Origin of the sequence: Paenibacillus sp. PDC88 (assembly GCF_900106725.1) — a bacterium.
GTDB lineage: Bacteria > Bacillota > Bacilli > Paenibacillales > Paenibacillaceae > Paenibacillus > Paenibacillus shunpengii.
The window spans coordinates 1-50,082 of sequence record NZ_FNNT01000018.1 but is presented as its reverse complement, the minus strand read 5'-3'; the positions used below and the strand labels follow the sequence as shown (position 1 = coordinate 50,082).

Below are 50,082 nucleotides of genomic sequence, written 5' to 3'. Positions count from 1 at the left end.
TCTCTTTGGGTGATGTTGTATTGGACAAACACCATTCTACCAAAGATTTGGAGCCCTTTTCACGTTTTCAAAGAGTCGTACTTTCGAAATTCAGGTTTTTATATCATAACGGACGAAAGGGTGAAGCAGCATGTACTACGACCCGGAGAAAAACGACCATGGATTAAAATGGACCCCGTTCAAATCGTGCGTCGTCCCCCGGCCGATCGGGTGGATCTCGACGCTCGGCAAAGACGGAACTCCGAATTTGGCGCCATACAGCCAGTTTCAAAATCTCGGTTTTGACCCTCCATACGTCATGATTTCGGCGAATCAGGGTTTGGACGGCGTACCCAAAAACACGATCGTCAACATCGAAGAAACGCGGGAGTTTGTTTACAATATGGCCACGTACGACTTGCGCGAAGCGGTGAATATTACCTCGGCTCCCTATCCGCCGGAAGTGGACGAATTCGAGGTCGCCGGCCTGGAGAAAGCGCCTTCGGTTCGCGTAAAGCCGTATCGTGTCGCTCAATCCCCCGTACAATTGGAATGCGAATACACCCAGACGATTAAAATTCCGGGGAACGGCAAAGACGCCATTAACCTGATCATCGGCAAGGTCTTGTTAATCCATATCAAGGATGAATTCATCACGCCGGAAGGAAAAATTGACATTTTAAAGATTCGTCCTTTGGCGCGCATGGGATATTATGACTATACGAGTGTCGAATCCATTTTTGAAATGAAAGTGCCCAATCCGATTCTGGCCGGGGGCTTGGAAGGAAAAAGGTGGACCGTATAGGCATAAACGCGGAATGCCGGGTTCCCTGCAAGCACCCGGCTTGTTTGTTTTCGGTTTTGTGAACTCGGGTCTGACGGAAGGTGACGCGAACCGTGAGAAAGTCGCTGGAGGAAGCACAAGGCATCCAATCGGTCGAGATCGGATACCGCATTCTGAAGGAAATCGCATCGTCGGAGGAAGCGCCTTCGATTTCAGAGCTCGCTTTGCGGTGTGAAATGTCTCCGAGCAAGCTGCACTACTACTTGGTGAGCTTCTGCAAAATCGGTTTTTTAAACAAGTCGGACGACGGCAAATATTCCCTCGGCCTCAATCTCGCCATTCTCGGTTTGCAGGCGTCCGGCAAGCTGGATATGAATAAAATCATCGAACCCCGCTTGACCGAATTAAGTTCAAGTGTGGGGGAATTGACGGCTTTTGCCGTTTGGGCCGACGATTACGGACCCTATTGGACGATGCAAAAAAATACGGAGAAACCGATCCAGATTGTGGTCAGCGGGGCTCCTTTGAAAATGATCACGAGCTCCACCGGCAGGCTTTTTGCGGCTTTTTATGATCCCGTGAGAACGCGTCCGTTCATCGAAAAGGGACTGGCGGAAAGCGGACTCGACGAAAGCGAGTTTGCGAAACAATTGGATGAGATTCGCGAACGCGGGTATTCCGTTGCGAGTTACATCCCCGGCTACACCGGCATTTCCGTACCGGTTTTTCACCGAAACCACGCCATGGCCGGCGCGATTACGGTGATCGGGATAACAGGTCTTCTCGATGTCTCGCCGAATTCTCCGGTGATCCGGGAAGTGCTGCGAAAAGCAAAGCAAGTTTCCTATGAACTGCGTGCGCTGCTCCCGGAGCGGTAAGCAGCAGGGAAAATCGATTTTGAGGAATTAAGCGATGGATAACGCTTTTTTTACGGCTCCGCTCACACGTTCCTTTTGAAAAGGCTTCACGATAAAGTCAATGGCGCCTGCCCGAATGGCCTGAATGACCATTTGCTTTTGCCCCATTGCAGAGCACATGATGATTTTTGCATGCGGATCCATCGATTTGATGGCTTGAACAGCCTCGATGCCGTTCATTTCGGGCATCGTAATATCCATAAGAACCAGATCCGGCGAAAAAATTTCATACGCACGGACGGCTTCTTGTCCATTTTGCGCCTCAGCGACAACTTCATGCCCGTCTTCGACAAGCATTTGTTTGATGATCAGGCGCATAAACGCGGCATCATCGACTATCAGAACGCGCGCCATGTTCATTCCCCCTTTGTTTTCAGCAGCCGGTTTATACCCGCTCCCCAATTCATCATCCGTTTACAGTATTTTTTTAATCAGTAACGAACCATCCTTGCTCCGATCGATAAAACGGTTGCCGACCTGAATCAGAGGATGCGCAGGATCATGCGGCTTTACCATCAGAATCGTTCCTTCGTTCCCATCGGTAAGCAAAACGGAATGTCCAATTAAACTGTTCATGATTTTTTCAATAAATAATCGGGTAATTGCAGGATCCAGTGCCCCGAATGTATCCTTTTCCATTTGAAAAAGCACCTCGTAAAAGGGGGAAGGCGTTCGATACGCTCTCGTTGATGTCATGGCATGGAATACGTCCGCAACCGATACCACACGGCTGAAACTTGCGATCTCTTCCTGCTTCAAACCGTACGGATAACCGCTGCCATCCATCCTTTCATGATGCTGAAGCGCGGCCAGCGCCTGCCGGTGATGGATACCGGCGGTCTTTTTCAGAAGTTCATAGCCGAAAACAGTATGATTTTTCATCAGGGCATATTCTTCATCCGTTAATTTGCCCGGCTTGTTCAAGATGTGCTGCGGTATGAATATTTTCCCGACGTCATGCAGCATTGCCGCAGCCGCCAGCTGTGTCAATTCTTGGCGGTCCAGTCCCTGCCATTTCCCGATGAGGCTGGAGATGGCCCCTACGGCAATATTGTGACGGTATGTATAATCATCCTTACTCTGAAGAGCAGCAAACAAACCCAATAAATTCGTAACATCGGATACCTCATGAATGATCGGAACGATGTTGGTGCATAAATCCGCAAGCGGAATTTTTCCCGGTTTCACGGATTTCTTCAAAGATTCCCCTGACCTGGAAAACCGCCTCATCGATCATTTTGTCATGATGAAAAGACTTCGTTCCGGAATATGAACCCATCGGGGATATATCGTTACGGGTCAAAAGAATGTTTCGCCAAAATCTGCATATGATCATGCGTAATTCGGGTGAATCTGGGTATCAGCAAAGCCCCGCTGCCGCTGAAAACATCCCGGTTGATCCTTTTTCCAACGACATTTTTCAAGATCGGATCCGTATTGTCCAAAAAACCGTATACCTCCCCCCACTGGTTGTCCCACAAGACCACAGCTTGGTTTTTGCACGCAATTATAAACGCCGAAGCTCTACAGTTTCTCAAAAAAACGGTCTGTGTTTTCAAACGATTTAGGTATAAAGGGCTAGATGTTTAGAAATTGTAGAGTTTGTCGTGTTGTACTTAATTGCAGACCGTTAGTGCGGCGATATTGGTTAGCAGCCTATAGAGAAATAGCAGAGAGGGGTTTCTCATCATGGAATTTCCGGATGGGGTCGAGTTATGGGAGGGCCAACTGCTGGAGCTTCACACGTTGGAGAGAGAAATATTTCAAACGCTGATTCTCAAGATAGACAATCAGTTTCTTTACATTCAAAGACCGATCAATCAGCAGAAAATGTACATGCAGGTAACGAACGGCATGCCGGTAACGGTCTTTTTTCATAATAATAGTCTGGGATTATTCACTTTCGATGCAACGATCCGTCTGTATCAAAATCAAGTGGCCATCAGGATCCCTCCGGCAGGTTCCATTCAAAAAGCGCAGAGACGACGCTTTTTCCGTGTACCCGTTGAAACTGAATTGGAATTGGTTTTGGACCCGGCCGAAAAAGCGAATCAGCACGAAACTATCAAATTGACGACCCGAGACATTAGCGGAGGAGGCGTTTCCTTTCATTTTCCAAATCCGATGGAAAATGGAATTTTGGTTCGCGGAACACTCCACTTGAAAACGAACAACTTCGAGAAAGCCGTTTCTTTTCACGGAAAAATCGTGAATTGCATGAAACAAAGCGACCATCTCTACAGAATTTCTCTGGAATTTTTGAATATGAATGAATCGGTGCGTTCCGACATTATCAGATATTGCATGCTTAAACAAATTGAAATACGCAATAAGCTGAAAGACTATCCGGTCTAGAAAGCCCCGATTCGGATTAACTCTTCATTTCAAATTTATTTGTCCGGCACCAATTTTGATACCATTCGGTAATGTGCCGGCTCGGCTGCTCATTTAATTCCTCCCGCAACACGGCGGTAAGCAATCGATATTGCCGATGCACCAATAAATGAATTTCCATCGAGGCATATATGGCCATCAAAGCAAAATGGGCCTCCTCCGCTTGAGGATACCGCTCGCATATTTCAAGATATTTCTCGATGGCCTTTTCCGTACGATGGCACGACATATACCATTCAGCCATGCGAAACGATGTTCGAAGCCACAGCAGCATGAGCCGGTGACGTTCACTTTCGGCCCACCAATAATCGTATCCCTGCAAATAATCCCCCGTATACAAATCCATCGTTTTTTCGTAGTCATCGATCGTATCGGCCGATAACGGCAATTCGGCGCTGATAAAGTTTTCCCATTCCTCTACATCGATCAACACATTCTGGCTTTTCAAAATATACCCGTCCATAATATTGGATATTTGAAAATGCGAGCCGAAAGACTCCAAAGTTTTTCGAATGTGATAAACGGCCGTGTACAATTGCGGATAGGCCCTGTCCTGTTCCAATTCGGGCCAAAGCAAATCGAGCAGAACCGATTTGCGAATGAGCTGTCCCCGATGTTGCAGCAGATACAGGAACAATTCCTCGGCCCGTGTCGTACGCCAACGCATAACGGTTAGATGCTGCCCCTTGAATCCGATCGCCACTTGACGAAATAACTGAATATGCAGCATCTGTTGATCGGCCTGGAAATTGCTGCTTTCGGTTTCTTTTTTTCGTTTTTTTATTCTCTCGACGGTTTTCAATAAACGTTCTTTGCTGACCGGCTTCAAGATGTAATCCAGCGCGTGAAGTTCGAACGCTTCCACGGCATAGTTGTCGTAGGCTGTTACAAAGACAATATTTACTCCGGGTTTTTGCGCCAGTATCTTCTCGGCTAATTCGATCCCGTTGATTTCCGGCATATGAATATCCAAAAACACCACATCGACATCTTCAAGAAGTATTTTTTCCATAGCCTTTTTCGGGGCAGTGAACTTCCCTATAACATGAACACCCGCAAATTTAACCAACTGATTTTCCAGTAAAGTCAATGCCTGCCTTTCATCATCCACAAGAATCGCTTTCATCCGCTTACCCCTTAACCTAACGAGATGCATCCGCCTAGTATTAATCATCCAGTATAACCGGTCCGTCTATACAATTTCTAAACAAAAGAATGATTGAGATGACAATTCATACACGGTTTTTGATTTTTTCCACGAAAAAACCCCTCCTGCGTCTACAGTAAGGGGCTTCATTCTCACTGTCTGCACAAGAGGGATCATATCAAGAATTCGGCAAAATACCCAGGGGGGTTTTCGATGTCTACTATAAGGGGCTCATTCCAATTGATCTCGGGCCTTTCTGCATTTCCGACTCGTTACCGCAAACCCGCACAAGGGTTCACGGCAAGATAGACGCCGTCGTTTCTTGATCGAAAAAATGCGCTTTATTCATATCGAGCGAGAGTTTCACGTTGTTTCCTTCCTGAAATCCGGCATGATTGCCGATCCGCGCGGTCACATTTTGCTGGCCGATTCCCTTCAGATAGAGAGTCATTTCGTTGCCCAGATTCTCCGCAACTTCGATCAGCGCGTCCGCCGCCGCCCGCGCCGAGCCGACAGGCTCCAATCCCGACGGATGTATATGCTCCGGACGGATGCCAAGGATCGCTTCTTTGCCGGCATACCCTTTCCGGCGCAGCGTTTCGGCGCGGTCTTGCGGAATTTCCGCGTTCAATCCGGGTGCGCGAAAGGTCAAGCGGCCCTCCGATTCCTCAAGCCCGCCCCGGATAAAGTTCATTGCCGGCGAGCCGATAAACCCGGCGACGAACATATTGACCGGCCGGTTATAAATTTCTTCCGGCGTCGCCGCTTGCTGAATCATGCCCTGATCCATCACCACGATCCGGTCGCCCATCGTCATCGCCTCCGTCTGATCGTGGGTCACATAAATCACGGTGACCCCCAGATTCCGGGCCAGTTTGCCGATCTCCGCGCGCATCTGCACCCGGAGCTTGGCGTCCAGATTGGACAGCGGCTCGTCCATCAAGAACACCTGCGGCTCGCGGACCATCGCCCGGCCCAAAGCGACGCGCTGGCGCTGGCCGCCGGAGAGAGCCTTCGGCTTGCGGTCCAGGACATGCCCGATATCCAGAATATTGGCCGCTGCGCGCACGCGGGCGTCGATCTCGGCTTTTTTGAATTTGCGCATTTTTAATCCGAAGGCCATATTGTCATAAACATTCATATGCGGGTACAGGGCATAGGACTGAAACACCATCGCGATATCCCGGTCCTTCGGGGCGACATCGTTCATCAAACGGCCGCCGATATACAATTCGCCTGCCGTGATGCTTTCCAGCCCAGCAACCATGCGAAGCGTCGTCGATTTGCCGCAGCCAGAAGCGCCGACCAGTACGAGAAACTCTCGGTCACGGATCTCCAAATGAAAGTCTTTCACGGTCGCTTCCGCATTTCCCGGATATTTTTTGACAATATGGTTGAATACGACCTCCGCCATGAATCGATTCCTCCTAACTCAAGCGCAGTTTGGCCAAGCGTTCGATGAAGGGTGATGTTGTCTAGTTGATAAATTCGGCTTTGCTCAAGAATCGCTTGATCATAACTGCGGATTGGGCCCGGGTGGCATGGCTGTCCGGATCCAGCCGATCTTGCGACATCCCGTTCATCAGACCGGCATGTACGGCGGCGGCGATATCCGCTCCGGCCCAACCGATTTTGTCCGCGTCCGCAAAGCGCCCAAGGATATCGTCCTGCATCGAAGCCGAAACCGCCGCATCGATCCCTGCATAGGCCAACGCCCTGACCGTCATGACCGCCTGCTCCGCGCGCCGGATCTCCTGATTCGGACGGAACGAGCCGTCCTCGTAGCCGCTGATCAGGCCGGCGGCCGCCGCAGCAGCCACATCATGCGCGTACCAGGCTGCAGGGTCAACATCGCTGAAGGGGTTCCTGTCAGCCACAGGGCTTAATCCCAATGCGCGGACAAGCATCGACGCGAATTCAGCGCGCGTTACATTGCGCTCGCCGTCGAACCGGCTTTCATCGACTCCGTTCAGCACAAGCTTGTTGGCCAGAAGCTCGACATCTTCCCGGGCCCAATGACCGGCCAAATCGGCAAAGCTTTTGTTATTCTCAACGACCGTATAGATGCTGTTGCCGTTGCGTTTCAATACGGCTGTGGTCTTGCCGCCCTTCGTTTCAAAGACCGTCGGAACGAACCTGACCTCGTTTGTTTCCGGGACATACAGCACTCCGGTTGCCTTCTTCACATCCACCTCTTTGTCTAGCGTCAATTCGCGCGCAACATAGGTGGCGCCGAATGAGACGGGAACCGACCGGCCCTCCCGACCAACCGCCTCGATTTCGAAATGAACCGGTTCGGCAATTTGCCTTCCGCCTGCCGCATTCACCGCATGCTCGATTGCGGAAGCAGTGCCGGCACTTACTTTTTGCATCGTCACTCTCAAGGACAAGCCGCTTACGCTCGTATTCAGCTCCCGCGCCAAAGCGTCAAGCCTCAAGGCCGACAACGGTAATATATACCCGGCATCGTCGTTTTGGATGATCAACATATGTCCATTGTCGGCGTCTGCGCCGGAAAGACCCTCCGCCGGCAGCTCCAGCTGTTGGCCGGTCCATTTCACAACGACTCTGGAATCGGATGCGAATACCTCCTTCAGCGTGTCGGCGGCCAATTTGCCGTCGATCGCTTCAATCTGCCGTTCAGGGCGATCGGAACTCTCTTCCCCGTCTTCACCCGTGCCCGGATGGCCGCCGTTTTCACCCGAGTTGCCGCTGTTTCCGCCTGGATTGCCGCTATTTCCGCCTGAATTGCCGCTGTTTCCGCCTTTATTTCCCCCGGAATTGTCATCTCTAACCGTAATGGTCACCGGCTGGGTGTAGATGTCGTATTGATGGCTTTCATCGATAGCGGCCGTATATCGCAGCAACACATGCGCCGTGCCCTTTTTCTTGGCGGTCACTTTGTTTCCGCTCACGACAAGCGCATCCTGCCCGTCGATGACCACAATTTCGGGAACTACGACCGTTTCCTCGCCCTTGTAGCTTTCAACAATGGCCGATATGGACATACTGGAATTTTGCTTCATGGCATACTGGTCTTTTTCCGGCTGAATGGACGCCGCCCAGTCCGAAGCGTAGTCGGCATAGTCGGTGGTGATTCCCCAAGGGCCCATCAGGAAAAATGAAATGAAGTCGTTTTTGTTGTTGATCGTCCATGGGGAGACCAGAAGTCCCCGATGGTGCGCCGCCTCCAGGAAATTTCTGCCGAGTCCGTAATAACCGACATTAAAGGTGGCATTGATCCCCTGGACCTGCTTGAGGGCATCCCGCAACGATTTGTTGGGATTCGTTTCATCGGAACTGACGCGGCTGACCAACAGGCCCGTCGGCATTTCCGGCATCCGTTGCCGCATCCGCACGAGTTGTTCGGTATTGAAGGACATGATATTGATTATATCTTCCGCGTCGTTTTCCCGGATGACCCGGACTACAGCTTCGACCGCCTCGGGCTTCGCGGATTTGATTTCCGACTCGATCATTTTGCCTCTCGATTTGGCCAACTCGATCTGCTCGATCCATGTCGGAATTTTCACATCCGGAAAACCTGTCGGGTAAGGTTTATTGGCGTTGAGAGCCTTTAATTGCTCAAGCGTGTAATCCTCGACCTGTCCGGTGCCGTTCGTCGTGCGGTCCAACGTATTGTCATGCACGATGACCAAATGCCCGTCTTTACTGAGCAACATATCGTTTTCAATAAAATCGGCGCCGGCATCCAGGCCCAGGATGTTGCTCTCGATCGTATTTTCGGGGGCCTTCGTAGGAAGACCTCTGTGCGCAATCATGTACGGCTTTCGGATCAGGGTTATTTGGTTCGAATACACCTTGAAGGCATCGAACGCCGCACTCGGCGCATCGGTCACAATCCCGTTCACCCCGGCTGTAATCAGCCTGTGCATGGCGATGTTCTGCTCCGCCGGACCGGCCGTTTCCCGCGCCCACACCATAATGGAACGCTGCTGCAAATAATCGACCGTTTCTTTGGAGGAGGCGGCCTTCTGCGGCAGGATGGCGATGCGAGCCTGGCTGGCGGACGTATTTCTCCGTATATCAAGCAGATCTTCTCCGGCAATGGCCCCCACCGCGCTATAATCCACAATACCGCGGATGATCGGATACGCGGCATGGGCCCGCTTCACCAGCTCGCCGTTGTCGGAAACGAGGAACGCATCTTCAAGTGCCTGCAATTTCAGATATTGGATCAGCCGGTCCACCGTTTGCTCGTCCTTGACATAGAAGGCCGGAATCATCCGGGTTCCAAGCTCGCCCAACACGGACTCCAGGCTGCCGATCTTTGCCGTGCCGGATGGATCGGTCACCTGCAAATCGGCGGTTACGTACAGCATCACCGTCGCCGGCAATGTGGCTTCGTTCATCGCCGCCAGATCGTCGGGCGATTTGATTTCGGATACGACGGAAGGCGCAAGCGCGATTTTCGTTTCCGGCGCGGCCACGCGGACATATCGTTCCGCCGACATCGGCGGCAGCGGGCTTTCCTGCAGGGTAACTTTCATGTTGTCCACCTTCATTTTGCTGCCGTTCGCCTGCAGCCCGATTCGGCCTTTTTGATAAGCCGTGGCCGCATCCGTATCGATGATCAACTGCTCGCCGATCCATTCCTGAACCCGGTTGCCCTTGGTTTTGATCGTATAGTGATACATGCGATCCGGTTGAATATTTTCAGTATACGACGCTTTCTCCATGACGTTCCACGCATTGCCGGGGGTCATCTCCGCAAACTCGACTCCGTTGGAGGATGCGCTTTGCCTTACAGCCATTTGATAATAAGGATAATTGCCGTTTTGTACGCGATACATGATGGAGTGCCACCGGCTTGATTCGTTCACGGCCAGGTGAGTGACGTCCGCTTCAATTTTATAATCGCCGAAGGCTCCCAAATAATCGGGGAGCAAGATGCGCGACGGATTGTCGGGGCTCTTGGTCGCATCCAGTTCAAAAGCTCCCGATTTCACGGCGGCGGCGCTTGGCGTCGAGCCTTGGATTCTTTCCCAACCCGGAGGCAAAGCGCCGTCTGCAAGCTGGTCAAAGTTTTCTTCATAAAGAACATATTCCGCATCTTCGGGATTCTTGACGGCGACCGTCAAATGGAAGATGCCGGCGTCCTTTTGCGCAGTAACGGTAAAGATGCCTTTTTTCGTTGCTTTTTTCAACTTTCCGCCTTCAATGACCACATCGCTTGCGGTCGACGACCAGGTTAATTCGTCTCCCGGAATCGTGCCCGTCGAGAAGTCATTATATTTGCCTGTAAACATCAGGTCGTTCAGGTTAATCTCCTGACCCGCAACCGCCAGGATGTACCCGTCGTCATGCTCTAATGAAACGACTTGGGAGCCCGTTGTCGACGGCGTTACCGTAACGGTCTGTTCCGTCTCCGCATTATCGAATACGGCCTTGATCTTGGCTGTGCCCGGCTTGACCGGATAAATCTGATTGTCGACGATTCGAATAATGCTTTCATCGGATGAATAGTATTTGAAGCGGCTGCTCGGAACCGATTCCGTGATGCCGTCCGAGAAATAAACGCTGTGCGTCACACTGACCGGCCCGGTCAAAGCTTCCACCGTCGCCGGCATCGTCGTATCGATGCGGTCGACCGTGATTCGCGTCACTTTCAAATTGTCGAAGGAAATCTTGCTTTGATCGGCCTGCAAGCCGACTTTGCCTCTCTCCAGCAGCACGTTGGAAGTCATCCATTTGTCCGTCACAAGGGTAAAGTCGGGATCGCTTGCCTCCTTCATATATTCCTTGACATTGTTGTCGAATACCCTGACCTTCATCGTGTAGTCGCGGTTCAGCGCCAGCGGCTTCCAGGTTCCGCTGATCGGTGTGGGCGAGTACCAGCCGTTATCCAGTTTTCGGTAGGCCAGCTCATAGGTGCCGTTGAGCCGGATCGCCATTTGGTTATAGGGACTTTTCCCATTGGAAGCGCCCCGGAACATGAGAGCGGCCCATCGTGAGGGGTCGAGCACGGATTCGAACCGGACATCCGCCTCAATCACATAGTTGTCCCACTGAACGGGTGCTGTAATTCTGCCCTGTTTGCCGGCGCCCTTCCCATCAAACACCATTCGTCCGTTGCCGTATGTATCCTGCACCACGGAAAACGGGGGGCTGCCCGCACTCCCATCGGTAATCCAGCCGAAAGGAATCGTGCCCGACGGATAGCTGTCGAAGTCTTCATCCAATAACACGGGATTTACGCTGCCCGACACCGGATCGCGGTCGACAAGGGAAATCACCCCATAGCCGGTCGTATCATTCCAAAATGAACTTGAGTTGTATGCGCTCCAATAACGCGTTCGCTGCTGGGCGGTATCGGGACCATACCGGTCGGTAACCCCGACTTCCAGTCCAAGCTCTTTGGTCGTCACCGGATCGAAATGGAGCATATCCCATGGAATCGCCACCTCCAGCGACCAGCCGCTGCCGGTCGTTTGGATGGCTCGCAAAATCTTTTTCTCGTCTTTGCCGCTGTGACCGTTCAGCGCGGCGCCAAAGTGAAATTCAGGCGTCGTCGTTCCGGGCTGATACACGAAGCCGATCTGCATATCGTCGCTGGCGAACGGAGCCGACTGGTGTTTCGTCGGATCAAGGAAAAAGTTGATGTTATCCTGTTCAAACCAGTATCCGGAAGCGCCGGAGATCAGATTGTCATCATCCGCTCTCACGCCGATATACAAATACCGGTTGTCCCACAATAATCCGAATTTCGCATCCTTAAAGGTCCCCTCGCCTACCCGGACGTCCAAAGTCTGTTCGATTTTCCAGAAAGACTCATGCACATTGCCGTCAATCACAGGAGGCGTCAACGTTTTGCTTACAGCCAGCGATTTTCTGCCGGCCTCCTCGGCATGAGCCTGCGGTTGAAATAAATGGAACGGGAGCAATCCGCACAGCAGAGTAACAATCAAAAAGCCGTATACATATTTGGCCAATCGTTTCATCTGTTTTTACACCTCTCGTTTCGCATGAATCTTATTTAATGCCGGATTGAATAAAGCTGTTGATAAATTGCCGCTGGAACAATAAAAACAACACAATCAGCGGTGCAATCACCAGCAAGGTGGCCGCGCTGACCTCCGTCCATTGCGCGCCCGTATCGGAGGCTTGGGCGAAAATCGACAAGCCCACGGTAAGCGGCCGGTTTTCCACGGAATCCGTAACGATCAGCGGCCACAGGAAATTGTTCCAATGGTAGCTGACCGACACGAGCCCGAAGGCAATGTATGCCGGACGCGCCAGCGGAACATAGATGCGCCACAAAATTTGCCACTTCGAGCAGCCTTCCATGATCGCCGCCTCTTCCAGCTCTTTCGGAATGGTCATGAACGTCTGGCGAAGCAGGAAAATTCCGAAAGCAGAGGCAAAATATGGAATCATGATGCCGAGCTTTGTATCGAGCAGAGACATTTCCGTAAGCACTTGGTAATTCGGAAAAATAAGCACGTCGGCGGGTATCATAATTTGCACGAGAAACAGCATGAACAGCACGTTGCTGCCTTTGAATTTCAAACGGGCAAAAGCATAAGCCGCCAACGTCGCCGTGACCATCTGCACCGCGAAAATACATACCACAATGATGACGGTGTTCAAGTAATATTGAGCAAAAGGAGCGGCCGACCAGACTTTCGCGAAGTTTTCCAGTGTAAAATTCAGGGAAAAGAACGCCGATAACGCCTCTTGCTTCGGACGGAAAGCGGTCACCGTCATCCACACGAGCGGCACCAGCCAAATGACGGCGGCCGCAAACATCATCAGGCGACTGACAGTCAGCGATTTAAACACCTTGAATCCGCCTTTCCGGTGGCATTAACGATAATGAATTTTTTTATCCAGGCCGAAAAACTGCATGGCTGCAAGCGCCAGCAAAACCACAATCATGATGACCGTCAGCGCGGAGGCCATGCCTTGATCCCAGAACCCGAAGGCTGTTTCGTAAATGTGGTACAGCAGCAGATTGCTGGCGTTGTTCGGTCCGCCCTTCGTCATAATAAACAGGTGATCGACCAGCTTAAACGAATTCGTCAGCGCCACAATGCTGACAAACAAGGTCGTCGGCATCAGCAGCGGAAACGTAATTTTGCGGAACACCGTAAATTTCCCCACCCCGTCGAGTTGCGCCGATTCGTACAAATCCGGCGAAATGTTCTGCAATCCGGCCAAATAAAAGATCATGAAATAACCCGCTTCTTTCCAGATGATCATCACGATCATCGCCCACATGACGAGGCCGGGGTCGCCCAGCCAATTGTGGTCCGTTTCACTGATCCATAACGCCAGCCGGCTGAGCAATCCGTATTTGGGGGTATAGATGAACAGCCAAATATTGGCGACGGCAATCATCGGGATCAACGTCGGATAGAAGAAAGCCGTGCGCATCAAGATGCTGCCGCGCAAGGCCCGATTGGCGGCAATCGCCATAACCAGCGCCAGCGCAATCGAAGCGGGAACGGTGCCGAGCGCAAACCAAAGATTATTGAATATGACCTTCCAGAACAATTCGTCGGAAAACAAACGGCGGAAATTATCCAGGCCAATAAAAACGGGAATCGGGGTGGCGAGGTTCGCCTCATACAAGCTGAGCCGGATCGTTTTGGCGATCGGATAAAACGTGAACAAGAACAGAAAAATCAGCGACGGAATCAGAAGCAGCCAGGCAAACATGCCGGTTTTAAATGAATGAATCCAGTTTCTTCGGTTCAATAGCAAGCTCCCTCCATCGAAGCAGCCGAAAATCGAAACGGGAGGCCGGCCTGGGCTGGCCCGGCCGGCCCAAGCCGACGGATTCCCCAGCCTTCGGGTTACTTGTTAAACGCAGCCAGTACGTTATCCGCTTCTTCCTGCGCTTTCTTCATCGCTTCCGCGGGAGTCATTTCGCCGGTTAACGCAGCTTGCACATAGTCGTTCACAATTTTCATGATCTTGCCGTTGTTGTGGGTAGACAGCTCGGCATCCGCATATTCCAGTTGATCGCGGGCGACCAGCGCAGCCGGGAAGTCGGCGGTATATTTTTTCATGCGCTCGGTTTCATACGCCGATTTGCGGACGGCCACGTAGCCCGTGTCGATGCTCCATTGGGCGGCGCGTTCCGGTTCGGTCATAAATGTAACGAATTCCCAAGCGGCCTCCTGTTTTTTCGGATCAATGTCTTTGAAGATATAGAGGTTGCCGCCGCCCGTCGGGCTTCCGTAGCTTTTGTTCATCGGCAGGAAGCTGACGCCGAAATCAAATTTGGCATTCTTTTTGACGTTGGTTAAATTCCCGGTGGTGTGATACATCATCGCCGTTTTCCCTTCCAGGAAATCGGACGGCACGGTCCCCCACTCCGTTACGCCCTCCGGCATCACCTTGTCCTTTTTCGCCAGATCGACCCAATATTGCAAGCCTTCGATGACTTCCGGCGTATTGAGCATCACTTTTTTGCCATCCTCGGTCATCAGGTTAACCCCGTTTTGCAGCGCGAAGGTTTGAAGCATCCAGTAGCCGAATCCTGTGACCGGAATTTCCAGTCCCCACGTGCCGTCTTTCGACAATTGGGCCGCATATGTTCTCATATCCTCCCACGATTGCGGCCCCTTCGCCGGATCCAGCCCGGCCGCTTTAAAGAGGTCCTTATTATAGTAAAGAACGATCGTGCTGCGTTGGAAAGGAATGCTGTAGGTTTTGCCGCCGGTTTGGGAGTTGGCCATGAATGCCGGATAAAAGTCGGAAATAAATTTTTCGCCGCCCTCTTTCGCAATGAAGTCGTCCAGCGGCAAGACCGCATTCATATCCAACAGACTGAACAGCTCCGTCGCCTGGAGCACCGCGACATCCGGAGGCGTTTTGGATTTTACGCCCGCTTGCGTTTTCACGGCCGTATCCGCGTAGCTTCCGGTATAAACCGGCTTCACCGTGATATTCGGATGCTGCTTCGTGAATTCCTGAGTCATCGCCTCAATGGTCTTGGTAAGCGGACCGCCCACCGCAATCGGGTAATAGAAGGTCAATTCGATTTTCTCTTCATTGCCGTTGTTCGGCGACGCCGCGGATGGCGTTTCGTTATTGGACGGGGCCGCACCGTTCAACGGGGTCGCGGTATTCGCTGAGGAACAACCTGCCAACACCACGAAAAAACATAGAACGATCAGACTGAACATTTTCATCTTGCGGTTGAACATGGTTCTCTCTCCTTCAATGGGTTGATTTATTTAAAACATTTATGGCTGCAGCAGCTCTTCCATCGTGGACCAGACGTAGTCCGGCCGAATCGGCGAGCACTCCATATCGCTTCTCGACGTGACTCCGGTCAATACCAGGGCGGTGCGCATGCCATTTTGCAGACCGAATAAAATGTCGGTTTCCAGCCGGTCGCCGACCATCAGACAGCGGTCATAGGAAAGCTTGCTCCACTCCAGCACTTTGGCCGCATAATAAGCGGACGGCTTGCCAATGACCGTGGGCGCTTCACTGCAGCCGGCCGTTTCAATCGCTTTGACCATGGACCAGGTGTCCGGCAGGCGATCATCCGGAGCCGGGCAAAACGGATCCGGATTGGCCGCGATCAGGACGGCGCCGCTCGCCACGGCTTTCATCGCCTGGTGGAGCTTGTCGTAATTAAAGCCGCGATCCATGCCGACCAACACATGGGTCGCGGAAAGCGGGTCCGGGGTATGCGCCACCCCCTGCTCGTCCAATTCCGCAAACAGCGCCGGATCGCCCACCACAAACACGCGGGGCAAGCCGCTCTCGCGCAGATAGACCGCCGCAGCGTAAGCAGCCGTCACGACTTCCTCCTCGTGAGCTTCCAAACCGAGTTCCTGCAAACGAAGCCGGCATTCCTTGCGCGTCCTGACCGTCGTATTGCTCAGGAAATAAATCTTCTTCCCCCTCTCCCGCAAATATGCGAGGGCTTCCTTCACCCCCGGCAGCAACCGATCTCCCAGGAAGATCGTGCCGTCCAAATCGAAAAAGTAACCGTCGAACTCTCGGACGTCCGGCAACGCAAGCAGCCTCCTTCTTGATGCCAGAGCAAAAAAAACCTTTATCCAACAACAAAGAACCGGCATGCCGTACCATGGCTTCCCATTGTTGAATAAGGGTTTTCTCCTCATCTCGTACCCTTGCATATTCAGTTGCAATCTCTTTCCTCTTCTAAAGTAACGGCCCCGTGTTATCGGAGGATTAACGCGGTTTTAATATTTTGTAAAGATCCGGCGGGCCACGACCGTTACAGCCACAGTTGTTTGCGGCCCATGGACACGGCGCTGGCCCCCGCACTTAGCGCCGTTTCAATCTCGCTGCGCTCCCGAATCAGCCCGCCGGCAATGATCGGCACGGGGCATTGTTCTCTCAGTTCGGTAATCACGCGCGCAATCAGACCCGGCATAATTTCGACGGCGTCGGGCTCGCTGTGGCCGATATTCTGAATGCCGTGCTCCAGCGCCGACGTATCGATCAGAAAAAGCCGCTGGATGGCGAGCAACCCGTACTTTTTGGCATGCTTGACAAAATGGGTTTTGGTGGAAATGATCCCTGTCGGGCGCACGCGTTCGGCAATATATCTCATGGCGATGGGATCGCTGCCGAGTCCCGAGATGAAATCCACATGCAGGAACACTTTTTTTCCCGCGCGCAGCGCCTCGTCGACATAATCCCTTGCGGTAAACAAATCCCCGATCAGCAGAAACACGACCGGCCAACGGCTGCGGCAAGCCGCCTGTAAATCGTCCGCCCGGCGCACCGCAGGAATAATCCGGCTGTCGCCTGTTTTATCAAACAGTGCTTGCTTCATGATCAGCCCCCCTCTAGCCCAATAAATTTTCCAAAGGTTTGCGGGACAGCTCCCGCTGCATGCCGGGCAGCGTTAAAGTTTGCACGTTCATGCTTCCCCGGTGAACCGTCACCACATTATAGGAACGATTTTCGAAGAAGCGGACGGTTCGGTCGTCCGCCATTTCGAGCCCGAAGGCCGTACCGGATCCCGCCGCACTGATCATCCCGTGAAATGAAGCGACCCGGTTGGCATGGATATGCCCGGCAAGAATGCCGATGACGTCCCGTCCGTTGATTACGCCTGCCACTTCATCCCTATTGGTCAAATGAAAGTCGTCCATGACCGAGCCGAGGGGAGGCAGCATCGGATGGTGCAATACGACCACCGAGCCGACCGGCGCAGGCGTCTTCAGCACATCGTCCAGCCAGGCAAGCTGATTCTCGTCCACGGTTCCTATGGGCGAATTTTCGACTTGGGAGTTCAGTACAATCAAGCGCAGACCGTCAATTATTACGCTGAAGTAATAGGGCTCGTCCGATGGCGCCTCTCCCAGAAAGCCTTCACGAAACGGCGCTCGGTGATCATGGTTGCCCAGGCTAACGAAAAACGGGACGCCGAATGCGCCGCACTCGGCTTCCAGCAGCTCGCGTAAAAATCGGTAATCCTCCGCATCGCCCTCATGCGCCAAATCTCCGCTGATGACGAACAAGGCCGGACGCACACCGGACGCCTGAACATGGGCAAGCACGGTGCGCAAATTGTCCGCCATATTGCGCTGATACAGGCCCTCGCGATGCGGGGCGTTGATATGCGTATCCGTCAGATGAATAAAATGAATCGGTTCCATTCCCGCATCCCTTTCGTTTGTTCTTTGTATCCGGCTTGAAGACTTCATTATAAAGACGCAATGTCATCTTGCGATTATCGGCGGATTAAGTTTTTGTTAACCGATCCGTTAAATTTGTTCCCTCCGTCAAGCATCCTGCCGGTCAACACAAAAACTCCCCGGCCTGTTCAGGCCGGAGAGTTCGTTGCGCCATGGATTATTCAGATCTTTTTACCGCCAACGGCCGGATCGCCAGCCTCCCAGGCTCGTAATGTCTTCCGCGCCCGCTGAGGCATACCCTTCGCAGATAAAACCCGGCACTTGCGTTCCGTCCAGCAGCTCGATTTTGCCCATCCCGAGCGGAGCAGGGATCGCGGCGGCAAAGGCGCCGAAGGTCTCCAGCGGCATCTCCCATATCTCCACCCGAAGGGATGCGCCGTTTTCCTCCGACCGGATCAACCCCGGCTTAGCCGGTGTGGTCGGCAGCCTGTACATGCGGTACTTCGCCGCGGTCGCATCCTCGCGGATGAATTGCGCGCCGTGCTCGCGCATTTGCCGCTCCAGGGGAAACCCGCGCATATGCAATCCGCACACGGCCACCAGCGTCGTCGGCTTTCTTTTCAGGAACAGCCGCGCCGCGCCCTCGAGCCGCCCCTCTTTCTCCGCAGGAGCAAAAAACGTAATTCCGAAGGGAAGATTTTCGCCCGCTTCCGCGGAAGGTACGGAAACGGCGCACAAGTCGAGCAGGTTGCAATGGTTCGTATAAAGTCCCATCGCGCTGTTGGTTGCGATCGGGTCGTCTCTCACCTGATCGCGCGTCCACGTTCCGCCGCAGGTCGGCATCACCAGCACTCCCCCGCCGAGCAGCCGCTTCGCGCTTAGCTTCAGCTCCTGAAGCCGGTGCATGGCCTTAAAGACGGATGCCGCATCGTATTTCCCGTTTCCGCCCGACCGCAAGACAGCTTCCGTTACCGGAAAGGCTTCTCCCGGGTGTTCTTCGATAAAAGAACCCAAATCCGCCCAACGCTCGGCAACCCACGGACCATCGTAAAGAATTGCCGCCGCCTGCGAAAACAGACCGATATCCGTATATTCGACGGGAATATTTAACCTCTCCAGCTTCTCAATGCTCGCTTTCCAGGCTGCCCGATATTCGTCCGCATAGGGACCGTAGAAATTCAGCGGATCTTTGGGCAAATACAGCTTGCTTGGGAGCTCCGGTTCCGTTCGCGCGATGCTCCGGGACCACGGATCCGAAGCATCTGCGCCGCGCGCCACCACATCGACGGCAAGTGCGCCCTCCAGGTCATGCGCGAACACCGTGACGCAATCCAGGCTTGCGCATGCCGGAACGACGCCCCGGGTCGGCCACGCGCCGACACTCGGCTTCCATCCGACAAGACCGTTAAGGGCGGCGGGGACGCGCCCGGATCCGGCGGTATCCGTCCCCAGCGCGAAAGCCGCATGGCCTCTGGCCACCGCCACCGCGGAACCGGAGCTGGAACCGCCGCTGATCAATTCCCTGCGCAGGGAATTGTGCGTTTCGCCGTAAGGGCTTCTCGTTCCGACCAGACCTGTGGCGAATTGGTCCAGATTCGTTTTTCCCAGCGGAATGGCCCCCGCAGCAATCAGCCGTTCCACCACCGCCGCATGCTTCCCGGGCGTATAGGCAAACGCCGCGCACCCGGCCGTTGTCGGCAGCCCCGCCACGTCAATATTGTCTTTAACGGCAAACGGAATCCCCCATAACGGCAAGCTCCCCGGAGCAAATTCGCCCAGTCTCGCGAGGTATGGGGAAACGCGCTCCATCGACGGCGGGGTAATCCAAATATTCATATCCGCATCGGCTTCCGCGCGGCGCACGATTTCACGGACGACCTCCCGGGGAGCAAGCTCCCGCCTGGCATACATTTCCTTAAGCCACGATACGGTAAAACGCGGCGGTATCGCATTTGAAAGCATGTCCGATCCCCTTCTTTCTTGTTCCTGGCACCCTGACGACGACGTCACGCCCTGTTCCCCGGACCATCCTCGGCGGGCCTCATCTCCTGCAATTTCACCGCTAAATGAAGCTGCAGCAAATCGTCTCCATTGTCCGCATCGAGGCCGAGAATATCGAGCGCACGTTCGACTCGATAGTTCACTGTGTTATAATGCGTAAACATTTCCGCCGATGTCTTCTTTGCGTTCCGATTATGTTTAAAATACACTTTTAACGTATCCACCAGCATCGTGCCGTTCTTCTGGTCATAATCGATCAGCGGGACCATGTACCGGTCGCGGAACTGAGCCACTTCTTCCGAATCCGGCAGCAAGTACAGCAATTGAAACACGCCAAGCCGGACATAGTCGATGCAGGGGTCTCTCAGATCGCAAATGGCGCTGATATGTTGAATTTTTTTGGCCTGGTTGTAGCTGACGCAAACCTGGTCGGCTTGCTGAACACGGTTCCCCAGGCAGATGGAAATCATCCCCTCGGCCGAAAACCGCGTCTTCAGTTCGGCAATCATCGCGTCTACGGCGCCGTACACCTGCTCTTGAGGCGAAAGGGAAACCAGAAACGCGAGTCCTCCTTCCAGGAACGTAACGTGAATGTTCCTTTCGGCAAGCCGGGAGCGGATACGCCGGACAGACTGCTGCAGCTGTTTCGCCGCCGGCTTCCCGCTGATCCAACGCACTACCCCCGCATAGAACATATGCCCCTCTTCCAAAGGGCAGCCGCAAGCTTCCGCTCTGATTTTCAAGTCCTCGATCGTCACGATGCGTCCCGACAACCAATCCTGAAGGAACTGGTCGATGTATTTCGACTCCACTTCCTTGCGGGCGTTGGCATTCATCATTTCAAGGCCAATCAAGATGCCTACCCTGTCAATCGTGAGCTGGTCCACAACGGAGTGCTCTTGATTCCATTCGAGCAGAATCAGCAGGCAATGGCCGTATTTGTCGTTCGTCGCGGAAACGTACACGCGAATACGGCGCTCGCCGATGGTCAAAAAGCTGACCCCGAGGTCGATATCATCCCGCATCCGCGACCAGTCCGTCGGGGATCCCGATTGTTCGACCGCTTGCGCGGCCTGCGGAGAAAGGAACGCGTGATCCTCATCATCCAGCAGGATCACCGGGTTGTTCAGCATCTCGTCGAGCGTCTGCAAAATTTCCCCGACGCCTCCCCCATGAAGCAACTGCTGCGACAACTTTTGAAACCGGCTTTGCAAGAGAGACAATTCCCTTGCCTCTTGGACCAGCACCCGTTCCATAATGTCCCGGACCACATCGGAGAATACGGTCGAGGCCGGAAGCTCGAAGACCGGAAAATCCAATTTTTCCGCGGCCTCGAGCGCCCGCTCCGGGATCCGGTCGATGAATCGCTTCGTCTTGATGCCGAGCGCGGCGACGCCTCTTGCCGCCAGCTCCGGAATCAGGTCGGAGATCGCATCCGGATTGTCGCGGAACGGAAACCCGCTCGTAATCAGAAACTCTCCCGGCCTGACCCAATCGATCACATCGGGCACTTCCATGACATTCACCCGGTTAATCGGCCGATGCAGCCCGTTCGCTCCCGCCAGCACAACCGCTTCCTTGAAATCGGGAATCAACAGAATATCTCCGCAGGTGAAGCCGATTTTATTGCTGTTCGCCATCGCGCGCCCCGCCCATCTCACTTATTCGCGGAATAAACGTCTTCGACGAGTACCGTATTAAAAAATGAGTTCGCGGGGACATCCTGCTCCACAGGCACAAAAATGCTGATTTGTTCGCTCGGAGTGTCGCCGTCGTTGGCCACGGAATGGATGACTCCGGTCGGAACGTGGAAGGTGTCTCCCGCCTTGTACGATTTCCATTCGCCGTTGCAAAGCAGCCTCACTTTGCCTGCCGTGATAAAAATGATTTCCGCGACATCGTGATAATGCGGAACCACCTGACCGCCGACGCCGATCTTCTCCCACAGAATCGAGCTCATGCGCATCCCCATGGCATCCGCCTGTTTCGCCGTTACGATTTCGCGGTGATACAGTTCGATATGGTTCGGCATCAATTCCCATATCATCGAATCGCCTTCGATAACTTCTGTTTGTTTGGCTTGTATCATCTGTGTATCCTCCCGGTTCTATGATTGTGTTCTGCGAAAGATTGCCGCTACCGGGCCGCCCCCGGCGGGACCCTGATGCTCCGCTCCCCCGGATACGTAAATCATCGGGTCGCCGCATACGTAAGCAAGCACGCCTCCGACCGCTGCGCGGGCATGGCGGGTGTGATTAATATCCGAATCGTTTAACATCGTATGTCTGCGCTCCCGCACAAATCCGCTCGGATCGGCCTCCGCCTTGGCCAGCACCTGCACGATCTCGGCGCCGGGGTGGGCCTCCAGCATTCGCCGCAGGGCCTCCCCGTCAATGGCGTCCTTCATCACGCCGTGATCGATGAAGAAAGGGCCTTCCGCCTGCGCCGAATTGCCGAACACAATCACCTCGCAGCAGGCCAGCTCGCTGCCCGCCGAGATCGACGCGACTTCGCTGTACTTCTCCCAGGCGCGGCAGATATCCGACTCTCTAAGCTCCGCCGCGTCGATCTCCCCAAGGGCGGCGGCCACGCCGAGCGCCGACGCGCCGCGCGAGTAGCCCATCGACTTGTACGTATCCTCGGTCACGACCTGCCGCCCCCGCTCTGCCGCGTCATGGATAGCGTCCGTCGTTAATAAAGGGCATTTGATTTGCACAAAATGCACGTCCGCCGCGCTTTCGATCCCGGCCTCCGCGACAGCGCTCCGGACCGCTTCGGCCACCGCCTCGACCTGCACCATCCGGCCGATTTCCTCCGGAAGGAAGTCCCGCGTATGCTTTACGCCGATCGCAAGCGACTTCCGGCCGCCGGACGGCTTCGCTCCGGCCGCATCCAGGCTCCGGCTGATGACGGTCAGGTGCGGACTCAAGATCCCCTCCGTGCCGCCGGACATGACATATGAAATGGAAGAGGCGGCAGCGCCGAGCAAACCGGTAAAATAGGCATCCAAGGCGCTGACGGCATACCCGCGGGTGAAATCGTTCACGCATCCGTTCCCTTCGGTCTTCCCCATGACGGCGACGACTTCATGCGGGACGACGACGCCCTGCTCCACCAACGATTGAAGCCCGGACAAATCGCTCGGAGATTTGGTCGGCACTTTGATTATCGCGCATCTCATACTTCATCAATCCTTTGCCAGAAAATGATTTTTTTCTCCAGCCACGCGATCGACCAGAACAGAAGCAGGCCGCAGGCCGCGGAAGCGATGATCGCGGAGAACATGATCGGCGTGTCCATATGGTAGGAAGACACCAGCACGACGTAACCCAATCCCTTGTTGGCGCCGACAAATTCGCCGACGATGGCGCCCACGACCGCAAGCGAGCTGGAGATTTTCAAAGCGGACATGACGTACGGAAGGCTGGTGGGCAGCCGCAGCTTCCAGAACATATCCCATGTGCTCCCTTTATAGGTCGAAAACAGCTCCCAGGCCTCGTACTCGATCGCCTTCAGTCCCTTCACGCTGTTGACGAGAATCGGAAAAAAGCAGATGAGCATCGATGCGACGACCTTGGACGAATAGCCGGTTCCCAGCCATACCACCAGCAATGGAGCAAGCGCCACAAGCGGCGTCGTCTTCAGCGCAATGGCCAAAGGGAATGCCCCTTTTTCAATCGGCTTCGAATGAACGAAAATGACTGCCGCAATCAGGCCCAGAATGTTCGCGAGAATAAAGCCGACGAGCGATTCCAGCAGCGTGACCAGCGTGTGAGACCAAAGGGTCCCGTCGATGGCCGCTATGACGGCCGTCGGCGCGGGAAGCAGGTATAGCGGAACATCAAACACGCGCACAACCAGCTCCCACAGCACGATGAAGGCGGCGGCGAATCCAAGAGGGTACAGTCCGTTTTTGATTTTTTCATTCATTGGTGCTTAACCCTCTTTCTTAATTCTTTGACCGTCAGATGATAGGACGGGTGCTCTTCCATCCCGACTTCTCTCGGTCTCGGAAGGGGAACGGGAATCAGATCTTCCACTTTCGCGGGCCTCGGGGACATCATGACCACCCGGTCCGACATGATGACGGACTCCTGAATGGAATGGGTGACCATCACGATGGAACTCAAGCTGCTGTTCGGATTTTCCCACAGGTGAAGCAGCTCGAAGTTCAGCTTTTCCCGCGTTAATTCATCGAGCGCCCCGAACGGCTCATCCATTAACAGGATCGCCGGATCGGCGGCGAGGGCCCGAGCAATGGCGACCCTCTGCTGCATGCCCCCGCTCAATTGATGTGGATAATGATTGCGAAAGTCCTGCAAGCCTACCAGCCGCAGCGCATCCTCGGCTTTTTCCCTGCGCGCCGGTTTCGGAAGATTCCGATTGTCCCCCATGCCTAGCGTCAATTCGATGTTTTGGATCGCCGACAACCAGGGCATGAGAACCGGTTTTTGAAAGACAATGCCGATCGAGGGCTTATCGGACACATAGGTCACTTCTCCCCCTTCGTCCGGCTTCAGAAGCTCCAGCATCAGCCGAAGCAGCGTCGACTTGCCGCAGCCGCTCGGGCCCAGAATCGAGACAAATTCGTTCTTGTAAATGTCCAATGAAACATTATTCAACACTTGAACCGTACCGAAGGAAAGAGAACAGTTACGGAGTGAAATCATGACCTCGCGTTGTTCAGGCACCGATGAAGGATGATCTGGCAGCTCCGCTGCATGTTTCTGCAAATCGCCGGCTTGCAACAACATTCGCCCTCAACTCCTATTCAATAAATTGGTTGGTAAACACGTTCTCCAGCGGTTGTTCGGTCTTCAGGAAATTCAGCTCCATCAAGCTCTTCTGCAGCGTCTCCCATTCTTTCGCATCCATCTTGCCGAGCGGAAGCTTGTCGGGTTGAAGCATCGGAATGCTGGCTTTCATCATATTCACTTCATGGTCAAGCTTTAAATCTTTGGAGTATTCCAGCCCGTATGCCGCCGCTTCCTCAGGGTGTTCGATCGCATAGGCCCATCCCTTCATCGACGCTTGCACGAAGCTTTTCACCAGCTCCGGATCCTTCTCGATCAAATCCTGCTTGGCAAACAACGTATCGGCGTAAAAGTTAATGCCGTAATCGCTTGGTTTGATGATGTTTACTTCTTTGCCGAGCTCTTGAACGGCAAGCACTTCGTTGATGACGTAACCCGGCCATGCTTTGACTTGCCCGCTCAAAAGGGGACTGAGATCGTATTTGATCGGCATTTCTTCAATTTTTGAACCGTCCACCCCGGCGCTTTTCACCATGGCGCGGTAGGTCAGCTCTTCGTTGCCGCCAAGCTTGATTCCGACCGTTTGGCCCACCAGATCCTCGATCTTGGTTATTCCCGAATCTTTCAGGCTGAAAAGCACAAACGGCGTTTCCCGGTAAATCGTCGAGATGGCGGTGACCGGCACTCCCTTTTCGCGGGCCAGCAGGATTTGGTCCGCCCCGGTCACGCCGAATTCCTCGCTGCCGGATGCGACCATTTGTACGGATGGAAAGTCCGCGCCGCCCGGACGAATTTCCACATCCAGTCCGGCATCCTTGTAATAGCCTTGCTTCACGGCTGCATAAAAACCGGCGAACTGCGCTTGGTGCACCCATTTCAAACGCAGGACGACCTTCTTTAATTCCTTGGATTCTTCCGAACTGGCTCCGGCCGTACCGGCAGAAGCCGCAGGTTGACCGGCTCCCGCTCCTGTATTGCTGCCCGACCCGCATGCCGTCAAAAACATCAGCATCGCAGCGAGGATGAAAAATACGGATTTGTTCATTTTGCTCTTTTTACTTATTTTTCTCCACATGGTTCCCACTCCGTTTCTCTATTTTTAGAATTGTTCCAATGCCTTTAGAAGGTTGGCCGAACTGCTGACACTGCCGAATACGCCGCCTTGCATCGTAACCATTTTCAAAGCGGCGGCATGGTTGCCCTCATCGGTGGCTCCCGTGCAATCCTCCAGGATCAGGCACTCATACCCGCGGTCGTTGGCCTCGCGCATCGTCGTGTGGACGCACACGTCGGTGGTAATGCCGGTTAAGATCAAATGCGTAATGCCTTTGTTTCTCAGGATTAAATCCAAATCGGTCGCATAGAAGCTTCCCTTTCCGGGCTTATCGATAATCGGCTCGCCTGCGATCGGCGCAAGCTCGTCGATAATTTGCCAGCCGGGCTCTCCCCTTACCAGAATTCGTCCGGCGGGACCTGCAGAACCGATTTCCGCTCCGATCTGTTTGCTGCGCCACTGCTTATTCTTCGGCAGATCGGAGAGATCGGGCCTGTGCCCTTCCCGGGTATGGATCACGGTGAACCCCTCAATTTGGCGAACCCGCTCCAACAGCTTCTTGATCGGCTGGATCGCCCTCGCCGTCAGCGAGATATCATATCCCATCCGCTCGACATAGCCGCCTTTCCCGCAAAAATCAATCTGCATATCGATAATAAGCAAGGCCGTTTTCTTCGGGTCGATCTGTCCATCGTATGGCCAATGATATGGCGTACCTTCGACTCGCGCCTCCATCCTTCCGGTCCCCTTTCGCATTTTTTGTTAATTAATCTTACATAAAAATAAAATCACCTTCTATGTGTTATATTATATTACAATAATATCGGGTTTTCATTGTAAATATTATAATTAAAATCATCTTTTTGTTGTTATATTTCATAATTTGATGATTTTATGTTATTTTATATAACATAAATGTAGGCTAAACAGGGATCATAAAATGAAAAAAGAGCCCGTGCCATTTTCTTTGGCAGAGCTCTCATGATCTTCATGCATAATTAGAATGTAAAATCAACGCAAAGCAGGCGGCGGCGAGGTGGTGTTCAAGAAATACGGCTCCACTTGATCTAACATCAGCGCAATGTCGTTCGCCGTGAACGCGCCGTCTCCGTCATAATCGATTTTCTGTTTGGCGGCTTGCGCCAAATCCCGGACATCGACCCGGCGATCGCCGTCAAAATCGGTCATCCGGTTCATTTCAACGGTATAATTTTGCAGATCCCCGTTCGGTTTTTCCACCGTCAAATGCACGGTCGTCAACCCATATTTCAGCCCGTGAAAGATATACCGGTTTCCGGATGATGAATAAGTCGCACCGGTAACGGTCACGATCGACCCGGGGTCGGCCAGGTTCAGATCCAGTTCAGCCATTGTGACCGCCGCCGGCACATCCAGCCTAAATGCGGTTCCCGTCTTCGCCAGGGGATTGCCCTGATAGTCGATAGACCGGATCGATCCGTTGTCCGCCCCCTCCCGGGTCACCTTCAACGTATAGGTCCGCGGCGTACCGGCCGCTGCGACCGTAAGCTCGATCGTCGTAATGCCTGTGCTTAAACGCACATCTTGCGCATGATTCAGTAGCATGCCGTTTACCTTCATGGATACCGCCGCTTCCGGATCCATGGGAACCGGGACGATCCGCACACGGTAAACGTCGTTGGTCACCGTTGCTTCAAATAGACTCCCCGCCGGCGAAAAGGCGGGGGACAAGTCCACCGGAGCGGATTCGGAATTAAAAACATGTAATGCGAGCAGTTCGTTGCTGGCCAGTTCATAAGATTCGTTCAGCGTCCCGGAACCCGAAACTTTGACAAGACCGGGTTTTACATAAATAACCGGACGCAGGGCGAACGACCTTTCTGCCATATATGAATACGGAATGGAATCGACGAAACCGAACTCATTGACGAAACTCATACCGTTGCCGCCGTAAGGCGATGAATAAGGCGTAATCAGCCACCAATTGCCGGTTCCGGCTGCCTCGTCCCAATCGTTATAATGCAATGTTCCGTCCCCGCCGCGCGCCGAATGCCGCAGATATTCCTTATCCGTCAAAAGCCCGACGTAAGATTCCACCCGCCCGAACCCGTCCGCCGCCATGCCATGATTATCCCTGACATCCCAGTAATACGGTACAATCATATAACGATCGCTTAAGCCGTTCAAAAACTCCGAGTTCAGATAATCGGCCAACGTGCCTGCCGTGAAAGGATCAAACGGTTTGCTCTCTCCCCACGTCCTGGAACCCAGCATCCGTACCTCCGATTCGTCCAAAATCAGCTGGCCGCGGGACGGATCAAGAACCACCCATTTTTTGCCCCCGAGCTGTACGATCGTGCCTTTGGCAATTCCATGCGGGAGCGGTCCCGGATTTTTCATATGCATCGACTGCAGCACGGACTCCAGTTCCGTCCGGGCGCTGGCCAGCATGTCCAGCGTTGCACCGATCTGTGTCCAAACGCGGATAGCGTCGTCCAGCGCCGTCTGCAGAGCTTCTTTGGCGCCGAATGGATAAAGGCCGTATCCGTCTCCTTCATCAACGGAATCGATCAGCCGTTCGGTCTGCAGAATAACCGATCCTAAATCTCGGGGGTAGGCCGAGATTTGGACATCGTCGATATAAAAGCTGTAGTTTGGGCCAACCACTTCGCCCCAGCCAACATCAAACTTAACCTGTAAATTGTCTACGGCGTAACTCGGATCGATTTCGACGGCAAGACGCTCCCAACCGGCTTCCGTGTTTGCATGATCCGCATCGTAGGACAAGATCGACACCAGTCCCGGTCCCATCGCGCTGAACTCATGAACCGTTTGCCAGGTGGCGCCGCCGTCCTTGCTTACGTGAACGCCCACGACGCCGCAGCATCCCGGCAGATTCGTCCACTGCATCCAGCTCAGCTCCAGCTTGGCCGGAACCATCGGAATGCGGGCATCGATATGGCCGGATTCCAGGGAGCCGTAGTAGCCAAAAGACCCTTCAGACTCTCCCAAGCGTGTTCCCCATACGTTCACACCGGAATTGGCCTCGGCGGGCCCCTCCGTTTGAGGTTCCCCCCACACCCAGATTCCTTCTGCTGCGGCAAATCCTCCGTCATTGTCTTCAAAGTCAAACGTAATCAGCGGCGTCGGGCGATGGAAAGAAGCTTCAAATTCCGCTATCTTTTGACGCAGCGACGCGTCGCCCTGATGGATTTCATATGGAGCAAGTACGCTTCTCTCCCGAAGCGACTCGGCTTCCTGAATAGCGCCGGCCAATGCCGCGATGGATCCCGGGGCGTAGAATCCGGCGCCGTTTCCTTCACGGGCGGTTGAAACTTTACGGCGGGCTTCTTCCAAAGTCTCATCGAATTCGGCAAAATCGACTCCGCTTATGGAAAGGTCATCCAGATATACGCCATTCATCGTATTGATGCCATCCGATGTAAATTGAAAATGAATCCGGAAGTCCGATGCCGCATAAGAGGAGTCCAGCTTTACGGACGCCCTGATCCAGCCCGGCGTTGTCCCTGTAAAGGTATAATAGGACGGCGTTTGCGCATTTAACTCTTCTCCGTCTTTGCTGACCTTAACGTGAAAAAAGTCATAATCTTTTTCAATATCGGCCCACATCCACCATGAAACCGTAAAATCGTTGGTGAGTCCGGACAGATCGATCGCCGGCGATGACAAAAAGCTATTTTCCATGTCGCCATAGTTGCCGCTCAGGTTTGTCGCCCACACATATTGCCCGGTTTTCGCCGAACCCGGTCCGCTTGCGGGAATGCCAAATTCCCAGGACGGGTTGCCGCCGCTAACGGCAAAATCACTGCTCGGCGCGTTGAAATGGTCGCTATACACCAAACGGTCCGCATATCGTTTGCTATTGAACCATTGGTACGCTGCGGTCAATCGATCGAACGCGTCGTTCACCTCCGACTCCACGGCGCCGGGATCATTGCCGACCGTTTCCGCCAATTCCAGAACGGGCAGCAGTTCTTCCTTCGCGCCGGCCATATATTGACCCGATGCGGTTCCAACGGATGCGGCATCATACTCATTGCGGACTTGTTCGGTTAAATTCATCAACTCTCCGACGGTGGCCGCATCCGATTCTTTCGGCATGACAATCAGCGCCGCCAGCGCCACAACAACAACCGTCAACAGGTTCAACGCCGAACGCATGAGGTTTATGCGGTGTCGGCCATTCGCGATCATTCCCATTCAGAGTCCTCCCATAGTCTCTTTCCGGCCCCAAAACATACATTTTCTTTCTTGTCCATGTCATTTCTTGACGGTTTCCATTGAAAGCGACAAGCGCTTGTCCCAACTTTAAACTTACCATGTTTTTCATGACATGAGAATGTTTTTTCCGACAATTCTTTTCGTAATTTTAAATGGATGTGATAAAATGACACCGAATACTGTTATCTCGTAATAAACTCTACACTAGGGTATAAAAACGCCGATACATAAAAGGTTGATGTGGGATATGACGAGTTGAGGTGTGTTTTGCCGAGCCAGACCGAGCCAGCATTTTAGAAAAACCGCGTCACGCAAGGGATTAGAGCGTTTTCTGAAAACAATAATTCAATTTCGGAAGCCCTTTCTGCTGCGGTCTTTACTATGAAATCTGCCCGATTCAAAGGGACAAGTGCAAAAAAAAGTGCGAATTTCATTTTTCATACGTCAAAACGAAGGGTAAGCGCGAAAAGCCTTGTGTATCAAGGGTTTGGCGCTTTTTTTTGTATGTTTCGCCATAAGCCAGACAGTTCAATTCATAGTATTTTGACAAAACGTTATAACACCTCGTTAAAAACCGTTACGAGTTCGCCATGATACACTGAAAACCTTGATACAATGCGGTTTTGTGCTGTTAACGATCATCTGTCCACACGTTAAGTAGTGAACCGGAAGGGAGTAGTTTTTTTTAGAAGAGCAATTGAACAAAACGATAAATTCAAAAAAAGGCGTTCAATTGCCCGTGTATCAAGGGATTTCGGCAGTTTTATACCGCAAAGCAATTGAACAAGGAATTTCCAGTTTTTACGGTTGCTTTTGACTTGCATTACAGACTCTTGTTCAAGGTAATTATCACTAATAAAATAGCATATCATCTGCAATCCTCACTGTCATTATTATCCAAGCCGAAAAAAAAGTAGTGATTATCCACCAAGAACAAACCACCCGTGTATCAAGATTTCGGCTGTGAGCAGCAGAGAATCAAAGGAAACACTTATTTTTCAGTTCGTATAGCATCCACTAGAATTCCGTAGATGGTATCTAAACAGCGGTTTATTCCTTCTCTAGTTTGAGAGAACAGGTCATAAATTTGGGTATTCATTTCCTGCTGGTCTTTTTTCGGAGTTTCATTAATGCAATTTTGGGAAGATTTCAAAAAGTGATGTAGATATGTCAACAACGCATGAATTGAATTCTCGTAAAGCAAGCGCCTTCCTGAAGTAATCTCTTCTTCTCCGAGTATTTCAATAAGTAAATTTATTGAATTTGCTAGTTCAAGATCCACACTATACTTCTGGTTAACATTAAATTGAAGCTTTTTTAACGTTTCAAAAAGATCGGGAGTGCTGATGTTTTCAAAATGTACGTCCATACTTTTGGAACCCTCTCCGGTCCGCAACCAATTTTCATTAATGCTGAAATCTAAACAAACTAATTTAATAAGTGTATCAGATGGAGATTCTTTATTAGCTTCAATTTTGCTGATATGTGAATGACTCACCCCCATCATCTCCCCAAACGCTGCTTGCGTCAAACCACGTTCTTTTCTTATTTCTTTGAATCGATCCCCGATAGTAGCCATAAACACCCTCCAAAATGTGTGTAACACAAATTTATCTGTTTACAAATGTTCCATACACACATATAATAAAGATACAACATCGTAAGTTACTACTAAAGATTAACACAAACCTACGTTTATGTCGCTTATAAATTGAGAACCAAATGTGCATTACTCAAGTTTCTCCAAAATGTATTCATTTAAACGTAGGGTCTGCTCTTTGAAAATTGAATAGTGATCAATCTAATTAATACGGGAAGGAGGTTTGATCTGATCATGACAGCAAAACACCGCGAGTTAACTTCTTTTGGAGTACTTGTCAAGAAAAGATTACTTGAAAAGAGAATGTCTCAAAAGCAGTTTTGCAACCTTCACAATATTCCTGAAATTCGGTTTTGTGAGATTCTCTATGGAGTTATTTCAGGAAAACGCCGGTATAGAAAAATCATTATTGAAAAGCTCGGAATTCCCGAGCACGATGCATTACAAGCTGAATAGTTTGAGGTGTTAGGGCAGCAAGACTAAGGAGGTGAATAACTTGTCGGAAAAACTCAAACAAGTACTCTCGGAAACAAATGAGTTGCTCAGAGGATTAACTGCCGCCGTCAATGGGCTGGCTAATCAAATTCAACATCAACACTTGAAGCAACCTTTCATAGACAGAAGTTATAAGCTCCACCCGTCTGGAAGGCGGGTTCATTCCAAGGTTGAAGAGCTTGGCCTTACTGAAAAGGTGGTCGATCTACTGAACAAAGACTTCACATATGTTCAAATTTCTAACCAGCTTGGGAATCAAGTTAGTAAAAGCGCAATTCATCGGTTTGCTAAGCGGCATAAATTCAAGGCATGAACAGTCTGTGGGGTATTAGGGGGATGTTGATAAAACAAAAGAGTGCTTTTACGCAGCAACGTAAGCACTCCTTCAACAAGTACCGGGCAAAAGTACTTTTCCCCTCTATTTAACCACAATCAGTATTGATCGTAAAGAGGGTGAAACGTTGGCGGACATAATCTATTTACCGATAGAGGACGCAGCACGTTATGAAAATGTCCCCTATCATACAATTTATAGAAAAATAACGAGAAGTCCCGAGTCTTATGTGACTAAACACGAACCCGCACCAAACGGCGGCAAAGAACGGGTGCTGGTCGCTCTAACCAGCTTATCTGTCAAAGCCCAGCGGGCTTATAATGCTTCCCTAGCTCCAGCTAAGAACGATTCAGACGCAGAGACAGACGGACAAACGCCGCCATGGTACGTGAATGGCGACTATCAAGCTTATATCGAGAACAATCGCGATCATCACAACAAAGCGATACACCTGTGCCAGCAAATCAAGCTGTATCTTGAGCAAATCGACGATATACCTTACAGCGAGAAGAAACCTGTTGCAATTGCCATCGCCAAAAATAACGGCATGAGCGTGGAGAGTTTCTATCTTAAGGTTCGGAGGTACAATGAAGCGCTGAAATGGGCAGCGATCCAGGAGCAGAAAGACGGGCGCAGTTACTACTTCTACACTGCGCTTGCCCTCTGCCCGGAGCCAAGAGAGAAGAATAAATTTCCTTCCCTCTCGCCGCAGATGAAGGCTTTTATCAAAAGCAAATGGTTCAGCAAAGAGTTTGCCCAGAATCAAAGCACCATCCAAATGCTCTATGAACTGCTGGAGCAGGAAAGTGAAAAGAAGAAATGGGTCATTCCGACCTATGACACCGTGTGGCGTTACGTTCGCTGGCTCATGAAGCAATACAACAGCGAACATTATCTCGCCGCAAATGGCGTTCGGGAGTGGAAACGGAACAAAATGCTCAAAGGCCGCCGCGACCTCAAGGCGCTTGCGGTCAATGAGGTCCATATGGGTGATGTGCATACCTTCGATTGCTGGGTACAGATCACGCGCCCCAACGGGCGGATCGCCGCGATCAAGCCATGCTTGGCGGGCTGGATGGATGTTCGTTCCCGTTGTTTGACTGGCTGGGTCATCTGCGACATGCCGAACCAGCAAATCATGAAAGAAAGCTTGCGGCGCGTGATCTATGAGAAGACCAATCCCGCTTTTCCGTTCAGTGGCGTACCGAAGTTCTTACAGATCGACAACGGCAAGGAGTACACGGCCAAGGACTTGACCGGGCGAGAGCGCAGCGTGAGGGTCTCCTTCGACAGCGATACCGAAGGCTTCTATCGGAGTATTGGTATTCAAGACGACTGGCGCAGCTTGCCGTATCAGCCATGGTCAAAGGCAGAAATTGAACGCTTCTTCCGTACCATCTGCGACAGTTTCACCCGCTGGCTTCCTTCTTATGTGGGAACACTGACCGGATCGAAAACGACCAGCAAAATCAAAAAAGATGTCAAAAAGCTGCTGGAATCCGGCAAGCTGATCACGCTGGAAGAGTTCAATGTCCTGTTCGAGAAGTGGCTGGAGGAACGCTATCACAACCGCAAGCATAACGGACTCAAGGAGCAAGACGAAACGTGGAAAACGCCGCTCGAAGTTTACCTGAACGCCGAGCGCTATGAGCAACCCGCGCCGCCAATGGAATACACGATCTTCTCCATGATGAAGGCGGACATTGCGACCGTGCGGACAACAGGCATTTCGAGATTCAACCAACACTATCTTGCCCCGGAATTATCGGCTTATATCGATCAAAAGGTCAAAATTCGCTACAACCCGGATGATATCGCCACGCTCCATGTCTATGACCTCGAGACGAACGAGAAGATTTGCGAAGCAGTTTGTCAGGAATTGCTCCCCTATGGTGCAGTCAGCGAGCGGACGATGGCGAAGGTGCAGAAACACGTTCGGATGCAGAACAAGCAATACAGCGACGTAAGAGCGAACTTGCGGGAACTGTTGGAAGCCTATGGCGACGAGGGCATGCCGAATTTGGAAAGTGAAAATGTCGTGGTCGGGCCGACAATGAAAGACGGCTCACCGGATGTGGTCAGTATCCCAAGAGATGAGAAATACCGCAAGGAACGTGCGGCGGCTCGGAAGGACGAATTTGAAAAAACGTCAAGCCGAAAGAAGAAGCAGCCTATCGAAAATGACTATTACCAAAAACGCGCAATAGCCGCGCTGGAAAAACTCAAAAACATTCAATAAGGAGGACGAACCCTCATGCAACCGACAGCAAAAACCATTCCGTTCCAATCGGCCAAGAGCCTGATGGAGACGCAGGACGTAACGAGCATTATCGGAGTCTGCCAGCTTTGTCAAGAAGAGAAAGGGCTGGGCGTGATCGTCGGGCGTTCGGGCTTCGGAAAAAGTCATACCCTCAAGCAATACGCCAAGCTGGAGAATGTCGCCTATGTGGAGTGCAAGGAAACCATGGGGCTGAAAGACTTCATCGGGGCCATCGAACGGGAGTTGGGCCTGGTCGAAGGTTGGGGAACCGCCTTTGAACGGACGCAAAAGATCGAGGCTTTCTTTACCGAGCATCCCGGCTACTTACTCATTGTCGATGAAGCGGACAAGCTCATGCTTAGCTACACGCGCAAGAAAATGGAGGTCATCCGCTCCCTGTACGACAGCGGCCAAGTGGGCGTATTGGTGTCAGGTGAACCGGTACTGGAAATGTTGATTAAGAAGCATCTGCCGATGTTCGCCAATCGAGTTGAATTTTTCTGGTCGCTGAAAGGCTTGTCCCGGAAGGAAGTCGAGGAATACCTTGAGGGCTACGACATTCAGCCGGACGCGCTGGAGGAGCTGATCCGCCGCGCCACCAATTCCAAAAATGGATGTTTCCGCTTGCTCAGCCGAACGCTGGAGAACGTGGCACGGTTGACCGAAGTGAACCAGCCGATCACGCTGGACTCCATCACCAAAGCTAGCAGCATGATGCTGATCTAAGGAGGGCGCACGATGAACCGGACACTTATTCACCAATTTACTCATTCCCGCGTGGGGGACATTCTCCAGTCCCCTACCGCCTTCCGCCGCATCTATGAGGAAGAAAAGGCAGCAGGTAATGACGTTACCTTGTTTCCCGGCTTGGTGCTGATGAAGCTGGCTGACGGCGAAGTGCACTATGTTTGGCAATCCGGGAGCATTGTCGTTCAAGTCTATCAATATGCCGTGCAGGAAGGAGCCATGCCGCATGCTGTTTGAACACCGCCCTTGGTCGCCTTGGGCAATAGAAGTGCTGACCTTCGAGGAAGACAAGCTCCCCCCGGACGCGCTGTTTGACGGCTTCTATCGCTCTACCATCCGGGAAGGTAAGGAGTGCGAACAATTCACGCTGCTGTCCAAGACGAACGATGAATGCCTGGTGCAAATCCGAATTTTCAAGAATGGCGACTTGACCATAGAAAGCCACCCCTCCACCTTTACCCGTGTGGATCGGCATAAGAAGCGCATTTCGGTGACGTGCGCTCCACTGGAGGGCGAACAAGCCTTACAATACGATGATCGTTTGATCAAAGGGAGGTAACAACATGGCCTATCAATCATGGAACCCGGCTCAAGTGGAGCGGTTCTTCAATCCTAGTGAAGTGGCAGACATGCAAAGTAGCCTAGAGCTGATCTTCAACGCGGATGCGCCGGAGCGTAAAGACTTGCTGGAGCGCATCACGCCCGAACAATTGGAGTGGTACTATGACCGCCAAATCATCCAGTAAAACGCCGCCGCAACTGCTCAAGAAGATTTGGGCGCTTGCCAAGGAAACAGGGCTAACGGAAGAAGAGGTTCGCCTGGTTGCCGAGCGGATCACAGGTCAGCCTCGGCTATCCACCTTGAGCAAGACCGAAGCTTCTCTCATTATTGACACGATGAACCAGCTTACGGGGAAGGCCAAAGCCCGACCCCGTGGGCGCATCACCCAAGCCCAGCGCTGGAAGATTACCGAACTGGAAAAAGCGCTTGGATGGTCGGACGAGCCACAGCACTTAAAGAACTTCATCAAGAAGTATTACAAGGTCGATCATATCGACTGGCTGACACAGCCGAAAGCCTCCAAGCTCATCGAATCGCTGAAAAACATGGCTACAAGACAAGAAAAGTCATAGCCGCCGTAATCGCCCTGTGTGGCGCTTCAACGCCCGAAGGGTATAAACCTTCGGGTTTTTCTATACACCCCCGTTATAACGCGTTATAACGGGGTCTGCGGTGGCATTCCTCTTATTCACCAACCTATACAACGAAAGGACGGGCGCTCATGGCAAAACAACGAACCATTTTGATGGGCAGCGCTCATAAGGAGATTGCCGCCCGATTGAGAAAAAATCCGGCTTTGCAATTCGCAAAACAGCAGCATACCGAAAGCCTGAACACGATTCAGAACCTGCTCCCGGCAACACATGTCCAGTTATGTAACATTATAGCTTCTTCCACTCGCCGCATGATTACGGAGTACGAACAGGAAAGCTTTTTGCTTGGGTTTCAACAAGGCCGGGAACTGTCGGGGCTGCTGGACATTGACCAATCCAATCCCATTACCTTGTTCTCTGAAGAATGGGAATGGCTCACCTTCGGTTATCGGCTAAGCAAACAGCAGCGGGAACGCGTTCAGGGATACATTGAAGGCATGCTCGAACACCAAGGCAGTAACAATGTCGTTTCCATTGCTGAACTTCGGCGACAGGCTGGATTTTGATTTCAGAAAAACTTAAGCGCTGTCAACGTATAAATCGGGGTCGCACGCTGCCCTGCTTTCAATATAAATGACAAATTCTATCGCGAATGATGGAGGGATCATAGATGACCTTTTTGAAAGAGTATGTAACGGATTGGATGAATCGGGATGATGAGAAAGGTCCAGAGAATGAGCAGCTAGGCCTTTATTTCCGCATGATCGAAAAAACGGAAAACCTTCTGAAAGAAGCTCTTCAAGAGATTACTAATGCCAGGGATATCCTCTTTGATTTGGATGATGCGTATGCCCGTTGGGGAAGTGTATACCGGGAGTTATATTTTCGAAGAGGCTTCGCCCTTGTTTATCAATCCACAACGCAGCATACAAGCTATGTATTAGATTCTGATGCCGTAGCCATAGCTATCGCCCATACTCACATGCTGGAATACACTAAAAGTGAGATTTTCCAGCGCGAATTAAGCTCGGCTGAACAGGCGGTTATTCAAGAGGAACAGGGGAATATCCGGCGGCTTCAGCGGAGTATTTATCAGCAAGCAACAAATAGCGACGAGCAGCTTATTAGCTGTTTGCTACAGGAAATGGAGCGCCTGTATATGCTTTTGTTCCAAAGCACAAAAGAAACGTATTTCACGTATGGCATGCTGCACGGCTACCGCCTATTCTCCGCATTGCTGGCCGAGATCGGAAGCCCCTGCTCTTCCCCCTTAGCCAAGCAATGCGGCTAAGAAGGCAGGCGGTAGGATGGGCACAGCAAAGGAGCCTTGGTTCAAGGAAGCAGAACGCTGGATTAAAGAGTATCCAGCCATCAAGCAAAGTCTGCCACCTTCACCTGATCTATTCACCTTTCATTTGTTCGATCAGGTGGAGCGGATCGAGCGGGCGCTTCGAGAACTGGATCAGGAAGAGCAGCGCTTGCTCGACTTGTTTTATCGGCAAAAGAAAAGCTATATCGCCGTTTCCATCGCCATGCATATGAGTGAAAAAACCGTATACCGAGCAAAAATGCGCTTGATTCGTAAGTTGGCAGACCAGTTTGGAATATAGTCGCGGAGAGGGTTCTATACACCCTCTCTTTTTGTTTGTCAAGATGACGGTTTCCAAGGGTCAGTGTCAAGCTAGCGTGGGCAGTCATTTAAGATGCCTGGAACGCGAACCCCGAAGGAACCTCTTCCTTGTAAGCGCTTTGCTTCGTTCTTTCATCAAACACAAGTGATTTGTCAGAATTTTTTGCCGTTATCCGCGAAGTGCTTTGAGTGCCATACCCGTTGTGCTGCTTTGCTTCGGTCCTTGCAGCATGCGAATCATTCCAGCGATACAACCCTTGACCGGTTGCGTCACGTTCTTGAGCAATTGCCGCATGTTTATCGACTGCTGCGGCGTTGCCTGCTTACTCGCTTGTCCTTCAACCGTTCTTACCACCGTGCCCGCTTCTTGAATCCTCATCATCGTCCTCAGCATCGCCCTGACGCCTCGCTCACTCCAACTGTACCCGCCACGCTTCGTCCGCTTGGCGAATATACGCATCTGCGATTCCGCGCTTCCCATCGGGCGCATACCGCTTGTGTCGATCCCCTTCGCCTGGAGTGTTTTTCGGTAGTCGTCCAAATGCTTCTCATGCCGCTTTAGAAATCTTTTATACGGCTTCCAATCCTTCCGGTTCTCTTCCGCTATCTCTTGCTCCGACACGCCTTCCAGGACCGCCATAAGCGCGGCTGCATCCTGTTTGGCCAAAGACCGTCTCACGGTCTCCCACACCTGCGGCAAATGACCAACAAAGCGTTTCAAATCACGCGCCACATGAAAGCGGTCCAGCATGTACAGACATTGGTGAAAGTAGGATGTACATTCCCCGATCCACGCCGCGCCGTCTCCGTTCACCACAAGCCACGTGTTCTCGTCGATTTCGTAACGCTCCACCAGAAAGTCCCCGAACCCTTCCCAGAAGTTGCCGCCGCTCGTATGCAGGTAATGCTGTTTGTTCTTCAGCTGTACCCGCTTGCCGTTCTTCTCCCAGCCTTCGTGTACGACTGCAATTGCGTTCTCCATCCCACGCTTTTTGCTCCGCTGCAGCTTCGTGTACAGCCCATCCACTTCCACGAACAGCACGCGGGCAGCGCGCCGTTTCACCGCTGGCATCGGCTGTTGCGCACGCTCCATCAGTTTTTCCCTGATCGCTTGGTGGCTCAGCACATTGTAGCCCAAAAGCTGCTCCAGCCGCTTTGCGCTGTCCCGGTACGACGGTCCTTGGCTTGCGAATGCGATGGCTGTCTCTTCCAAATGCGGACTGACTTTCCCGCGCCCTTCGAATTGCAACAGCTGATCCAGCAGATACACGTGTTTGCCGCTTCTACGGTCACAGTACAATCTCCGCTTAAAGCGCACATTCCCGAACACTGTGTTGACGCTTGTTTCACGCTCGTCCTTTACTCGATAACGCTCTCGGTCCCGTTGCTCCAGGATCTGCTGATCCAGCGCCTCCAGTACCTGCTTCATCGCACGAGCGAATTCCTCCTGCATTTTCCGGAAAATCCATTGCTCAATCTCTTTCATCGTCGGCATTGTTGTGGTAAAGTGGCTCACAGGAGCTTCCTCCTTCTTGGTGTGTTGTGCGTCAAACATCACTTTACCAAGGGAGAAGCTCTTTTTCTATATCCGCTTTTTCCAATTCCTACACCCACAGAGATTTTACACTATCTTTCCAAGGCATTTCCCTTAGTAAAATAAAGGTAAGAACAGCGCGAAAGAAGTGAATACATCATGGATTGGAAGGTAGCAACCAAAGGATTGAAACGTGAAATCGAAAGCGGGAACGTAACGCTTCATCAAGTATTGGCGGAGCTTGAGCCTACTCTCCCGCAGCGCTTGGCATTGCTTGAGCAAACCAAAGAGGCGTTTGGTATTGCCCAGGATGAATTGTTGCTGGGTATAATCAAGCAAGCCCGTACCCATATGCTCATGAGTCAATTTTTCGGCTCAATGTTCAGTTTCCCTCAAGCTACACAACAGCACAAGCAGCACTAACACATTAAAAAAAAGGAGCGTGTCACCGATGGGACTGTTTACCCCGAATAAGACGGAATACGAGAAGTTTCAGGAGCGCATTGAAGCCAAACGAGCCAAACAAGCGGAATTGGAGGACAAGCGCCAGCAGCTTGAAGCTTTCTTTCAGACGGCCATCCTGGACGAAGCAGCGCCGGAAAAGGTTGCCGCACAAATCAAGGAAGTCACGGAAGCATTGGAACTGACTGCTAAGGAAATCAGCATCTTGGAAGCTGCCGCGCTGCCGCATCGAGCAGACTACTTGCGGAGCAGAATTCAAGAATGTGAAGCGCAGGAACAGAAATATAACCAAGAGTGTTCCAAGCTGAACCAAGCATTCGAGAAAAAGAAAACCGAGTTCAACAACGCGCAGAAAGCGTACTGGGAACAGATAAGAGTTCCTTCGTCCATGTTCGACAAAGCAAGAAACGAACGTGAACGACTGGAGATTGAACTGGACGAGCTTGAGCGGCAAGCAAGTGGCAGCGAAATGTAAGGCTGTTCTCAAAAGATTTGACAAAAACGCGGTAACGCTTCGGAAAGGAGGTCTTCCCGATGAGTAATAACGTATGGCTATCCGCCGTCCTGTCCGGGGAAATGCGTCCAGCGGAAATTCCGGCAGCGCCCGGCATTGATGTAGCTGCCATTAAAGCCGGGGATAACGATCCAATGGAAGTTGTCGTAGAGGTTCCGGCGGGAAAGTCCACGCGGGGCTGGAACTACACGGCGGAAAGCCTGAATGCCATCGTGAAGCATGTCAACCAGCAAACGTTGTCCGGCTTCCTCGGACATCAGAAGCCGGATGAAGTGGAAACGGCTTTTGAACGGCCCGTCACTCACTGGATCGGAGCGCGGATGGAAAACGGACGAGCCTACTTTCGCGGTGTGATCGACGCGGCAGCGCAGGACTTGAAACGCTGGATTCGAGCGGGACGCATTAAGCAAGTGAGTATTTATGGCATGCCTAAGCTGCAAACGGTAGGCGGCGAAACTCAAGTGATCGACTATAAGCCTTTGTCCATCGACTGGACACCGCTCAATCGTTCAGGCATGCCAACACGCATTGTTGCTATAGGCGAAATGGATGTCATTCGGATTAACAACAGCCCTTCCCCGGAAGGAGGTGTTACAAACGTGCCATTACTTCAATTGAAAGAGCAGATACAATCCGGCAAGATCACGCTGGAAGAAGTATTGCGCAACCTGTCGCCGGAGGAGGCGACAAAGCGAACAACCGCCCTTTCCATCATCGGGCAAATGAAGACGCTTCTTGAAGTGCAGAGCGAAGCCGAGCTAATTCCAGCCCTGCAAAAAGCGCTGCAAGGAAAAACGGCCAGCGGTGAAATGAGCATCCGTTACGATCCAAAGCGCGAATCGATACTGCATCCCGATTGGATGCTTTATGCGGATCGGCATACGATATAAACCCTCTATATGAATGGGGAAAGGGGTGAAATAAAACATGGCAGAAGAAGTTTACCGCATTGAAATCCCGGTATCGGTGGAGGATCATTCCGAACCCGCCCTATCCAATGCGGAGAAGAAAGTGAGCCGTTTCGATCAGACGGTGGAGAAGACAAGAAGGCGACTCGACGGCATGAACCGCAGCCGCTGGCAGCTCGCCATTTATGCCGTGGATCGGGCCTCCAATGTCATTCGTCAAATCGGTATTTCTGCCCGGCGCATGGCGGGCGGTGCATACCGTATCACGGTTCGGGTGCTTGATCTTACTAGCCGTCCCCTTCGCTCGATTGTCAGAGGAATGACCTCGACGCTCGGTCTGCTCGGCATTGGCGCGGGCGGCGTAGGCGGCATCATTATTCCCATCAGTCTTGCGGATGATTTCACACAGGCGCAAATTGGCTTTGAAACCATGCTGAAAAGCGTGGACAAGGCGAACGAGCTGATGGCGCAAGTTCAACGGTTCGCGACGGACACGCCATTCAGTTCAAAAGACGTTATTGAACAAGCGAAGGGGCTTTTAGTTCGCGGATTTAACGCCGATGAAATCATTCCAATGCTGACGAAGATCGGGAATGTCGCGGCAGGCCTGGGCGGCGGCTCTGAAACGATTGAACGGATCGTGTATGCGCTCGGTCAAATGCGGTCCCTTGGCCGCGTCAGTGCCGAGGACATGAACCAACTCGCGGATGCTAATGTTCAAGCGTGGAGATACATTGCTGAAGGCATGGGCATGTCCATAGCCCAGGTTAGGAAGCTATCCGAGCAAGGGCTGCTCCCTGCCGATCAGGCCATCCAACACATCCTCAAAGGGATGGGAGAGTTTGACGGCATGATGACGAAGACGGCCAACCGCACCGCTCGCGGTTTGGCAGATCAAATCACAGAAGCATTCAGTACGAACGTCCTACTGAAATGGGGACGAGGATTGCAAAGCGCCGTCATCCCTCGGCTGCAAAAAGTCAACGAGTGGCTGGAAAACAACGACGACAAGCTGGCACAATGGGGTGAAACGTTGGAGAAGACGGCCAAAGAAGGCGCGGATTGGGTGATGCGTCGGCTGGAGACAGCCTTCGGCTACATTCAGCGCCGATACTTGGACAACCCGGCATTCAACCGCCTGGACTTTGCCGGAAAGATCGGCTTTGTCTTCAACGACCTAAACAGCCTGTTCATGGAATGGTGGCAAAGCAAAGGTCAAACGCAAGTGGAACAAATATCTGGCAAGATCGGTGCGGCGATTGGCGGTGGTCTAGGCGGTTTCCTAATGGCCGCGCTTGGGGCTGCCGGGGGCGAATCGAAAGTCAACGACTCTCCTTTCATCCAAGCTGGAGCAACGGCTGGACATTCTTTCTTGGAGGCGTTTTTGGATGCGTTCGATGCAGGGAAAATTGCTGCGAAGGCAAAAGAGGCCTTCTTCAATATACAACCCACTTGGTTGGGCGGTGACACGAAAAGCGGAACAGGACAAGCCCTCGCTCTCTTATTCGATGCCTGGATGCTCACGAAAATTACGAGAATGCTGAGAGGTCCGTACAAAGTGACCAAATCGGTCATTCAGCGTGTAAGAGGGGGTTCTGCCGCTGCGGAGGTCGCAACGGCATCAGCGGCTCGGACAACAGCTACCGCAGCCGATACGGCCACGCGTTCCCCTTGGTATCGACGCTGGTTCAGCGACCCCAAGGGAACGACAGCCGTCCCTCCATCCACTGGCCCAGCAGCAAACTTGCCGCAGAACTATCAGGCTGCGGGGAAACGGTTTTGGAATAACATACCACTGGATCGGGTTCATAGCCGTGATGAAGTGGTGCGCATGGCAAACGCCGGACAACTCTCGCGATTCAATGAATTGGAACAAGCATTTTCTGCTGCGCCATCATCTAAATCCCACTGGTGGCAAAAGTTGATTCCGAAAGGCGGCGGTCGAGGTCTTGGTCTCCTGTCCCGCACGGTTGGCAAGCTGGCAATCCCCCTTTCTGTCGGTTTAGACGTAGCAAGCATTGCGTCCGCTAATGCCGGAACCGAGCGGAACCGCGCTATCGGCGGAACGGTCGGCGGCTGGGGCGGTTTTGCTGCCGGAGCGGCTGGCGGTGCTGCTATCGGTTCTGTCGTTCCGGGGCTAGGAACCGCCGTTGGCGGTTTGATTGGCGGCATCCTCGGAGGTCTGGGCGGAGGCGCGATAGGCGACTGGATCGGCAGCAAGGGCGAAGACATTTCCCGCTGGTTTAGCTCCACGCTTTGGCCTTCGCTGAAAGATGGTGCATCGGCCACCTGGACATGGATTTCCGATACTGGCCCACAAGCCATTGCTAGAGGTGTAGGCTTCGCTGTCGGATATATCGGGGAAACCCTGTTCAACGGTGAATGGTGGAATGAGAAATGGAACGGCGTGAAAGACTGGGCGGCTAACACCTGGGAGAGCGCCAAGGATATTTGGAATAATACCCGCGAAACCATCGGCGAGACGGTGTTCAACGGCGAATGGTGGGTCGAAAAGTGGAACGGCGTGAAGGATTGGGCTGCAACCACTTGGGAAAGCGCCAAGGACATTTGGAACAGCGCCCGCGATACGATTAACGATACGTTATTTAATGGCGAATGGTGGAATGCCAAGTGGGACAACGTCAAGGGCTGGGCATCCAGCGCCTGGGAAAGCATCAAAGGCGGCTGGGGCAAGTTTTGGGATAAGGTCGGCGGCGCGTTCAAGGAAGGCCGAGAGGCCGGACAGCAAGCTGCTGGAGGCGCGAAAGCTTACGCCCGTGGCGGCATGATTACCAGGCCACATTTAGGTCTTGTGGGCGAGGCTGGCCCGGAAGTTATTATTCCCCTCTCGGCGGCAATGCGTGGCCGTGGGCTGGAACTTTGGCAGCAGGCCGAGCAACTGTTGGGAGCTACCCCTTACGCCCAGGGCGGATTCGTGGGAGGCTCGCCTGTTCGCCTCGATTCCCCATCTCTTGGTCGTGTTGGCGCTCTGGATATGCGGCCAAGCGTGAATGTCGGCGGCATCACCTTGGGCGATGTGAACGTGACTTTCGAGCTGCGGTCTGATGACCAAAATGTCCTGGAAACAATTCGACGTAACGGATCAAAAATAGCCAAGGACATTGCAGATGACATTGCATATGAAATCGCTGGAGCGCTTGATTCACATACAGCGGCCAGCATATAAAGTCTTATGGTAACGAGGTGATATTGTGGAAAAATTAGAAGAATGGACGGAAGAACTGACCAATGAGTATATCCCTGAACGGCTTCATCCACTGGTTGAAGTGGTTGGGGTCAAAGCTTTTTTGGAACTGTGTTCCTTCTATGGAGGGAGTAACGTCTATCTACCGACAACGAATGTGCTGATAATGCCTCTGCGGGATCAGAGAATCAGGAAGGAATATAACGGTAAAAACGTGACAGAATTAGGTCGGAAATACAGATTAAGCGAGCGGCAAATTCGGCACGTTCTGAACAAGGAATGACCATGATGCAGGAGGGCGGCAACACCTCCTGCATACTCATTTTTAATCAATGGCAGGGGAAGTGATAAGTTTGAAGGATCAATGGATTGCAGATTTAACCCCGGATGATGTGCCGGAAAGATACCGGCCTATCGCGGAACTGATTGGCGTTGAGAACCTCGTCAAGCTGGGCGATTATTCTAAAGGGGACAACATATACATTCCATCCGGCAAATACTTTCTACGGATTATACGAGATTACAAAATGAAGAAAGAATACACTGGCGGGAGTGTCAAGGAGTTAGCGAAAAAGTATGGATTGAGTGAACGGCGCACTCGTGAAATAGTCATAGGTGAGTAGTTCATGCCAAAATGCTTAACTACGTTTTTTGACAAATTTATTGAGAAACACCCCCCAAAATTTCCAATTTTCACTCCATGAGGTTTAATCTATTTTGCGAAACCGTGCAATCGGCGCTGCGACTCAACATCCACTCCCTTCGCCTCAAACTTCCGCTCCTCCTGATAAAGCGGAAGCTCGCCTGCGAGTACCCGGCTGGCTCCAGTCAGGAACGAAGAATGCTCCAGATACAGAGCTTGCAACTTCACGCCGGGATAAACCGGCAGGCGCTCTCCCCCATGAACAGGCATAGCAAGCCAGGAGTTATTGACGGCCAGGATCACGTTTCGCTCGTTAATCACGAAAGCCGGTTCGATCAGCGCATCCAAGACGTTTTGATTGAACATTCCACCATTCATACTGCTATCCATAAAATCACCCGTATTTGCTGTTTTTGATGGTACTGCCTGCGATAATCAGAGATCTCGCGAAAGTTTCAAAATTGCGCATCTTGATTTTAAGCTTGAGAACTCAACAGTTCCTCAACAAAAACATACAAACCGAGATACGATCAGACGTCATTTTAATATCCTCGCACAGTCATCTGGACGATTTCTCGACAAATTCTTTTCAATTTCGCCTCCGTTCGGCAAAAAAGCTGAGGCTGCGGAATAATCCGCTCTGCTCTCAGCTTTAGATAAATCCATATGCTTTCCCAAACGAACGACGCCCGGATGGCGCCAAGAAGAACTAAATCTCCTCCAGCAACTTGCTCCGAAGCGCGTCGATCTCCTGTATCGTCAAGCCGATCGATGCCAGGTAACTCTCCGCCCCGCCGTATTTCGCATCTAAATGCTCCAGCATCATGGCCATATTCGCGGGATCGCTGCCCAGGAATTTTTCGAAGCTTTCGGACGGCACGCTGTCAGGCTTGCCTTTACGCAGCTCTTCGATCATCGGCGCGATGCACTCCCCGGTCAGAGCGTAGTCGGCGATAATCGTATCTTCCGGGACGCCCGCCAAGTCCAGCAATAGCGCCGCCGTCACGCCGGTGCGGTCCTTGCCTGCCGAGCAGTGGAACAATGCCGCCTGTCCGTCCTCCGCCGCCAGCAGCCGGAAGACGCGGAGCAGCTGCGGCTGCACGTGATCCAGCATCTCGACATACAGCTCTCCGAGGCTATTAATATCCTGCCGTTCCGTCGTCGCCGGATTGATTAGGCTCACGTTATGATAAGCGACTTCCTGCGAATCGGTAAACACGTTCTTGAATTCGCTCACTTCATATTCATGCCGCAAATCGATGACGGTGCCAACGCCCTTCTCAAGCAGCGTTTTCCGGTCGTTCTCCGTCAGCCTGTGCAGCCCGTCGGCGCGGAAAAACCGCCCCCACCGGGTCGTTTGTCCGTCCCGGGTCAGGTAGCCCCCGAGATCCCGGACGTTATATGCGCCCGTAAGCTGCAGGCGTCTTTCGAAGGAATGAGTTAATGAAGACATTAGCGTAAACCGCCTTTCACAAAGGAGTCGATGATTTGTCTTTGCAGCAGCAAATAAATGATGAGTATAGGTAAACAAGCGATCGTCGTTGCAGCCATCAACGGCCCCCACAAATTCGCTTCCGAGGACATGAACATTTGCAGCCCTTTTTGCATCGTGGAATTTTCCAGCTTATTCGTCACGAGCAGCGGCCAGAAGTAGTCGTTCCACGCCATAATGAACTGCAAAATAGCGATGGAGGCGATCGGAGCCTTCAAATTCGGGACGATGGTGCGCCACAGCACGCTCCAATCAGATGCCCCGTCCAGGTGCGCGGCTTCGATCAGCGTTTTGGGGAACGCCTTGAAGGCGTTGTACAACTGGATCACCGCAAACGCCGAGGCGATATTCGGCACAATCAGCCCCGTGAGCGTATCCTTCCAGCCCATGTTGCTGATCACGACGTAGTTCGGAATCATGATCACCTGGAAAGGAACGAGCCAGGTTAATCCGATCAACCCGTAAATGATGGCGCTGCCGCGGAAATTCCAGCGGGTAAACGCGTAGGCGGCAAGGATGCTGGAAATGAGCTGGGTTAACGTTTGGGCGATGGCGACCAGCAGGGAATTGCCGATCATCCGTCCCATCGGGACCGCGTTCCAGGCGTCTATATAGTTGTCGAGCGTCCAAGTTTTGGGCCATAGGCTCGCCGAGAACACTTCTCCCGCCGGTTTAAGCGAAGTATTGATCATCCAGTATAAAGGAAATACGGACAGGAAACATAAGACAATCAACACGGCATGCTGGCCGATGGCGGAGGGTTTCAAGGTTTTCTTATTCATGGTTGCTACCTCCTAATCGTCAAAGAACGACAGACGTTTGGACAGTTTCATGAAACCTAAAGCGATCAGGCCGAAGCCGATGAACAGGACGACCGCCGCCGCGGAGCTCCAGCCGACGGCAAACGTTTGGAAGCCGTATTGCCACAGCAAATAATAAATATTCGTCGTCGAACCAAGCGGGCCGCCTTGCGTCAACACGTTGACATACGAGAAACTCCATTCCGAGGCGAACAAAATGCTGAGCATGGCCATAAACAGGATCGACGGGGACAGCAGCGGCAGCGTAATGTGGCGGAGAATCTGCCAGCGGTTCGCGCGGTCGATTTTGGCCGCTTCATAATATTCCTTGTTGACTCCGGTCAGCGCCGCGGAGAAAATCAGCGTGCTGAAGCCGATCAGCTTCCAACCGGTAATGAACGTAATGGAATAAATCGCCAACCGCTCATCGGTGAAAAACGGAATCGGCTCGTCAAGCCCGAGCCATAGGAGCGCCTGGTTCAAAATACCGTTCGTCGGGTGCATAATCCAGCGCCATACCGAGGAAACGGCAACCGGAGCCATGATCATCGGCACGAAAATCAGCGCCCGGTAAACATTGCGGGCACGTCCCCCGATGCTGTCCGTAAATATCGCGATGATCAGCGGCAATATCAAAGAAAACGGGATGACGCCGATCGTATAAATGAGCGTGTTGGTCAGCGCCTTCCCCATCTCCGGCAGCGTCAACAGGTTCTTGAAGTTCTGCCAGCCGACGTACGTTTTCGGCGAGGTCGGCAGCAGATTCCATTGATAGAAACTGAGCTGGAACGTTTGGATCAGCGGCCGGTAAACCCAAAACCCTAACGACAGCACGACCGGCAGCAAATACAGGTAAGGCTTGAAGCCTCTTACGCGGACGCTTAACGCTTTGCGATGTTTTTGGGCCTGCGTTTTCGGTGTTGCGTTCGATTTCGGCATAGCCGAAGTCGCCGTATCGTAGTTCACGTTAAACGTTCTCCTTTCATTGCTTTTGGAAAACCGGAGCTTATTGCACGAGCGATTGCGCCCGGGCTGCCGCTTCTTTCATAATCGTCGAGACATCATCGGTCGATTGGATGGACTTTTGCACGGCTTCGAGCAAAATCGTTTCAATCTGGTACCAGTTCGGGCCCGGATAGGATACCCACGGCTTAAGATGTTCGAGCTGTTCCAAGTTCGGTTTGATGAGCGGGTTTTGTTCCACCCAGTCTTTCAGGTATTGCGGGTCGTCGACAATCGCCGGACGCAGCGGCAAATAGCCGATTTCCGAAGTGATGATCGTATAGCCGCGCTCGCTGGTGACGAATTTGAGGAATTTCCACGCCGCCTGCTGCTTCGCTTCATCTTGGGACAAAATGAACAACGCGCTGCCCGAGTTGACCGGGGTCGTCGGCTTGCCGTCGAAGGAAGGCATCGCGGCCGCCTTCAGCTCCCAGCCGCCGGCTTCGGCCGCCGTCAGGAACGAGCTTTGAAAGGCACTGGTGTAGAGCAGCATGCCGACCTGACCTTGGCTGAACGCCTCTATCACTTCGTTGTCGTTCAATTTGCCCATCGCTCCGCTCGTCACCATGTCCTGCCACATCTGAACCGCGCCGATCGCTTCTTCGCTGCCGAATTCGATCGTCTTGCGGTCGTCGGAGAGCACTTTGCCGCCGTTGCTGCCGATCAACGCCTGAACGATCCAGTCGCCGCCGACCGAGCCGCCGATGTGCACGCCGGTTGCGCCCGTCTTCTCGGCGATTTGCAGACCGTATTCTTTCACTTCGGCCCAAGTGGCCGGAGGCTGCTGCGGATCGAGTCCGGCTTCCTCGAACAATTTGGCATTGTAGAACAGGACCGGCGTACTGAACGTAAACGGCAGGCCGTAAGTTTTCCCGTTCAGCTGCCCCAGCTTCAGGCCATTTGGCGAAAAACCTTCAAAAGTTTGCGCCAGCTCATCCGCGGGAACGATGTCCTCCAGCGGTTTCGCGCCGAAATTGTTCGCGACGAAGTCCAGGCCGTCAAACACGAGCTGCGCGACGTCCGGAGGCGATCCGGCCGCAATGTCGGCCTGCACTTTGGCGTTGATATCGTACGGGGCGACCGGAATGCCTTCCACGTCGATATCCGGGTTGGCCGCTTCAAACTCGTCGATCAGCTTTTGCGTGCCGTCCTTCTGGCCCGCCGTCGCCAGGTTGTAGCTGTAGAACGTAATTTTGGTCTTTTCGCCGGATGCGGCCGCGTCTGCGGAGCCCGCGGCGCTTGTCGATCCGCCCTCCGTATTTGTCGTAGAGCTTCCGCACGCTGCAGTCGCAAGGATCATTAGGGACAGCAAACCTGCCGTCCAGATTTTTTTGCCAATCATGGTTTATCCCTCTCCCTCGTATAGTATCTTTTGAAAGCTCTTTTCTTTCAGCTTCCAGCCCCGTAGGGGCTGGAGAGATTCCTTGAAATTTTCCAGCAAATCGTTCTTT

General features: G+C 52.5%; 48 protein-coding genes. 20 read left to right on the top strand and 28 right to left on the bottom strand.

The genetic code is table 11. The features are described 5' to 3' along the window. The first annotated feature begins 130 nt into the window (after positions 1-130). Together BLW49_RS27260 and BLW49_RS27255 are read left to right on the top strand one after the other, a co-directional pair. The gene (locus tag BLW49_RS27260) at positions 131-784 is read left to right on the top strand and encodes a flavin reductase family protein (RefSeq protein ID WP_090728058.1); all 654 of its coding nucleotides are present in this window, start codon (positions 131-133) and stop codon (positions 782-784) included. A 92-nt stretch (positions 785-876) separates the two neighbouring features. After that, complete coding sequence (locus BLW49_RS27255; RefSeq protein WP_090728056.1) at positions 877-1,641, top strand: IclR family transcriptional regulator; 765 nt, start codon at positions 877-879, stop codon at positions 1,639-1,641. A gap of 27 nt (positions 1,642-1,668) precedes the next feature. Here the strand turns inward: BLW49_RS27255 and BLW49_RS27250 are convergent, their stop codons facing one another. From BLW49_RS27250 to BLW49_RS29000, 3 genes are all read right to left on the bottom strand, one after another. Next, positions 1,669-2,034: a response regulator gene (locus tag BLW49_RS27250; protein WP_090728054.1), complete on the bottom strand. Its 366-nt coding sequence runs from the start codon at positions 2,032-2,034 to the stop codon at positions 1,669-1,671. A 60-nt stretch (positions 2,035-2,094) separates the two neighbouring features. Further along, the gene (locus BLW49_RS27245) at positions 2,095-2,880 is read right to left on the bottom strand and encodes an HD-GYP domain-containing protein (RefSeq protein ID WP_177178856.1); all 786 of its coding nucleotides are present in this window, start codon (positions 2,878-2,880) and stop codon (positions 2,095-2,097) included. A 92-nt stretch (positions 2,881-2,972) separates the two neighbouring features. Beyond that, on the bottom strand, positions 2,973-3,125 hold the full coding sequence (locus BLW49_RS29000) for a hypothetical protein (RefSeq protein WP_177178855.1): 153 nt from the start codon (positions 3,123-3,125) through the stop codon (positions 2,973-2,975). 244 nt (positions 3,126-3,369) lie between these two features. Between BLW49_RS29000 and BLW49_RS27240 the strand changes: the two genes are divergently transcribed. Beyond that, positions 3,370-4,035: a flagellar brake protein gene (locus tag BLW49_RS27240; RefSeq protein ID WP_090728051.1), complete on the top strand. Its 666-nt coding sequence runs from the start codon at positions 3,370-3,372 to the stop codon at positions 4,033-4,035. Positions 4,036-4,051: 16 nt separating this feature from the next. On the opposite strand, the gene BLW49_RS27235 is transcribed toward BLW49_RS27240, so the two are convergent. The 19 genes from BLW49_RS27235 to BLW49_RS27145 form a co-directional block, all read right to left on the bottom strand. Beyond that, the gene (locus BLW49_RS27235; protein WP_090728049.1) at positions 4,052-5,200 is read right to left on the bottom strand and encodes a response regulator; all 1,149 of its coding nucleotides are present in this window, start codon (positions 5,198-5,200) and stop codon (positions 4,052-4,054) included. Positions 5,201-5,516: 316 nt separating this feature from the next. Continuing rightward, positions 5,517-6,635, bottom strand: coding sequence for an ABC transporter ATP-binding protein (locus BLW49_RS27230; RefSeq protein WP_090728047.1), 1,119 nt, complete (start codon positions 6,633-6,635; stop codon positions 5,517-5,519). Positions 6,636-6,696: 61 nt separating this feature from the next. Then, complete coding sequence (locus tag BLW49_RS27225; protein ID WP_090728046.1) at positions 6,697-12,183, bottom strand: glycerophosphodiester phosphodiesterase family protein; 5,487 nt, start codon at positions 12,181-12,183, stop codon at positions 6,697-6,699. 31 nt (positions 12,184-12,214) lie between these two features. Continuing rightward, positions 12,215-12,994: a carbohydrate ABC transporter permease gene (locus BLW49_RS27220; RefSeq protein WP_090728068.1), complete on the bottom strand. Its 780-nt coding sequence runs from the start codon at positions 12,992-12,994 to the stop codon at positions 12,215-12,217. A gap of 54 nt (positions 12,995-13,048) precedes the next feature. Next, positions 13,049-13,903: a carbohydrate ABC transporter permease gene (locus BLW49_RS27215; protein WP_090728067.1), complete on the bottom strand. Its 855-nt coding sequence runs from the start codon at positions 13,901-13,903 to the stop codon at positions 13,049-13,051. A 137-nt stretch (positions 13,904-14,040) separates the two neighbouring features. After that, entirely contained in the window at positions 14,041-15,399 is a 1,359-nt protein-coding gene (locus BLW49_RS27210; protein ID WP_256209955.1) for an ABC transporter substrate-binding protein, read from the bottom strand. A 39-nt stretch (positions 15,400-15,438) separates the two neighbouring features. Then, positions 15,439-16,221 carry an HAD-IIA family hydrolase gene (locus tag BLW49_RS27205; RefSeq protein ID WP_256209954.1) on the bottom strand — a complete coding sequence of 261 codons (783 nt, stop codon included), beginning with the start codon at positions 16,219-16,221 and terminating at the stop codon, positions 15,439-15,441. 227 nt (positions 16,222-16,448) lie between these two features. Beyond that, positions 16,449-17,012 (bottom strand): glycerol-3-phosphate responsive antiterminator, encoded by a 564-nt coding sequence (locus BLW49_RS27200; protein WP_090728044.1) that lies wholly within the window; start codon positions 17,010-17,012, stop codon positions 16,449-16,451. A 13-nt stretch (positions 17,013-17,025) separates the two neighbouring features. Then, complete coding sequence (locus BLW49_RS27195; protein WP_177178854.1) at positions 17,026-17,841, bottom strand: metallophosphoesterase family protein; 816 nt, start codon at positions 17,839-17,841, stop codon at positions 17,026-17,028. 210 nt (positions 17,842-18,051) lie between these two features. Further along, positions 18,052-19,782 (bottom strand): allophanate hydrolase, encoded by a 1,731-nt coding sequence (atzF, locus tag BLW49_RS27190; protein ID WP_090728041.1) that lies wholly within the window; start codon positions 19,780-19,782, stop codon positions 18,052-18,054. 44 nt (positions 19,783-19,826) lie between these two features. Further along, entirely contained in the window at positions 19,827-21,461 is a 1,635-nt protein-coding gene (locus BLW49_RS27185) for a PucR family transcriptional regulator (RefSeq protein WP_090728039.1), read from the bottom strand. A 17-nt stretch (positions 21,462-21,478) separates the two neighbouring features. Next, on the bottom strand, positions 21,479-21,910 hold the full coding sequence (locus BLW49_RS27180) for a cupin domain-containing protein (RefSeq protein WP_090728038.1): 432 nt from the start codon (positions 21,908-21,910) through the stop codon (positions 21,479-21,481). A gap of 18 nt (positions 21,911-21,928) precedes the next feature. Then, positions 21,929-23,002 carry a cyanuric acid amidohydrolase gene (locus BLW49_RS27175; protein ID WP_090728036.1) on the bottom strand — a complete coding sequence of 358 codons (1,074 nt, stop codon included), beginning with the start codon at positions 23,000-23,002 and terminating at the stop codon, positions 21,929-21,931. Beyond that, entirely contained in the window at positions 22,999-23,751 is a 753-nt protein-coding gene (locus tag BLW49_RS27170) for an ABC transporter permease (RefSeq protein ID WP_090728034.1), read from the bottom strand. Before BLW49_RS27170 ends, BLW49_RS27175 begins: the two co-directional genes overlap by 4 nt. Beyond that, entirely contained in the window at positions 23,748-24,575 is an 828-nt protein-coding gene (locus tag BLW49_RS27165; RefSeq protein WP_090728033.1) for an ABC transporter ATP-binding protein, read from the bottom strand. Before BLW49_RS27165 ends, BLW49_RS27170 begins: the two co-directional genes overlap by 4 nt. A 13-nt stretch (positions 24,576-24,588) precedes the next feature. After that, positions 24,589-25,650 carry an ABC transporter substrate-binding protein gene (locus BLW49_RS27160; protein ID WP_256209953.1) on the bottom strand — a complete coding sequence of 354 codons (1,062 nt, stop codon included), beginning with the start codon at positions 25,648-25,650 and terminating at the stop codon, positions 24,589-24,591. Positions 25,651-25,674: 24 nt separating this feature from the next. Next, positions 25,675-26,364 carry a biuret amidohydrolase gene (locus tag BLW49_RS27155; RefSeq protein WP_090728031.1) on the bottom strand — a complete coding sequence of 230 codons (690 nt, stop codon included), beginning with the start codon at positions 26,362-26,364 and terminating at the stop codon, positions 25,675-25,677. A gap of 276 nt (positions 26,365-26,640) precedes the next feature. Then, complete coding sequence (locus tag BLW49_RS27150) at positions 26,641-29,829, bottom strand: cadherin-like beta sandwich domain-containing protein (RefSeq protein WP_090728030.1); 3,189 nt, start codon at positions 29,827-29,829, stop codon at positions 26,641-26,643. Positions 29,830-30,841: 1,012 nt separating this feature from the next. Beyond that, on the bottom strand, positions 30,842-31,429 hold the full coding sequence (locus BLW49_RS27145) for a helix-turn-helix domain-containing protein (RefSeq protein WP_090728028.1): 588 nt from the start codon (positions 31,427-31,429) through the stop codon (positions 30,842-30,844). A gap of 255 nt (positions 31,430-31,684) precedes the next feature. On the opposite strand from BLW49_RS27145, the gene BLW49_RS27140 reads away from it, so the two are divergent. From BLW49_RS27140 to BLW49_RS27090, 11 genes are all read left to right on the top strand, one after another. After that, positions 31,685-31,906, top strand: a complete 222-nt coding sequence (locus BLW49_RS27140) for a hypothetical protein (protein WP_090728026.1) — start codon at positions 31,685-31,687, stop codon at positions 31,904-31,906. A gap of 40 nt (positions 31,907-31,946) precedes the next feature. Further along, positions 31,947-32,258, top strand: coding sequence for a hypothetical protein (locus tag BLW49_RS27135; protein WP_090728025.1), 312 nt, complete (start codon positions 31,947-31,949; stop codon positions 32,256-32,258). A gap of 148 nt (positions 32,259-32,406) precedes the next feature. Next, positions 32,407-34,518, top strand: coding sequence for a Mu transposase C-terminal domain-containing protein (locus BLW49_RS27130; RefSeq protein ID WP_090728024.1), 2,112 nt, complete (start codon positions 32,407-32,409; stop codon positions 34,516-34,518). A gap of 15 nt (positions 34,519-34,533) precedes the next feature. After that, positions 34,534-35,265 carry an AAA family ATPase gene (locus BLW49_RS27125; RefSeq protein ID WP_090728022.1) on the top strand — a complete coding sequence of 244 codons (732 nt, stop codon included), beginning with the start codon at positions 34,534-34,536 and terminating at the stop codon, positions 35,263-35,265. A 12-nt stretch (positions 35,266-35,277) separates the two neighbouring features. After that, a complete protein-coding gene (locus BLW49_RS27120; protein WP_090728021.1) occupies positions 35,278-35,523 on the top strand; it encodes a hypothetical protein in 246 nt (81 codons plus the stop codon). Next, positions 35,513-35,845 carry a hypothetical protein gene (locus BLW49_RS27115; protein WP_090728019.1) on the top strand — a complete coding sequence of 111 codons (333 nt, stop codon included), beginning with the start codon at positions 35,513-35,515 and terminating at the stop codon, positions 35,843-35,845. Before BLW49_RS27120 ends, BLW49_RS27115 begins: the two co-directional genes overlap by 11 nt. A gap of 4 nt (positions 35,846-35,849) precedes the next feature. After that, a complete protein-coding gene (locus BLW49_RS27110) occupies positions 35,850-36,032 on the top strand; it encodes a hypothetical protein (protein WP_090728017.1) in 183 nt (60 codons plus the stop codon). Beyond that, positions 36,010-36,420: a regulatory protein GemA gene (locus tag BLW49_RS27105; RefSeq protein ID WP_090728015.1), complete on the top strand. Its 411-nt coding sequence runs from the start codon at positions 36,010-36,012 to the stop codon at positions 36,418-36,420. Before BLW49_RS27110 ends, BLW49_RS27105 begins: the two co-directional genes overlap by 23 nt. A gap of 149 nt (positions 36,421-36,569) precedes the next feature. Then, positions 36,570-37,007 (top strand): hypothetical protein, encoded by a 438-nt coding sequence (locus tag BLW49_RS27100; protein ID WP_090728014.1) that lies wholly within the window; start codon positions 36,570-36,572, stop codon positions 37,005-37,007. A gap of 104 nt (positions 37,008-37,111) precedes the next feature. Further along, complete coding sequence (locus BLW49_RS27095; RefSeq protein WP_090728012.1) at positions 37,112-37,732, top strand: hypothetical protein; 621 nt, start codon at positions 37,112-37,114, stop codon at positions 37,730-37,732. A 16-nt stretch (positions 37,733-37,748) separates the two neighbouring features. Then, entirely contained in the window at positions 37,749-38,051 is a 303-nt protein-coding gene (locus tag BLW49_RS27090) for a sigma-70 RNA polymerase sigma factor region 4 domain-containing protein (protein WP_090728010.1), read from the top strand. A gap of 189 nt (positions 38,052-38,240) precedes the next feature. Here the strand turns inward: BLW49_RS27090 and BLW49_RS27085 are convergent, their stop codons facing one another. Further along, the gene (locus BLW49_RS27085) at positions 38,241-39,587 is read right to left on the bottom strand and encodes an ISLre2-like element ISTco1 family transposase (RefSeq protein ID WP_090728008.1); all 1,347 of its coding nucleotides are present in this window, start codon (positions 39,585-39,587) and stop codon (positions 38,241-38,243) included. A 177-nt stretch (positions 39,588-39,764) separates the two neighbouring features. Between BLW49_RS27085 and BLW49_RS27080 the strand changes: the two genes are divergently transcribed. The 6 genes from BLW49_RS27080 to BLW49_RS27055 all read left to right on the top strand — a co-directional run bounded on the left by BLW49_RS27080 (position 39,765) and on the right by BLW49_RS27055 (position 45,317). Beyond that, positions 39,765-40,028, top strand: coding sequence for a hypothetical protein (locus BLW49_RS27080; RefSeq protein ID WP_090728006.1), 264 nt, complete (start codon positions 39,765-39,767; stop codon positions 40,026-40,028). A 28-nt stretch (positions 40,029-40,056) separates the two neighbouring features. Continuing rightward, positions 40,057-40,542: a hypothetical protein gene (locus BLW49_RS27075; RefSeq protein ID WP_090728005.1), complete on the top strand. Its 486-nt coding sequence runs from the start codon at positions 40,057-40,059 to the stop codon at positions 40,540-40,542. A gap of 59 nt (positions 40,543-40,601) precedes the next feature. Then, entirely contained in the window at positions 40,602-41,471 is an 870-nt protein-coding gene (locus BLW49_RS28995; protein WP_177178853.1) for a transcriptional regulator, read from the top strand. Between the two features lie 37 nt (positions 41,472-41,508). Next, on the top strand, positions 41,509-44,676 hold the full coding sequence (locus tag BLW49_RS27065) for a tape measure protein (protein WP_090728003.1): 3,168 nt from the start codon (positions 41,509-41,511) through the stop codon (positions 44,674-44,676). Between the two features lie 25 nt (positions 44,677-44,701). Beyond that, a complete protein-coding gene (locus tag BLW49_RS27060) occupies positions 44,702-44,977 on the top strand; it encodes a Mor transcription activator family protein (RefSeq protein WP_177178852.1) in 276 nt (91 codons plus the stop codon). 70 nt (positions 44,978-45,047) lie between these two features. Next, positions 45,048-45,317 (top strand): Mor transcription activator family protein, encoded by a 270-nt coding sequence (locus tag BLW49_RS27055; RefSeq protein WP_256209952.1) that lies wholly within the window; start codon positions 45,048-45,050, stop codon positions 45,315-45,317. A gap of 89 nt (positions 45,318-45,406) precedes the next feature. Here BLW49_RS27055 and BLW49_RS27050 read toward each other — a convergent pair whose 3' ends face one another. From BLW49_RS27050 to BLW49_RS27030, 5 genes are all read right to left on the bottom strand, one after another. Then, positions 45,407-45,727, bottom strand: coding sequence for a hypothetical protein (locus BLW49_RS27050; RefSeq protein WP_090727999.1), 321 nt, complete (start codon positions 45,725-45,727; stop codon positions 45,407-45,409). A gap of 319 nt (positions 45,728-46,046) precedes the next feature. Continuing rightward, entirely contained in the window at positions 46,047-46,790 is a 744-nt protein-coding gene (locus tag BLW49_RS27045; protein ID WP_090727998.1) for a tyrosine-protein phosphatase, read from the bottom strand. After that, positions 46,790-47,611 carry a carbohydrate ABC transporter permease gene (locus tag BLW49_RS27040; protein ID WP_090727996.1) on the bottom strand — a complete coding sequence of 274 codons (822 nt, stop codon included), beginning with the start codon at positions 47,609-47,611 and terminating at the stop codon, positions 46,790-46,792. The genes BLW49_RS27045 and BLW49_RS27040 overlap by 1 nt, the downstream gene beginning before the upstream one ends. A gap of 12 nt (positions 47,612-47,623) precedes the next feature. Next, the gene (locus BLW49_RS27035; protein ID WP_218145907.1) at positions 47,624-48,595 is read right to left on the bottom strand and encodes a carbohydrate ABC transporter permease; all 972 of its coding nucleotides are present in this window, start codon (positions 48,593-48,595) and stop codon (positions 47,624-47,626) included. Positions 48,596-48,635: 40 nt separating this feature from the next. Further along, a complete protein-coding gene (locus BLW49_RS27030; RefSeq protein ID WP_090727994.1) occupies positions 48,636-49,973 on the bottom strand; it encodes an ABC transporter substrate-binding protein in 1,338 nt (445 codons plus the stop codon). Between the last annotated feature and the right edge of the window lie 109 nt (positions 49,974-50,082).

What these genes read in the sequence shown, in the direction of transcription:
- BLW49_RS27260 (WP_090728058.1), top strand. Translation starts at nt 131, where the DNA reads ATGTACTACGACCCGGAGAAAAACGACCATGGATTAAAATGGACCCCG.
- BLW49_RS27250 (WP_090728054.1), bottom strand. Translation starts at nt 2,034, where the DNA reads ATGGCGCGCGTTCTGATAGTCGATGATGCCGCGTTTATGCGCCTGATC.
- BLW49_RS27240 (WP_090728051.1), top strand. Translation starts at nt 3,370, where the DNA reads ATGGAATTTCCGGATGGGGTCGAGTTATGGGAGGGCCAACTGCTGGAG.
- BLW49_RS27235 (WP_090728049.1), bottom strand. Translation starts at nt 5,200, where the DNA reads ATGAAAGCGATTCTTGTGGATGATGAAAGGCAGGCATTGACTTTACTG.
- BLW49_RS27230 (WP_090728047.1), bottom strand. Translation starts at nt 6,635, where the DNA reads ATGGCGGAGGTCGTATTCAACCATATTGTCAAAAAATATCCGGGAAAT.
- BLW49_RS27225 (WP_090728046.1), bottom strand. Translation starts at nt 12,183, where the DNA reads ATGAAACGATTGGCCAAATATGTATACGGCTTTTTGATTGTTACTCTG.
- BLW49_RS27220 (WP_090728068.1), bottom strand. Translation starts at nt 12,994, where the DNA reads ATGATGTTTGCGGCCGCCGTCATTTGGCTGGTGCCGCTCGTGTGGATG.
- BLW49_RS27215 (WP_090728067.1), bottom strand. Translation starts at nt 13,903, where the DNA reads ATGTTTGCCTGGCTGCTTCTGATTCCGTCGCTGATTTTTCTGTTCTTG.
- BLW49_RS27210 (WP_256209955.1), bottom strand. Translation starts at nt 15,399, where the DNA reads ATGTTCAACCGCAAGATGAAAATGTTCAGTCTGATCGTTCTATGTTTT.
- BLW49_RS27200 (WP_090728044.1), bottom strand. Translation starts at nt 17,012, where the DNA reads ATGAAGCAAGCACTGTTTGATAAAACAGGCGACAGCCGGATTATTCCT.
- BLW49_RS27195 (WP_177178854.1), bottom strand. Translation starts at nt 17,841, where the DNA reads ATGGAACCGATTCATTTTATTCATCTGACGGATACGCATATCAACGCC.
- atzF (WP_090728041.1), bottom strand. Translation starts at nt 19,782, where the DNA reads ATGCTTTCAAATGCGATACCGCCGCGTTTTACCGTATCGTGGCTTAAG.
- BLW49_RS27185 (WP_090728039.1), bottom strand. Translation starts at nt 21,461, where the DNA reads ATGGCGAACAGCAATAAAATCGGCTTCACCTGCGGAGATATTCTGTTG.
- BLW49_RS27180 (WP_090728038.1), bottom strand. Translation starts at nt 21,910, where the DNA reads ATGATACAAGCCAAACAAACAGAAGTTATCGAAGGCGATTCGATGATA.
- BLW49_RS27175 (WP_090728036.1), bottom strand. Translation starts at nt 23,002, where the DNA reads ATGAGATGCGCGATAATCAAAGTGCCGACCAAATCTCCGAGCGATTTG.
- BLW49_RS27170 (WP_090728034.1), bottom strand. Translation starts at nt 23,751, where the DNA reads ATGAATGAAAAAATCAAAAACGGACTGTACCCTCTTGGATTCGCCGCC.
- BLW49_RS27165 (WP_090728033.1), bottom strand. Translation starts at nt 24,575, where the DNA reads ATGTTGTTGCAAGCCGGCGATTTGCAGAAACATGCAGCGGAGCTGCCA.
- BLW49_RS27160 (WP_256209953.1), bottom strand. Translation starts at nt 25,650, where the DNA reads ATGTGGAGAAAAATAAGTAAAAAGAGCAAAATGAACAAATCCGTATTT.
- BLW49_RS27155 (WP_090728031.1), bottom strand. Translation starts at nt 26,364, where the DNA reads ATGGAGGCGCGAGTCGAAGGTACGCCATATCATTGGCCATACGATGGA.
- BLW49_RS27150 (WP_090728030.1), bottom strand. Translation starts at nt 29,829, where the DNA reads ATGGGAATGATCGCGAATGGCCGACACCGCATAAACCTCATGCGTTCG.
- BLW49_RS27145 (WP_090728028.1), bottom strand. Translation starts at nt 31,429, where the DNA reads ATGGCTACTATCGGGGATCGATTCAAAGAAATAAGAAAAGAACGTGGT.
- BLW49_RS27140 (WP_090728026.1), top strand. Translation starts at nt 31,685, where the DNA reads ATGACAGCAAAACACCGCGAGTTAACTTCTTTTGGAGTACTTGTCAAG.
- BLW49_RS27125 (WP_090728022.1), top strand. Translation starts at nt 34,534, where the DNA reads ATGCAACCGACAGCAAAAACCATTCCGTTCCAATCGGCCAAGAGCCTG.
- BLW49_RS27120 (WP_090728021.1), top strand. Translation starts at nt 35,278, where the DNA reads ATGAACCGGACACTTATTCACCAATTTACTCATTCCCGCGTGGGGGAC.
- BLW49_RS27115 (WP_090728019.1), top strand. Translation starts at nt 35,513, where the DNA reads ATGCTGTTTGAACACCGCCCTTGGTCGCCTTGGGCAATAGAAGTGCTG.
- BLW49_RS27110 (WP_090728017.1), top strand. Translation starts at nt 35,850, where the DNA reads ATGGCCTATCAATCATGGAACCCGGCTCAAGTGGAGCGGTTCTTCAAT.
- BLW49_RS27105 (WP_090728015.1), top strand. Translation starts at nt 36,010, where the DNA reads ATGACCGCCAAATCATCCAGTAAAACGCCGCCGCAACTGCTCAAGAAG.
- BLW49_RS27100 (WP_090728014.1), top strand. Translation starts at nt 36,570, where the DNA reads ATGGCAAAACAACGAACCATTTTGATGGGCAGCGCTCATAAGGAGATT.
- BLW49_RS27095 (WP_090728012.1), top strand. Translation starts at nt 37,112, where the DNA reads ATGACCTTTTTGAAAGAGTATGTAACGGATTGGATGAATCGGGATGAT.
- BLW49_RS27090 (WP_090728010.1), top strand. Translation starts at nt 37,749, where the DNA reads ATGGGCACAGCAAAGGAGCCTTGGTTCAAGGAAGCAGAACGCTGGATT.
- BLW49_RS27080 (WP_090728006.1), top strand. Translation starts at nt 39,765, where the DNA reads ATGGATTGGAAGGTAGCAACCAAAGGATTGAAACGTGAAATCGAAAGC.
- BLW49_RS27075 (WP_090728005.1), top strand. Translation starts at nt 40,057, where the DNA reads ATGGGACTGTTTACCCCGAATAAGACGGAATACGAGAAGTTTCAGGAG.
- BLW49_RS28995 (WP_177178853.1), top strand. Translation starts at nt 40,602, where the DNA reads ATGAGTAATAACGTATGGCTATCCGCCGTCCTGTCCGGGGAAATGCGT.
- BLW49_RS27065 (WP_090728003.1), top strand. Translation starts at nt 41,509, where the DNA reads ATGGCAGAAGAAGTTTACCGCATTGAAATCCCGGTATCGGTGGAGGAT.
- BLW49_RS27050 (WP_090727999.1), bottom strand. Translation starts at nt 45,727, where the DNA reads ATGGATAGCAGTATGAATGGTGGAATGTTCAATCAAAACGTCTTGGAT.
- BLW49_RS27045 (WP_090727998.1), bottom strand. Translation starts at nt 46,790, where the DNA reads ATGTCTTCATTAACTCATTCCTTCGAAAGACGCCTGCAGCTTACGGGC.
- BLW49_RS27040 (WP_090727996.1), bottom strand. Translation starts at nt 47,611, where the DNA reads ATGAATAAGAAAACCTTGAAACCCTCCGCCATCGGCCAGCATGCCGTG.
- BLW49_RS27030 (WP_090727994.1), bottom strand. Translation starts at nt 49,973, where the DNA reads ATGATTGGCAAAAAAATCTGGACGGCAGGTTTGCTGTCCCTAATGATC.